The sequence below is a fragment of the Acinetobacter sp. C26M genome (genome assembly GCF_023702675.1).
Taxonomy (GTDB): domain Bacteria; phylum Pseudomonadota; class Gammaproteobacteria; order Pseudomonadales; family Moraxellaceae; genus Acinetobacter.
On record NZ_CP098478.1, the window covers coordinates 3,631,147 to 3,688,817 of the forward strand.

The following is a 57,671-nucleotide window of genomic DNA, read 5'->3' on the forward strand; positions in this document are numbered from 1 at the left end:
GGAAATATATCACTCAAAAAATAAAATGAATTTCAAATTCGATTCAATATTAATTTATAAATGATTAAATAATCAATATGAGAATAACCCACTTAATCATATATCAAGCACTAAATAGCATTTTATTTACAATAAACCCTAAAAAATCACCTGTGTTATATAAAAACATATTTTATAAAAGCAAGCAGAAGATCATCAACAATACGACTTATATTAATTTACTCTTAATTTTATCTAAAAAATTCTAATTTTATTGGGCTTATCATGGTTCAAACACACCAATCATTCAGAAATGATATGTTTGAACCTTATTATATAAATTTACTATGTAATTAAACAAAAATAGACATAATCGTCTTTATAATAATTAATGAGATATTAACGAGTGCCCTACACTTTGCTCTAGTTGAACTATCTTTTGCCTAATCGTATCTGGGATATTTAATTTCTTTGACGTTAGCTTATCAACGCAGACCATAACTGCCTCACCAGTCGCGACAACTTGATTCTGCGCTTCACTCCATAAGACATAATGCATACGAAAAGCACTATTTCTTAACTCTTCAATCCGCGCACCAATATGCAGCACATCAGGGTAAAATACTGGACTTAAATATTTGCATTGGCTTGATGCAACAACGGTCAATATATCCTGATCAAAGATATTCAATGCCATTAAATAAGCAATTCGTGCGCTTTCAATATAACGATAATACTGTACATTATTTACATGTCCAAAAGCATCCATATCCCCCCAGGCTATCGTTTGCTTATGTATTACCGGGTAGACAGAAAGTTCTTTCATACTTACACTCATATCTTAAAATTAAGAAAATTCACATCATTTTCAAATATTAAATTTAACTGTCTGATTAAATCAGAATTATCACCCAATGTTGCTTTAATCCTTAAATAACTCATTAAAATGTTATCTGGGTATAAAGTTAATAACTGCTCGGCGTCTTGCTGACGCTGCGTTGACACATAAATATGCCACTTTGCAAAGCTAAGCATTGGGACACTTGTATAACGCTGCTCCAGTTGAATAATACGCTGTTCAACATAAGCATAATCTGGAATCTGCTTGAGTAATTGCTGCTGAAACCACAGATAAAATACTTCGGGATCGAATTGATCCTGCAATAAATGCAGTGCCAAATCCTCATGCTGCAAACTCATTTCTGGCATTCGAGCCAGTAACTTCAACCAAAGCACTTTACTGCTATATGGACGCGTTTGAATCTCATCCTGCAAAACCAGATAACGTTGCTGCAATGCAGCAAGATCATCTACAGAAGCCTGATCAAATCGTATGAGTAGCTGTTGTAACCATAAATCACGGTGTTCCGCATCCAACAAACCATACTGAGTCGTTTGCAAGAATAACCAAGGTTCTTGTAACGCAAGTTTGCCCCAAAGTGCTGTAATCCGCTGCTGATACGCCGTTTCAATCTCAGTTAACCACGGAGACAACTGATGTTGAGCAAGAAACTCTAAATGGGTGAGCGCTTTCTGTGTTTCCTGCTGCTCAAGATAAATATCTATACGCTGCAATTCAGCCAGCTCAAATGCCATCGGTGCAGATTTTTCTAGACTCTGCAAAGCTGTCTCATAATCACCATTTTTATAATCAAATTGTGCATCAATAATATGATTGAGCAATCCTGATTGAGTATAAACACGCTCAATAAAAACTTGCTGATCTTTGGCTGCTTCCAACAACCAAACAATGCCAAGCTGCTCATAAGGATGCAGATCTTTAAAATGAAGAATCGTTTCTTTTTTTCGCTGCTCGCGGGCAAAAGACCGTTTACCGAATAACCAAGCAAATTGTGCCAATAAGCTGACCAAAATAAATAGCCCGATTAGCCCTAAAACACCACTTTGGAATTGCCAATCTCGCCAATAGATATAGACATAGCCATTTCCATAGCCATAACTCAATACAGCAAACAGTGCAAATAACACCAGACTTGCAAGCACATAAATCAACAGTAACCGTTTCATAAAGCTTTACCCCAACAAACCAAGTGTGGTTAGTTTCGGTGTTGGTACTGCGGGTAAATTTAAGATTTTCTCTAAACGCAATTTCATTTGCTGGCTATTTTGATCTGGTAATTCAGCAACTAGTTGCATCACCTCTAGAATCGATTTTCGATATTCTGTCAGTTGCCCTTGTTTTAAGGCTTGAGAAGCGAGTAACAAACGCAATTGTGCTTCTTTCAAGGTAATATTACGGTTCATCAAATCTGGTGAGTTGCGCTGTACTTTTTCTAATTTAAACCACTGCCACCACGACGCTGCTTCATTGTTTGTCATGCTAACTTTCGGATTTCGGATTTCTTGTTGAATCTTCTGATCTAATTGCTGCAACAAATTATCCAGTTGCTGCTGTTGCTGTGTCTGGCTCAAAACATATTGCTGAATAATTTGTTTATCCTGCTCAATCGACTTAACCAAACTATGTTGTAAGGCAGGAGATACAGCATATTGCACAACATGCTGCTGCACTTGGTTGAGTTGATCTAGCGCGTAGATAAACTGCTGTTGATCTAATGCAAATTGTACCAATTGCATTTGCTGTTTAATCAAAATAACGGGAGCAATGCCTGTTAGCGTCGTCGGAATAGCAACACTATCCGTAGGTTCTACAGGGCTGGTATTTTGCAACTGACGTTGTACAGCAACAAATTGATCATTCAATAAAGCATAACGTTGCTCAGTTTGGTCTAACTGTTGTTGTAACTGCGGTACAGTCTGAGAATATTGTGCAACATCATAACTGAGTTTAGCCAACCACAATAAACTCAATCCTAATATTAGATAACCAATTTTTCTCATACATGTCCTTGCCAGTCACTCATACGATGAATGATCTCTGATGCAGATAAATTTTCAAGCTGAATAATGTTAAATCCTTGCCCCATCTGCCGCTGAGCACGTTCCAAAACTTGAACTAAACGTGCACCCAAAACTAAATAAATCCAATCAGCAGCACAGGCATGCTGACTGCAGAGTTGTTGCCAATGATTCCAGCTCGCCTCACTACTAATCAACACAGCAACAGGCTGATTTAAACCTATTTTTTTTACAATTTCAGGAAATGCAATAAAACTCTGCGTTGGACACTGACGATGATAGAGTACAAAATTTAGAATTTCGACGCCCTGTTGCTGCAATTGCTGCATCATAAACTGTCGGCCGCCCAAACCACGCCAGAACGCTATTTTGGTTAGGTCTTTCTGTTGTTTTAAACTTGGAAGTTCTAACACGCCCTCTGAAGTTTCCACCTCAGGTACCACACTTACTATTTTAAATTCAGCTAAAGCCTTTGCTGTAGCTTGTCCCACAGCGACCCATTGAATATGTTTAAGCTGATCTAGTTGCAATCCCGCTTGCTGCAAATAACGTATTCCAATGTCAACGGCAGTCGGGCTAACCACCACGATTACTTGAGTCTCAACCAAGGCTAAGTAAAGTTGTTGCAAAGCTTCAGAAAAAGGCTCTGCAACTAACTCAAGCAAAGGTAATGCTTCAACCTGATAACCCACCTCATTCAATGCTTGAGTTAAAACAGAAGCACGGTCATCAGGACGTGTATTAATAAACAGCATTAATACAACGCTTTGAGCAATTCACCTGCACCTTGCGCCAGCAATCGCTGAGCGAGCTGTTCACCAAGTTGCTCAGCATCGACTGTTGCACCAACCAATTGCTCTTTCAACAAGGTGTTGCCATCTACACTGCCAACACGTCCTTCAATGTGTAATTGATCGTTGGCTAAGGTTGCATAACCTGCAATTGGAACCTGACAACCACCTTCAAGATAGGCATTAAAAGCACGTTCTGCTCGTACACAGATCGAAGTTTCTTCGTGTTGTAATGGCTGAATCAACTCTAATAATGCAACATCATCCGTACGACATTCCAAACCGAGTGCACCTTGACCCACCGCAGGTAAACTCACAACTGGTGTTAAGCAATGACGAATCCGATCTGCCAGACCTAAACGTTTTAAACCAGCACTGGCTAAGATAATCGCATCATACAAGCCATCATCCAGCTTAGATAACCGCGTTCCGACATTACCGCGCAAATCGATAATCTCTAAATCAGGGCGTAGCTGTAAAATTTGACACTTACGGCGTAGGCTAGATGTTCCTACTTTTGCGCCTTGTGGCAACTCATCAAAATGCGAGTACTGGTTTGAGACAAACGCATCCAAAGGATCTTCACGTTCACAGATCACAGCTAAGCTTAAGCCTTCAGGCAAATGCATCGGTACATCTTTCATTGAATGTACAGCCAAATCTGCACGACCATCCAGTAATGCAGCTTCCAATTCTTTTACGAATAAACCTTTGCCACCAATTTTTGCTAACGGTGTATCTAAAATCTTATCGCCTTGGGTGACAAACTTAACCAATTCAACCGTTAAATCTGGATAAAGCACATTTAAACGAGAACGAATATGTTCCGCCTGCCAAAGAGCAAGAGGGCTTTGTCGAGTCGCAATTTTTAAGGTTTTCATAAATTCAAGGTAAGTATTGATCAAAGCAATTGTTCCAAACTTAACTTGATCACCTGAAATTGCAAGTAAAAAATCATAAAGTGATCAATCATTCAGCTGAAAAGCTGGGTTTTATAATTGATGCATGCACTCTCTTAAACTTGGTAGATGACGACGGCTAACTGACAATCGCTCCTCCAACTCACGCAAACGCACCTGATACTGACCAGCAGCCACCAACTCTAAACCTTCAAGATAGTCTAACGAGACCAAGGCATTACGATGGATCCGGATAAAACGATCTGCAAATTCTAACTCCAAGTCTTTTAAGGTTTCGTCAATCAACACACTGCCATTTTTATGGCGAACGGTGACATATTTCTGATCTGCTAAAAAATAATAAACATTCTCTAGTGGAATCAGTTCTACTCCGCGATAAGTTTTCGCAGCAATTTGATGGCGTTGTGTTTTGGTATCGTACATATCGTCTTGTTGTTTTAAACCAGTCATTTGTGCTTGTGTAAGATGGGTTAAATGATTAAACACCTGCTGTAAATCTTGTTGTGCAACAGGTTTAAGTAAATATCCTTGTGCTTGAAATTTAAATGCTTCCAATGCATGTTGATCATATGCCGTACAAAAAATAATCGCAGGACGAGGATGGAGCTGGCTAAGTTGTTCAGCACATTCCAAACCATTCATCCCTGGCATTTGAATATCTAGTAAAACGACATCAGGTGAGTCGTTTTCAATATGATTTAACACATCCTGACCATGATGCGCCGTCGCAATGACTTCGTGCCCCATTTGGGTCACTAAACGTGACAAACGCTCTACTGCGAGAGGCTCATCATCAGCAATCAGAACTCTCATCCTCTTCTCCTTGTCACCGTTAACTTCATCCATATTTTTTATGGTTAACTTGACTTATTATTTTACTCGATAGTGGTAGCTCACCACCGTCGTATATAACGACGTTCCCCCATAAATCTGAAACTTAACCGTTTGCCCATAATAAGCTTTCAGGCGCTGCTTCACATTGTCTATCGCAATACCATTTCCCTTTCTCGATTTTATTGTATCGTGAGAATAAGGGTTAGTAATGACTATACTGACTTGATTTTGCAATATTTCAACCAATACACTAACGGTCGAAGGCTGCAAAACTTTTTCCACCCCATGAAAAATACTATTCTCAAGCAAAGGTTGCAACGTTAATAACGGAATCGTCACTCGTTTTAATTCAATTGGTGTCGCCTGTATCTTCCATTCTACATTCAAACGCGCACCTAAACGCATCTTTTCTATACTTAAATATTGCTGACATAAGTCAATTTCCTCAGCTAAGCTGACTAGCTTCAGTTCTTGAAAACTCGCTCGAAATAAACGCGACAGATTAATCAACATATTTTCAGCTTTTTCAGGGTCAATCGCAATTAAGCTCACCACACTATTCATACTATTAAATAAGAAATGAGGATGTATCCGCGCTTGCATGGCCTGAATCCGCGCATTCAGTTCACTATATTGCTGATTCATCCATTGCTCACGCATATATAAGTAACGCAAGCAGAAAGCACCTAACAAAACACCATAGCCTAAATGCAGACTGGTTCCGTGAAATAAAATCTCCTCTGAAAATGAGCCTGACCGTGCAGCCCAAAATTGAATCATATTGATCGCACATGTCGTAAAAAGCACAATCAGTTGTAGCAGTACAAAACCCATTATCAAGGCAACTTTCTGACTAAACTTAGCAAAAAATTCCTTAAAATAATCAACTAGTGTTGCGAAAGACAAAATCACCCAATTAATAAACACCATATATTGCAGAACACGAAAGCCCTCTAAGGCTTGCCATGAGCGCGCTTCAGCCAAAGCCAACACCATCGCCAAGACATTACTTGCAACAATTAATTCCAATAAGTATTGCCATTGCCCAATTTTCGTAAAAAAATAGGAGCCCGATAGATTCCCCTGACGAGTTTGCGATAACTTCTTACGTCGAGTTTCAGCAACTGCGTTTGGATTTGCTATACTCTTTTTTATTTTGCTGAGCCGCCATGACCACATCTTCTCAATCCTCTTCTTCAGCCAGCCCAAATCAAACCTCTGGAATGTGGGGCGGTCGCTTCTCTGAAGCAACAGATGCTTTTGTTGCAGAATTTACCGCATCTGTGCAATTTGACCAACGTTTTTATAAACAAGATATTGCAGGCTCAATTGCACATGCAACCATGCTCGCCAAAGTAGGTGTACTCACTGAGGCTGAACGTGATGACATCATTCAAGGTTTGAGCACCATTCAAGCTGAAATTGAAGCAGGTAACTTTGAATGGCGTATTGATTTAGAAGACGTACATATGAACATTGAGTCTCGTTTGACTCAACGTATCGGCATTACCGGAAAAAAATTACATACAGGCCGTAGTCGTAACGATCAAGTTGCAACTGACATCCGCTTATATTTGCGTGATGAAATTGATGACATCTTAGGTTTACTATTACGCTTACAAAAAGGCTTACTCGGTCTAGCAAGTAAAAATACCAACACAATTATGCCAGGTTTCACGCACCTACAAACAGCTCAGCCCGTGACCTTTGGTCATCACTTGTTAGCATGGTTTGAAATGCTCGTCCGTGATACAGAGCGTCTACAGGACTGTCGTAAACGTGTGAATCGTATGCCACTCGGCTCAGCAGCTTTAGCTGGAACAACTTACCCGATTGACCGTGCGTATACCGCAGAATTGCTAGGTTTTGAAGCTGTTTCAGAAAATTCGTTAGATGCTGTTTCTGATCGTGACTTTGCTATTGAATTTAATGCAGCTGCATCCCTCATCATGATGCATTTATCGCGGATGTCTGAAGAACTTATTTTATGGACTTCTGCACAATTCAAGTTCGTGAATATTCCAGATCGCTTCTGCACAGGCTCTTCAATTATGCCGCAGAAGAAAAACCCAGATGTACCTGAACTGGTGCGTGGTAAATCAGGTCGTGTTTTTGGTGACTTAATTAGCCTATTGACCTTAATGAAAGGCCAACCATTGGCATATAACAAAGACAACCAAGAAGACAAAGAACCATTATTTGATGCGATTGATACCGTTCGTGGTTCATTGATGGCATTTGCTGATATGGTTCCAGCTTTAGTCCCAAATATCGAAATTATGCGTGAAGCAGCTTTACGTGGTTTCTCAACCGCAACCGACCTCGCAGACTACCTTGTGAAAAAAGGCGTTGCGTTCCGTGATGCACATGAAATTGTAGGTAAAGCCGTAGCTTTAGGTGTAGCAGAAGAAAAAGATTTATCTGAGCTCACACTTGAACAACTACAACAATTTTCTGATCTAATCACAGCAGATGTATTTGATAAAGCATTGACACTAGAAGCCTCTGTCAATGCACGTGATCACATTGGTGGTACGTCTCCAAAACAGGTTGAAGCTGCGATTGCGCGTGCCCACACTCGCCTAGAACAGTTATATTAATTTCCCTATATCCCTCTTTATCAAAGAGGGACTTTTATTGGATAGCATAATGACTAGACAAGTACTCTGCCGTAAATATAAACAAGAGCTTGAAGGTTTGGACTTTGCTCCATTCCCTGGCCCGAAAGGTCAAGAACTCTTTGAAACAGTTTCAAAACAGGCATGGCAGGAATGGTTAAAACATCAAACGACATTGATCAATGAAAAACGTTTGAATGTATTTGAACCTGATGCAAAAAAGTTTCTTGAAGAACAACGTGAAAAATTCTTCAATAACGATGAAAGCGTAGAAAAAGCTGAAGGCTGGACTGAAGAAAAATAAGCAGTATTGCCTAACTTTGCCTTAAAAAGAGAGCTGTTTTCAGCTCTCTTTTTACGTGATATTTACATAAGTAATAAAGGATTACAGAGTATACACAGTTGTCTACATGACATAATTCAGCACCGCCCTTATAGTTGTATTCAGAAGGACAAAGAGATACGTTGATATCTCACGTAACGCATGATATTTCTCTCCCAGACTTTTCCCCCGAAGTCTGGGATTTTTTTATTTATAACTCTTGAAAATTAAAAAGCCGCCCAAGTTTGAGCGGCTCAATATTATTTTATTTTTACGCTATTATTTTTGATGTACTTTCTGTTCAATTTCTTCAATGCTGGTATGACGTACATCTGTACCTTTCGCCATATAAATGACTTGTTCTGAAATATTACGCGCGTGATCACCGATGCGCTCTAATGAACGTAATACCCACATCACATTAATCACACGTGAGATATGACGAGGATCTTCAATCATATACGTCATTAAAGTACGTGTTGCCGACTGATATTCACGGTCAATATCCACATCCGCCATCACGACCTTCAAGGCTTGCTCTACATCTAAACGTGCAAAAGCATCCAATGCGTCATGAATCATGACACGTACTTGATTACCAATATGACGTGTTTCCATATAACCACGAGGAGACTCACCTTCTTCACAGAGGTTTTGAGCGATACGTGCAATTTTTGCAGCTTCATCCCCAATACGCTCTAAATCAGTATTGGCTTTACTCATCGCAATTACCATACGCAAATCGATTGCTGCTGGATGACGACGCGCGAGAATCAGAGTTAAGCCTTCATCAATATCACGTTCGAATTGATTCACGGCATTGTCTTTAAACTGCACATCAATGGCTAAGTTAGCATCTGTGTCTAATAAAGCATGAATTGAGTTAGCAACTTGTTGCTCCACTAATCCACCCATAGTCATAAACTTGGTATGCACATCTTGCAAGTCTTCATTAAATTGTGAAGAAATATGATGACTTAACACAGGATTGCTTGGGCTCACAGTATGCCTCCACTAGACACATGGAAAAATGATTGGTGATTAAAACATAGAAATGATGAAACTTTTATGACAATAGCACGGATTCAGTCTTGTTGATTGGTGTGAATTGATACAACAAAAATAAAAAAATCTGTTAGGCTAAATGCCTAGCTTGACGGAGCGCAGTTAACAAACTGCTGAGATTATCTTAATTACTCAATTTAAAGATAAGTACCGTTGAACCTGATCAGGTTAACACCTGCGTAGGAATCAAGCCCAACAAAAACTTCGCCTCAGTTTATCTCATTCAAGAGATGAATCCGCCATCGTTTTTGCTCGTGCTTGATTCGTTAATGCCATACATAAGGATCATGCCATGAACCAATTAACGAATCTTTCCCCTGCTGATATTTCTGCTCAACATGAGCAAGACGCTAAAGATTTAACCCGTATTTTACCTGCATCGAAAAAAGTCTATGTAGAAGGTTCTCGCCCCGATATCCAAGTACCCTTCCGCGAGATTAGCTTAACTGAAACCCCAACAGGTCTAGGTGGCGAGCATAATCCACCTGTTATGGTGTATGACACTTCTGGTGTATATACCGATCCAAATGTACAAATCGACTTAAACAAAGGCTTACCTTTAGTTCGTCAAGCATGGATTGAAGAACGCCAAGATACCGATGTCTTGAATGGCTTAAGCTCAGAGTTTGGTCAAGCCCGTTTAAAAGACATCCGCACTGCTGAAATCCGTTTTGCCCATATTCAAAACCCACGTCGCGCACAAATCGGAAAAAATGTCACACAAATGCATTATGCCCAGCAAGGTATTATTACGCCTGAAATGGAATATATTGCCATCCGTGAAAATCAACGCCAACGTGAAAATGTTGACATGCGTCAACATGCAGGTCAAAACTTTGGCGCACAAAACCTAAGAGAAATTACCCCTGAGTTTGTACGTCAAGAAGTTGCCGCAGGTCGCGCCATTATTCCTGCCAACATTAACCATCCTGAATGCGAACCCATGATTATTGGTCGCAATTTCTTAGTCAAGATTAATGCCAATATCGGCAACTCTGCGCTCGGCTCATCGATTGATGAAGAAGTCGCGAAGATGACCTGGGCAACCCGTTGGGGTGCAGACACCATCATGGATTTATCGACGGGTAAAAATATCCATGAAACCCGTGAATGGATTATCCGCAACTCGCCTGTTCCAATCGGAACTGTTCCGATCTATCAAGCACTCGAAAAAGTCGATGGTGTAGCTGAAGACCTAACATGGGAAATTTTTAAAGACACGCTGATTGAGCAGGCTGAACAAGGCGTAGATTATTTCACCATCCACGCTGGGGTATTACTGCGCTACGTACCAATGACGGCAAATCGCCTTACTGGGATTGTCTCTCGCGGTGGTTCAATCATGGCACAATGGTGTTTAGCCCATCATGAAGAAAACTTCTTATATACACATTTTGATGAAATCTGCGAAATCATGAAGGCCTATGACGTGTCATTCAGTTTGGGTGATGGCTTACGTCCTGGTTGTATTCAAGATGCCAATGATGAAGCGCAGTTTAGTGAGCTAAAAACCTTGGGTGAATTGACGCATCGTGCTTGGGAACATGATGTACAAGTCATGATTGAAGGCCCAGGGCATGTGCCAATGCATATGATTAAAGAAAACATGGATCTTCAACTCGAAGTCTGTAAAGAAGCACCTTTCTACACTCTTGGCCCACTCACTACAGACATCGCACCGGGTTATGACCATATTACCTCTGCGATTGGTGCTGCGATGATTGGTTGGTATGGCACAGCCATGCTCTGCTATGTCACCCCGAAAGAGCATTTGGGTTTACCCAACAAAAAAGATGTTAAAGACGGCATCATTACCTACAAGATTGCAGCACATGCAGCAGACTTAGCCAAAGGCCATCCAGGTGCGCAAGTTCGTGACAATGCCTTATCCAAAGCACGTTTTGAGTTTCGTTGGGACGATCAGTTTAATTTGAGCTTAGATCCTGATACTGCACGTAGCATGCATGATGAGACACTTCCGAAAGATGCGCATAAGTCGGCACACTTCTGTTCAATGTGTGGGCCAAAATTTTGTTCGATGAAAATCACCCAGAATGTGCGAGATTATGCGCAAAATCAACACAATGCCAAGCAGTCAAATGATGCAGAAACAGAAGTTGAAGCAGGTCTCAATGCAATGAAAACCGCTTATCAGGAACATGGTCAAAAATTGTACCACAAGGTGTAAATCAGCTAAAAAAAGATTTTCCTGCGAATCATTCTCGGTTAGGATGAGATATGTACAATCTCATCCTGATGGAAGATGACTATTCTTGACCACGCCAGCTACTCAGCAACCGACGTTACGATAGAATCTCGAGAGCCCTTGTTTCGAGGGTTCATTCAAGTTGAGAAAGTGAGCTTAAAACATCGGTTATTTCACCGAGCTGATTTTTCACCTTTAATTCAACGTGAATTGGTTCATCGTCCAGAAGCCGCTGGCGTTTTACTATATAATGATCAACAACAACGCTTTGCACTGATTGAACAATTCCGTGTAGGTGCATTGAATGATCCAGTTTCGCCATGGCAACTCGAAGTCATTGCGGGGGTACTCGATGGAGATGAATCTCCAGAAAACTGTATTCGCCGTGAAAGCCTAGAGGAATCCGGCTGTGAGATCACAACATTAAAACATTTATTTAGCTTCTACCCTTCTGCTGGCGCATGTTCTGAATTTTTTCATTTATATGTAGCAGAAGTTGATTTGCCAAAGGACGGGGGCATTTTTGGGATGCCAGATGAAGGTGAAAATATCCAACTTCATCTATTTAATTATTCCGCATTAGAAGCATTATTAAATAACGGGCGGTTGAGAAACGCACCTGTAATCATGGCATTGCAGTGGCTGTCTCGACATATACAACAAAGATAAAAATCTGAAGGGGCTAAAGACGGTGACTTTCCAAGTCTCATCATTATCGCAACAAGATTTTGTGATGATACAGATTACTGATACACATTTATTAGAGTATCCACATTTAGAATTTGTCGGAATGCAACCCGAACAAAGTTTTCATGCTGTAATCGACTTGATGCGCCAGCAACATCCTCATATTGACCTTATTGTGCACACGGGTGATTTGGCTCAATCGCCTACACCTTTGACATATAAACGCTATGTACAACATATGCAAAGCTTGGGAATTCCTTTTTTCCATACGCCAGGCAATCATGATGATGTGGCGCATTTTCCATTTCATGAAACGGATCCAACCCAGCCAACTGTAATTGAGTTGGGGCAATGGTGCATCATTTTACTAAATAGCGCGCAACCAAAACGCATTGATGGAAAAATTGCCGATGCACAATTACAGCAACTCACCCAATTACTCACTCAACGACATGATCGTCATGTGATTATTGCGTGTCACCACCATCCTTTTGCTATGCAATCGGCGTGGATTGACCAGCATAAACTTAAAAACACATCAGACCTGTTGCAAACGATTCAACCTTTTTCCAATGTCAAAGCGATTGTCTGCGGTCATGTACATCAAGATTCTATCAATACATGGCAAGGTGTTGAATTTTTATCTACTCCTTCAACATGTATCCAGTTCAAACCAAGAAGTGACAAATTTGCGCTCGATGAAGAACATCCGGGTTATCGCTATATCCGTCTTAAAGCGAATGGTGAACTAGAAACTCAGGTCTATCGTTTACCCACATCACAACGGATGAGTAGTTCTGAAGTTTTAGGATATGACTAAACTTTTGATTACAAATTACATTGTCAATTTCAGACAAAATCTGGACGGGAATGACTACCATCTTGCTCAAAAACTCTATATGATGTCGACCCTTGATGGAAAAAACCATCTCTAGTTTCTATAAAAACACTTGCATATCACCATATTTTTTGCGTATAGATAGTACGTGTAAGATGAGGAATGCCCTATATGGCGAATGACAACCAAAATCAAGTCTTGGACGAACCGACAGAAGTGATTGATGATCTGAAATCGGCGAAACGTGTACGTAAAACCAAACCGAAGGCTTCAGAAGGTGGTACAACTGCTAGTCTGTTTGGAATTGCGCCTTATCAGCCGAAGAAAAATGAAGAATACATGTCTGAAGGACAACTTGAGCATTTCCGCCAAATTTTAAATGCATGGAAAGCTGAGTTAATGTCTGAAGTTGATCGTACTTTAAATACGATGCAAGACGAATCTAGCGCACTTCCTGACGTCAATGACCGCGCGACGCAAGAAGAAGAATTTGCGATTGAATTACGTACACGTGACCGTGAACGCAAACTCATTCGTAAAATCGAACAATCGATTGAAGCCATTCAAAATGAAGACTACGGTTTCTGCGAAACGTGTGGTATCGAGATTGGCTTACGTCGCTTAGAAGCTCGTCCAACGGCGACACTCTGTATCGATTGCAAAACTTTGGCTGAAATCAAAGAAAAGCAAAATAACGGTTAATAATCCCTCCCAACCTCCCTTTAAAAAGGGAGGAGTACTGAGAATTTAGAAACTTATAATATTCGAGTACTCCCCTCCTTTATAAAGGAGGGGTCTGGGGAGGATTAAAAACACACGACCATTTAATCTTTATGTCTTATATAGGACGATTTGCGCCATCACCAACTGGTCCATTGCATTTTGGCTCCCTGCTCACCGCAGTTGCGAGTTATTGCGATGCTAAGACCAATCAAGGCAAATGGCTAGTTCGGATTGAAGATACCGATATCCCTCGTATCTATCCCCACAGTGAAACTCACATCCTCTCTTGCATTGATGCCTTTCAATTTGAACCAGATGCAGATATTATTTTTCAAAAAAATCGTTTCGATATCTACGAACAGGTGCTTGAGCAACTCAAGCAATCACAATCGATTTACGCCTGCCAATGTACCCGCAAAATGTTGGGTTCCAATCATATCTATGCTGGAACCTGCCGCGATTTAAATCTGGATTTTGCCAATCAAGCCATCCGTTTAAAAGTCACAGATCAATTGATTTGTTTTGAAGACCGTTTACAAGGCCGACAATGTTCTAACTTACAACATGATCTCGGTGACTTTGTCTTAAAACGTCGCGATGGCATTATCAGTTATCAATTGGCTGTGGTGGTAGATGATTATCTGCAAGGTATCACTCATGTGGTACGCGGTGCGGATTTACTCGACAATACAGCAAGACAAATATGGTTAGGTTCTTTACTTGGGTATCCAAGTTTAAGCTATATGCACCTTCCTCTTGCTATGAACGATCAAGGGCAGAAACTTTCCAAGCAAAATCTGGCTCAAGCATTGGATATCAACAAAGCACCAGAGCTACTGCGGCAAGCCATTTTAGCCTTAGGGCAACCCCAAGTTGAACTGGATCAACCGCATATCATGCTGAAACAAGCCGTACAACAATGGGATGTAAGCTCTATCCCTTTTGGCGTGCATTTGACGGGAACTTTTCAATAAGTCATAAAAAAGCCCTGAATATAGTCAGGGCTTTTTAATCTAAACCAATTTAGAAATTCGATTCTTCTTTTAGTGGGTTCAACTCTTGTGTCGATGCATCAATCTTTAAAATCAAACTAATCATCGCAGCACACATCATCAACGATGTACCACCATAGCTAATAAACGGTAAAGTCAAACCTTTGGTTGGCATTAAGCCCATATTCATGCCTGCATTTACCAGAATCTGCATCAGAAAAATAATGCTAATTCCATAGGCTAAATAACCTGCACGCAAATAGTTGTGTTGTAAAGCACGATGACCAATTCGAATACAGCAAGCCAGCATGGTAAATGACAATATCATCACGATTGAAACGCCAAAGAAACCAAATTCCTCACCTAAAACAGCCAACATAAAGTCCGTATGTGCTTCCGGTAAGTAAGAGAGCTTCTGTACACTATGCCCCAAGCCCGTACCAAACCACTCACCTCGGCCAAAAGCCATCAAGGCATTCGAGAGCTGATAACCCACACCCAATGGATCTGCCCAAGGATTCGTAAACGAAATCAAACGCTGGAAACGGAATGGCTCGAAGATAATCAGCGCACTAACACCCGCAAAAATCGCACCCAGCATGATCAGGAACTGGGTCGCTGGCGCACCTGCCAAGAAGAACACGCCAACCATCATTAATACGATAACGACAGTTGCACCCAAGTCAGGCTCAGCAACAATGAAACCAACCGTTAAAGCCATCACACCACTTAAACGCAATAAGCCTTTCCAGTGGGTACGAACTTCTTTGGCACGACGCACCACATAGTCAGCAGTAAAAATTGCCATCACAATCTTGGCAATTTCGGTTGGCTGCAAAGTGAAACCACCAACCTTAATCCAGCGATGCGCACCATTCACTTCGGAACCGACCACCAATACTGCCAAGAGCAGAACAATGGTAATCAGCCATAGAGGAAATGCATTTTTAAACCAGAGATTCAATGAAACCCGATAGGTTAAAAATGCCACCACCGCAGCAACCACAATCGAAATACCATGGCGAATTAGGAAGTAAAATGGGCTTTCATGAATATATTCAGCATACGGCATAGATGCAGATGCCACCATAATTGAGCCGAAACATAGCAGCGAAATTACAGAAAAAATCAGGATATTTCGTGCCGTCATTTCTGCGGGTAGCTTGGGTAAACGATTCAGCAATTGCGAAATCTTCTGCACCGTATTTTGGGCTAAATCAGCCATAGTTTTGTTCCTAGTTCTTCTTTTTGCTCAAGGTATTTACACATGCTACGAATTGATGTCCACGATCATTGTAACTTTTAAACATATCGAAGCTAGCACAAGCGGGTGAAAGTAGTACTACATCTTCAGCCTGAGTATGCTTCTGTGCGAATTCCACCGCTTCTTTCAAACTCTGTGCATGTTGAATTGCCGTCGTACCTTGAATTGCCTGCTCAATCACGGCAGCATCCTCACCAATCAAAATCACCGTTTTCACATATTTCTGAATCGCATCACGTAATGGCTTAAAGTCCTGACCTTTGCCTTGACCACCGAGAATCAAAGCCAACTTACCTTTGTTGACTTCAATTGCAGCCCCCAAGCCATCAATTGCAGCCAGCGTCGCGCCAACATTGGTGCCTTTAGAATCATTGTAATAGCGTACACCGTCAATCATTTCGACGTATTCACAACGATGTTCCAAGCCTTTAAAATGCTTTAAGGTCTCTAGCATAGATGCAGTTGGCAAACCAATCGCCTCACCCAAAGCTAAACACGCCAAAGCATTGGCAACATTGTGCATGCCTTGAATATACATCTCAGAGGTTTTAAGTAGGCGTTCACGACCACGTGCTAACCACATAGTCCCATCTGCATCACGTAGCACACCATATTGATTCAAATCAGGAGCATTTAAGCCAAAGCTTTGCATCGGGGTAACATCTGGTACCAATGGGCGACTAAGATTGTCATCACGGTTATACACCACTTTTTTCACGCCTTGGAAAATACGATGTTTAGCTTTGTGATAACCCAACATATCACCATGACGATCAAGATGATCTTCACTCATGTTTAACACCACAGCAACTTCTGCATTCAGATGTGACGTGGTTTCAAGCTGAAAGCTCGAGAGTTCAAGAATCAGCAGCTCGGGTTTATCTTTTAATAAATCCAACGCGGGACGTCCAAGATTGCCACCAACAGCAACTTTTTTGCCCGCATCTTGTGCCATTAAGCCGATCAAAGTCGTGACTGTGCTTTTTGCATTTGAGCCTGTAATCGCAACAATGGGAACTTCGGTAGCACGGCGTAGTAATTGGATATCACCAACAACTGGGATGCCCTTTTCAAACGCTTGCTGGATTTCTGGTAATTGCGGTGCAAGTCCTGGACTAAGAATAATTTCTTCTGCTTGTAACAGTAGCTCTGTATCTAATTGACCAAAACTGGTACGCACAGCTGAAGGAATTTGATCATGACCTGGTGGAGTCGCTCGAGAGTCTGTTACTGCAACTTGGTAGCCTTGTTCATGTAGAAAGTTGACTGCTGATACACCCGAAATGCCCAAGCCAGCCACAACTTTTAATCCACCACGTTGTATTAACATTTTTGCCCCATTTTTTGCAGATTACAGAATGGCAAAAATGTTAGCACTTTACTGTTTTAAATGCTTTTTCAGTTTTGGTTTTATTCAATCTTTTTTGTGTCAGTGCGTAAAAGCTTAATCAGGCATAGCACAGCTGATCAACAATAAAATTAAGCACACACATCCCAGCCAATCTACAGATTTAAATACATAGTGCTTGGATTTAAGCTCTATCAATTCGGGTCTTAACCATAGATAAATCAAAATGGAACATGAAAGTAGCCATGAAACAGTTTCTTTATACATATTCAGATTTTTTGACAAAGCAGAGAGATAAAGCAAGGTCATCAACAGCATAAAGCCTGATAAAATCAATTTATGTTTTAAGCTTAGTGATCTCTTCTCGCTCATATCCGTCTGATTCATTTTTTTGTTCCAAAAAATTACCCATCTTAAGATGGGCAATTTTGTTTTACCGCCATTTGACCGTTTGAATAGGTTCCGCTTTTTTGTTCTCCGCTTCATCCGTAGAACAGCCACAGCCACCACCACAACCGACAGCCATTTTCGGCTTTAACCATACTGCCAAGCGTTGCCAACCTAAACGTTGACAAAGATCGGACAGACTCAGAAATGCTGAACTCGCTGTTTGAGGGAATACCTTCTTAAAGACCACAACAGTACTCCACAGCACCAATACAGCAACAATCAAGTACTCAAACATAAGCGCCTCTCCAATAATTACCTCCCTTTTTAAAGGGAGGCGAGGTGGGATTTCTTAACCCCAAATGCTTGATGCAATTTGGTAAGTTAAGAAAGACATTAAATACGCCAAACCAAATAAATACGCAGTCATCACAGCAACATGTTTCCATGAACCTGTCTCACGGCGTACTGTTGCTAAGGTTGCCAAACAATGCGGTGCATAGATGAACCATACCAACAATGATAAACCTGTTGCCAATGACCAACCTGTACCATCCGCACTAATTAAATGAGAAAGACCCTGTGAGATCGCATCATCATCAGCACCAGATAAAGCATAGACCGTACCCAAAGCCGCAACTACAACTTCACGCGCTGCCATTGCAGGAATAAGCGCAACCACAATCTGCCAATTAAAACCAACAGGTGCAAAAATCGGTTGTAGCAAGTGCCCTAACATCCCAGCAAAGCTGTAATCAATATCAGGTAAGGTTGCCCCTTCTGGTGCTTGTGGGAACGTACATAAGAACCAGAGCAAAATCGACAGGGCAAAGATAATGCCACCGACACGTTTTAAGAAGATTTTACCGCGATCTAGCAAGCCAATCCCGACACTTTTCAGATCTGGAATACGGTAACTTGGTAATTCAAGCAAAAGTGCATGTTGTGATTTATCTTTTTGCAAAAATTTCATCACGATCGCCACACAGAGTGCACTCACAATCCCTGACATGTATAGACCGAATAAAACCAGACCCTGTAGATTGAAAATGCCCCAGACCGTTTGACTTGGAATAAAGGCAGCAATCAACAGTGCATAAACGGGTAACCGCGCAGAACAGGTCATCAATGGCGCGACCATAATCGTGGTAAAACGATCACGCGGATCGCTGATACTACGGGTTGCCATGATCCCCGGTACCGCACAAGCAAAACTTGATAGTAGTGGAATAAAAGCGCGACCACTTAAACCTGCTTTAAACATCAACTTATCAAGCAAGAATGCGGCACGAGGTAAATAACCTGATTCTTCTAAAACTAAAATAAAGAAGAATAAAATTAAAATCTGTGGCAAGAACACAACCACACTACCTGCACCTGCAATAATCCCGTCCACGACTAAACTATGCAGTAAAGGTTGCGAGATATACTCTCCGAGCTTCTCACCAAACCATGCAAAGAAGGTTTCGATGCCATCCATAAATGGAGCAGCCCAAGCAAATACTGCTTGGAATACAATAAACATCATGACCGCAAGGCTAAGCAAACCGAGCACTGGATGTAAGAAAATTTTATCGAGAAAGTCAGTACGCTTATCTTCTTGATCGACGAAATTCACCACATCATTGAAAATAACTTCAATTTTCTGATGATGATCGCCTTTCAATCCACTCAGTTCAGTTTGTGGAACTGTATATTTACCTTGATCCAGCGCATGCAATAAATTCTCAATACCTGAATTACGGACAGCAACTGTTTCAACAACAGGCACTCCAAGACGCTCAGAAAGTTTTTGTGTATTGATCTGGATACCGCGACGACGCGCTTCATCCATCATATTTAATACCACAAGAATCGGGCGACCTAGCTCAATGACTTCCAACACCAAACCGAGATGCAATTTTAAGTTGGTTGCATCCACTACACACAGAAAAGCATCTTGCTGCCCTTCTTCCGCAATTTTGCCTTGGCAAACATCACGGGTGATTTCTTCGTCTGGACTGGTTGCTTGTAAACTATAAGTTCCTGGCAAATCCAAAACACGTACTGCTTTCCCAGAAGGAAGCTGAAAATGTCCAACCTTGCGTTCAACGGTTACACCCGCATAGTTCGCAACTTTTTGGCGTGTACCTGTTAAATGGTTGAATAAAGATGTCTTACCGCAGTTTGGATTTCCCACAAGGGCAACACGTAACGCATCACTCATGCAGGTGCTCCTTCAAGTTGAATTTCAATTTTATCCGCTTCAGCTTTTCGTAACGCAAAACGCGTAAAACCGAGCTGGATTAGAATCGGATCTCCACCAAAAATACCTTTGGTAATCACCTGTACTTGTGTACCTGGCACAAAGCCTAAACTTTCTAAACGAACTGCAACTAAATCTGGCTGTTCTGTCTCATCGACCACGCGATTTACTTTCGTAATCATCGCTGTTTGCTTGACTTTTAATGCTGACAATCGCACCGTCTCTAACCCTTCACCCTTTTTTTCTAGTATACAAGCAAATGAGAATAATTACCAAAACCAATCTCAGTGGCATTTGCTTCTGTGACAGATCGACAACAATTCATTTTTCTTTTACAGTGCAATTGAATCAAGAATAATTCAGGGTATCCCTCGCCCCAAAATACATCTATCACTTTTATAGAAATGCCTTAAGCCTATATGTTAAATAAAAAACCTCGTATTCCTGCTGCGGTTAACATTCCCGAACATTTGAGTTTTCTACAGGGTTTTCGGGATTATCTGGTTGCTCAAACCGTGAGCCCACATACGCGCAATGCGTATTTATCTGACCTGGTTCAATGTAGCGAATTACATCAAAATGCGACCTTACCGCAATGGTCGAGTGATGATATTGCCGATGTGCTAATCGCACTTACAAAAGCTGGGAAAAGCCCTCGTTCAATTGCACGCTGCCTATCAGCCTTAAGACAATTTTATAAATTTTTAAGAGAGCAAAAGTTACGGGATGATAATCCTGTTGCTAGCCATCATTCCCCTAAAATTGGCCGAGCATTACCCAAAGACTTATCAGAACAAGATGTTGAAGCATTGATCAATGCACCAGATATTAATACAGCACTTGGACTACGTGATCGTGCCATGTTCGAGGTACTTTATGCCTGCGGTTTACGCGTTTCCGAGTTACTTAATTTACGTTTAGAACTGATCAACCTAAAGCAAGGTTTTGTACGGATTACGGGTAAAGGCAATAAAGAGCGCCTTGTTCCTCTCGGACAATTTGCCTGTGACTGGATTGAGAAATACTTGGCAGAATCACGTCCACAACTCTACAAGAGCAGCACCGACTATTTATTCCTTACACAACACGGTGGCATTATGAGTCGGCAAAATTTTTGGTATGCGATCAAACGCTATGCACTACAAGCCAGTATTCAAGCTGAGCTATCACCGCATACCTTACGCCATGCTTTCGCAACCCATTTACTTAATCATGGTGCAGATTTACGCGTGGTACAAATGCTGCTTGGTCACAGTGACCTTTCCACCACACAAATTTATACCCATGTTGCACAACATCGTATGCAGGAATTGCATGGCAAATACCATCCACGAGGCTAAAACCACCTTTGGTCTAGCTTTTCACTAAAATTTGATTTTGTTCACACAGCCTATGCAAGATTTAACGAAGTGTTTCCGTTTTTTTGCTATGCTAAGCCCCTTATATAAATGAATTCGTACAAAAAAGGTTCTATATGTTGTTTACTCGGTCTCAACTTGTAATTGCTTGTACATTAGCATCAACATTATTAGTCAGTGCTTGCTCAAAAGAAAACTCAGCACAAAAACAAGATGCACTCACAGCAAGTGCACCTGCGACAGGTGAAGCATCAACATTGAATGAACGCAATGCACAACAGCGTTTGATCTCGACCTTAGAGAAAAATTTTAAAACAGCCAACATCAATGCCAAAATTCTTGCCATTAAAAAAACTGAAGTGCCAAATTTATTCTGGGTAAGCCTCGAAGGTATGGGTTCAGTCTATGCAACGGCTGATGGACAATACATTATTCAAGGTGATGTGGTCCGTTTAGGCGATAAGCAACTGCACAATGTGAGTGACGCCTTACAAGCAACCGAAAATAAAAAACATTTAGCTTCACTCAAAACTGAAGATCTAATCGTTTATCCAGCGTCAGGTGGTAAAGCGAAGCATGTGATTTATGTATTTACAGATTCAAGCTGCCCATACTGCCATAAATTGCATGAGCATCTTGCCGAGATCAATGCCAAAGGGATTGAAGTGCGTTATATCGCATGGCCACGTGGTGAACAGTTCATGCCAACTATGCAGGCAATTTGGTGTAGTGAAGATCGTAAGGCAGCCTTCGATCAAGCGGCTAAAGGTTTACCCGTTTCTGCGGCTGAATGTAAAAACCCTGTTCGTGACCAATATCAATTGGGCTTAAATATGGGGGTAAATGGTACACCTGCAATTTATAACGTCGATGGTGAGTATTTAGGTGGTTATATGACTCCTGAAGAAATCGTTCAACGCTTAAACAAATAAATCCAGCCCCTACCCAAAAATAACAAAGACTAGGGCGACAGATTAAAGATGATCTTAGCCCTAGTGTCTGCGCATTTTTTTAGCTATGATCAAGCTTCATTAAAATGATTGAATATAATGGAGTGTGACGTGAAACCAGTTCGTCTGGCGATACTCGGTCTTGGTACTGTAGGTGGTGGAGCCCTTAAATTACTACAAGAAAATGCTGCGGAAATTAAACGCCGTACCGGTCGAGAAATTCAAATTACACACGTAGGCACACGCCGTCCACGTCCAGATTTACAGCTCGAAGGCATTCAACAAAGTGATGACCTGATGGAAATCGTACGTCAACCTGATGTTGATGTTGTGGTTGAAGTCATGGGTGGCATTCATCCCGCTTATGAAGTCATCATGGAAGCCATTAAGCATGGCAAACAAGTGGTAACAGCAAACAAAGCCTTGCTTGCTGAACATGGCAATGAATTATTTAAAGCAGCAGAAGACAATGCCGTACAAATCGCTTATGAAGCAGCGGTTGCAGGTGGTATTCCAATTATTAAAGTCATCCGCGAAGGCCTTGCAGCGAACCATATCGAATGGCTAGCAGGGATCATTAATGGTACTGGTAACTTCATTCTGACTGAAATGCGTGAAAAAGGTCGTGCTTTTGATGATGTATTAAAAGAAGCACAGGAACTTGGCTATGCTGAAGCAGACCCAACTTTTGATGTTGAAGGCATTGATGCTGCACATAAACTGACAATTTTAGCCTCATGTGCATTTGGTATTCCGCTACAGTTTAATAAGGTCTATACCGAAGGTATCAGCAAAATCACTGCTCAAGATGTGAAATATGCAGAAGAACTTGGTTTTCGTATCAAGCACTTAGGTATCGCACGTCGTGCAGAGAAAGGCATTGAGTTACGTGTACATCCAACTTTAATTCCTGCTGAAGAATTGATTGCTAACGTTAATGGCGTTAAAAATGCAGTCTTGGTACAGGCCAATGCAGTTGGCCCTACTTTATATTACGGCGCTGGCGCTGGCGCTGGTCCAACCGCTTCTGCTGTAGTTGCTGACGTGATTGATATCGTTCGTGATATTTCTTATACCGAAGATGGTGCAGGAACGATTCCTCAGCTTGCCTTCGAAGCACTGACTAATGTGCCTATCTTGAGCCGTGAAGAAATGACCACAGGTTATTACATCCGTCTCAATGCAGAAGATCAAACAGGCGTACTCGCTGATGTCACGACAATTCTAAGCCGTGCTGGAATTAGTATTGATGCCATCATGCAGCAATCACGCTTAAAAGATCTGATTCCAATCGTGATTTTAACGGATCCAATTGTTGAATCAAAAATGGATGAAGCACTTGCTCAAATTCAAGCATTACCTGCAATTCGTGGCGAAATCGTAAGAATTCGTTTAGAATCGCTCGATAGTTAATCAGTTTAAATCCCCTCACCCTTCTTCACTCAAGAATGGAACTGCTCTCTTTTGAAAGGGAGCTTGTTGAGCGGGATTTTCTCTCTACCTCATATTGGAACACCATCATGTCGAATGCCAATCGTTATACTGGTCTTGTAGATCGTTATCGTGACCGTTTACCTGTGTCTGCAACTACACGCGCAATTTCTTTAGGTGAAGGGAATACCCCACTGATTAAACTAGAGAACATTCCACGTATTATTGGCAAAAACGTCGAAATCTATGTGAAATACGAAGGTCTGAACCCAACAGGTTCTTTTAAAGACCGTGGTATGACGATGGCTGTGACTAAAGCAGTTGAAGAAGGCTCTAAAGCGATTATCTGTGCATCTACAGGCAATACTTCAGCAGCAGCAGCAGCGTATGCAGCACGTGCAGGCATCAAAGCGTTCGTATTAATCCCAGAAGGCAAAATTGCCATGGGTAAAATGGCGCAGGCAATGATGTACGGTGCGATTACCATGCAAATTCGTGGTAACTTCGATGACGGTATGCGTTTAGTAAAAGAAGTTGCAGATCAAGCACCTGTAACCATTGTAAATTCAATCAACCCTTACCGTTTGCAAGGTCAAAAAACCATTGCTTATGAAATCGTAGAAGCATTGGGGCGCGCACCTGACTATCACTGCTTACCAGTTGGTAATGCGGGTAACATCACTGCACACTGGATGGGTTATACCGAAGCAGTTGCAAACCAACCTGCTGATCAGTTTGAACAAGTGATCTATGATGCGGCTACAGATCAATTCACTGGTCCTAAACCAGAAGGCTTACCAACAATGGTCGGTTATCAAGCATCTGGTGCTGCGCCGTTCTTACGTGGTGCGCCTGTTGAAAACCCAGAAACTGTTGCAACAGCGATTCGTATCGGTAATCCACAAAGCTGGAACCATGCAAAAGCAGTGGTACGTGATTCTAAAGGTTGGTTCGATGAACTCACTGATGCTGAGATTCTAGAAGCTCAACGCCTACTTTCTATGTATGAAGGTGTCTTTGTCGAACCTGCGTCAGCAGCGTCTATTGGTGGTGCAATCCGTGACCTTAAAGCAGGTAAAATTGCTGAAGGTTCTGTGATTGTATGTACCGTTACAGGTAATGGCTTAAAAGATCCAGATACCGCAATCAAGCAATGTGCTGATGCCGTGATGTTGTCAATTGACGCGACCATGGATCAAGTGAAAGATTCTATCCTTTCAAATATGTAAGCATCAATGCTGAAAAAAAACCAGTTGCAAGCAACTGGTTTTTTATGGGCTTAAATATAAGCCTTATTCTTCTTCGTATTCATAATCTTCATCATAGCTATATTGTGCAGCTAATTCCTTTTCAATCCTCTGGATTTCTTCAAGCTCAATTTCTTTGATTTCAAATAATGGTTGTTTGAGTAAAGGGTTTACCGCATATAAAGCGTCTTCTTCCCAACCTTGCATAATCGTTAAAATTTGGCTTTTCTGATCGTATTTCAAACCAGATTGCGCTGTGATCATTGCCTGTAAGAGTACAGGTTGATCAGACAACTCATCAAGTGAGCCTTTAAGCTGAATATCACCATAGTCATAATCTGCAAAAATAGTTGCGACATTGGTTTTTAATTGTTCAGGTTGATCTGCATAAGCTAAACTGGCAAAAAACTCATCATGCTCTTCCACCCATTTCTGTTTTTTGACTGACCAAAGCGCATAAAACCTAGCCTCATGTTCAAACTGTACCAGTTGAAATTTTTGCATTCCTGCCAATTGAATAAATTCAAAGGTATCTTCATCGCTTAAACTTTCAGGTAACACATCATCTGAAATATCCCCATCTTCGCAGACATGCTCGCCACAACGTGAGAATACAAAATCATCCAGTTGTTTTAATAATGCTTCATCTGCATCAAAAAGGGATTCAACTTCATACAGAGCGAAATCTCGCGCCCCATCAATTTCAAGCTTTTTATATGCAGCCTCGGCTTGGGCTCTATCCTCAAAAACATTGGCAATACGATTGCCTGCGACATAAAAGACCTCATCGTTATAGCCAAAGTATTTGGCACGAATCACGTAAGTGGTCATGTTGTTCCCCTTAATTCATTATCATTGAGTTGTTTTATTTGATGTAATGCTTGAGCACTTGCAGGAATTGCCATGCCATTATCCATCCATAATTCAAAATGCATGGCATTAAAAAAATCAGCAGGGCTATACACAATATTGTCCAGTTTCGGCAGTTGCCCAATCCTTGGCAAAATATCGTAGATAAACCAACTGTTATGGGTGAACAATAGTGAATGCAATTTCCCCGTCAGCGCCAAAGGCGATAACATTAATTGTGAGAGTGCTTTATCCTGCACATAATCATGATGTAACTGTTCTAAATGCTGTTCAAAGTTCTGAGGCAATTGTCTTGCATCTATCGCATTTACAAAGTCATTGAGTGTCGGAATAAAACGCTGTTGGTAATCCACCAATAAATGATCACGTTCACACAAATCTTTAATATCAATCGATTTGCCTGCACTATTTTGAAGGCTATGCCCAAACACAGGAACCACAACCGAATTTATGCCCCACAAAGTATGTAAAATTCGGTGTCGCGCATCGCTACATAGGCTTTTGGTACTGTCTATAAACGCATGTAGTTCATAGTAGTCTTCGGGCTCCCCACCCCAGCGTTTTGCAGAAATCCGTGCATGTTGCATCGCATTCATAACGGTATGTCATCATTTTTTGGTGTATGCACACATTAGCCGATTTAGGCTCAAAAAACGAACACAATTTATTGAAATAAGACAAGTTGTGTCGCCTTATTCAGGCATAAAAAAACTCCCCATAAAGAGGAGTTATTTAATTTAAAAGGACTAAACGCGTTTTGGCAATGTGCTTAACCAGCTTAATAGATTAGTTGCATCGCTATTACGTGCTTGTGAGCTTGGTGCGCCTAATAGCACCACAACCGCTGGGCGTGAATTCACAGTGGTATGCATCACTACACAACGGCCCGCTTCATTGATATAACCTGTTTTTGACAAGTTAATGTTCCAACCGCCATTACGCACCAGTGCATTGGTATTATTTGACTTGAGAACGCGATAACCTAAATTGAAATCATAGGTTGGCGTGGTTGAAAATTGACGAATCAAACCATATTGCGACGCAGTACTGACTAGAATACCTAAATCACGTGCTGATGAGACATTATGTGGATCTAATCCAGTAGATTCAGCATAACGTGTCGACGTCATACCCAATTGCCTCGCTTTAGCATTCATTGCAGCAATAAAGGCAGATCGACCACCTGGATAAGTGCGTGCTAAAGCAGCGGCAGCTGGATTCTCAGACTTCATCAACGCAAACAAAAGTGCTTCAGCGCGATTCATGGTATCGCCCGCACGTAAGGTTGAACTTGAGTTCTTACCCCCAGCACCAGCAAAATCAATTGACTCTAACGTAATTTCTTCTGACATGTTTAAACGTGCATCAGCCGTTACCACAGCGGTCATCAACTTAGTAATCGATGCAATAGGTACCGACATATTACTGTTTTTACTGTACAGCACTTCACCCGTTTGCGCATCCATCACCAAAGCAGCACGTGCATTGACAGAGGGTTGACTACTATACCCAAAGGTATCTCGAATCTGTGCGGACTGCTGCGGCGTACTTGAGGAAGTAATTGTTGCCGAACCACCATTACGCAATGTCGTCGTAACAGAAGTTGAACCTTGTGGACTAATTTCTACAGGATCATCATCTTCCATAAACTGACTTGCATCACTTGCAGACCAATTCATCGAAGCTGAACCATTCACACGCGAAGAAGCTGGATTGTTATTCACAACCAGTTCAGCAAAACTTGTTGAGCTCCAGGCCAACAAGATAGACATGCTTAAAACATGCATGATAGATTTTTTAGAATTTTTCACGACACAATACTCAACTCAGGACGCTGCACATTTGCGCTTAATACCATTATGCCTTACATTTGAACAAATCGGGTAAAGCTTTTATAGACACAATTGTGTACAACTATTCGCTAAAAACGAAGAATAGGATTGCTAATTTTGTGGTTTCATTGCAAGCTAATTTTGCTTTATGTAACAAAAAACCAGTTTTTTTGAAAAAAGGAGGTCTTCTTGATCACTGTTCTCGTTGTTGATGATCATGAACTCGTGCGCACAGGTATATGTCGTATGTTGGAAGACCACCCCGATGTAGACGTCATTGGACAAGCCGAATCGGGTGAAGAAGCCATTGCTATAGTCCGTCAAAAGCACCCTCAGGTCGTATTGTTAGATGTGAATATGCCTGGTATTGGCGGAGTGGAAACTACTCGTCGCTTATTACAAAGCGCACCTGAAACAAAAGTGATCGCTGTCAGTGGTCTTGCCGAAGAACCATACCCTTCACTGCTATTAAAAGCAGGAGCGAAAGGCTACATCACTAAAGGTGCACCAATTTCTGAAATGGTTCGTGCTATTAATAAAGTGATGCAAGGCGGAAAATACTTTAGTGCAGATATTGCGGAACAATTAGCGAGCTCATATCTTTCGGATACGCAACAATCACCTTTCGATGCACTGTCAGAACGTGAGATGCAAGTCGCCATGATGGTCGTGAATTGTATTAGTGCCCAAGAAATCGCTGACAAATTATTCGTAAGCGTAAAAACTGTAAATACCTATCGGTATCGTATTTTTGAAAAATTGAGTATTGATAGCGATGTCAAACTCACTCATCTTGCGATTCGTTATGGACTCATTAAACCTTAAAATAACAGTAAGCGCCTATGTTAGGGAAAATTGCGTCGTCAGTTTCACAAACGGTCTATCGGCTTGGGGTTTGGTATAGCGGCTATCGGCTGATCATCTCGATTAGCCTGTTGTTAATTTATTTACTCACCGCCGAACAACTTTCCAGCAACTATGTTTATCCCTTCTTATATTTTTACACTTTAATTTGCTATATCACATTCAACATTTTTCAACTCTTTTTACTACAACTTGTTCCAATTCAAATCTCCAAGCAGCTGATTTTTATCTTTCTGATTGATGTCATTTGTCTGAGTTTAATCACCTTCTCTGCAGGTGGCCCAAATCTGCAACTCAGCTTACTCTATGTCATTATTATTTTTTCTTCTGCGATTTTATTAAATGCTCACCTATCGCTGATCATTACTTTATTTGCCGTCATTATGGTGGTTTACCAGCGTTTTTTAGGTGACTTTTTTGCTGTTAATAATTTAAACCACCTCGGCAATAGTATTTTTCTCGCTTTCTTGTTTTTTGTAGTCCATGCCATTGGTCGCATCGCAGTCCAACGTTTTAAAATTTTAGAAACCTTAACTTTTCATCAGTCGATTGAAATCCACCAACTGCAAAATATTAACCGCTATATCTTAGAACAGATCGAAGATGGTTATTTGGTACTGGATGAAAGCAATCATATTGTCTTAACCAATCCCGCAGCCAATACCTTATTAGGTATCCATTTACCAGTCTCTTTAGAAAAAACACCGCTGATTAAATTACAACCTGACCTGTTTGAACTTGTCCAATTCAGTGATCTAGAAGATGGCGAAGAATTTAGTTTTGAATCGCAACAAAGCCCATATACCATCAATGTTCGTGTTAAACATTTGATTGTGCCAGAACATGCCTTGGTCTTATTAATCTTAAAAGATGCACAAAAGCTGACTCAACAAGTCCAACAGCTAAAACTTGCCGCACTGGGTCAACTTTCTGCCAGTATTGCGCATGAAATTCGCAATCCTTTGGCTGCGATTGTACAAGCCAATGAACTATTTAAAGACAGTGATCCGCATCAACAAGAAATGCTGTCCCGCATGATCAATAAACAGGCCAAACGGATTGATAGTATCGTGCAAGATACCTTAGCAATGGCACGGAATAAACCTACCGAATCACAAGAAATTGATCTAAGCTCTTTTTTTGAAAGTTTACTCAATGAAGATCTAACCGATGCTAAACAACAAATTCAAATTCAACTGACAGAACAGACCAGCATTTTATTTGATGAAAAACAATTACGCCAAGTGCTGATTAATTTAATTCGAAATGCATTACGACATAATGCAACTGACGCTCCTTATATTGAAGTCGAAGTGCACGAAAAAGATGGTCGAACTTGCATTGATGTCATCGATTTTGGGACGGGTGTCTCAAAACGAGATATTTCTCAACTATTCAAACCATTTTTTAGTACCGAAATTAAAGGAACTGGTTTAGGATTGTATTTGTCTCACACATTTTGTGAGGCCAATCATGCAAAGCTCACCTATATAGAGCGACAACAAGGAGCATGCTTCAGGATTGAATGCTCTAAAATTCATTGATTAAATTAGGTTTCTCGGGGAAATGGCAACAAAACAACCACTCGTCTTACTGGTAGATGACGAAGAAGATTTATGTCTTCTAATGCAAATGACGCTTGCGCGTATGGGCATCAAGACACATCTCGCCTATCGGGTTGAACAAGCAAAAAAATTCTTTACTGAGTTTCAGTATGATGCTTGTTTAACAGATTTAAACCTTCCTGATGGTAATGGTCTGGATCTGGTCAAACATGTGACACAGAACTATCCCAATACCCCTATTGCGGTGTTGACTGCCTATGGCAATATGGATATTGCCATTGCTGCGTTAAAAGCAGGCGCATTTGACTTTGTCAGTAAACCTGTCAACCAAATGCACTTAGACCAATTAATTCAAAAAGCATTGAATCGTCCACAGCCAGAACAAGAAGCTGCTGAAACGGCTTTAGAAAATAAGTTGCTAATTGGACGTTCTGCACCCATTCAACAGTTACGCATCGCTTTAAAGAAAATTGCACGTTCTCAGGCGCCTGTATTTATTACCGGTGAATCAGGAACAGGTAAAGAAGTTGTTGCGAATTTGGTACATCGCTTGAGTAACCGTAGTGAAGGACCTTTTATTGCCATTAACTGTGGTGCGATTCCAACAGAATTGATGGAAAGCGAGCTGTTCGGACATAAAAAAGGCAGTTTCACTGGTGCAACGCAGGATAAGCAAGGCCTGATTCTTTCCGCACATGGCGGTAGTTTATTCTTGGATGAAATCGCTGAACTGCCTTTAAATATGCAGGTTAAATTACTGCGTGCTGTACAGGAAAAGAAAATTCGCCCAGTCGGTTCAGATCAAGAAATCGATGTGGATTTCCGTGTGATTAGTGCCAGCCACCAAGACTTGGAGTTGTTGGTACAACAAGGTCGTTTCCGACAAGATTTATTCTTCCGTATTCATGTCATGGATATTGTGCTGCCTCCTTTACGTGAACGTGGGCAAGATATTCTGTTATTGGCGAATCACTTTATTCAAAAGATTAGTCAAGAATGGGATCTACCTGCGAAATCACTGTCTTCACGTGCAGAGCAGTTCTTATTGCAGCAATATTTTCCAGGTAATGTGCGTGAATTACGCAATATCATTGAACGTGCAATCACCCTCAGTGATGATGACAATATTGACTTGGCACATCTCCAGACTGCACCTTTACGCAGTTCATTGGCAAACCCAACTGCTTCATTTACCAATGCTTCACCAGAAGAAGTAGAGCCCGTATCGCATTCTGCCAGCCCAGCGATGAGCTCGAAAAAGCTTCCACCTGAAGGTTTGGAACGTTATTTAGAGAATATTGAAAAAGAAATTCTTCTAAATGCACTGAACCTCACGCATTGGAATCGAACTTTAGCTGCGAAGAAGTTAGGTATGACCTTTCGCTCGCTACGTTATCGTTTGAAGAAGTTTGGTTTAGATACTGAAGATGATGAATAATCACTAAAAATAAAGCCCCTCAACTGAAGGGGCTTTATTTTTTAATAGCGACTTTTTAAAACTAAATCGGTGACATGTTCGAGATAATTATCTTCTTTCATCTCAGCAGATAATGCATAGGTCTGATTTGGCTGAATACCTTGACCTTCAATCATATTGCCATTGGGGGTGTAATAATGTGAGACCGTCATTTGCAATGCAGCACCACTCGGTAAAGGGAATAACTTTTGTACCACGCCTTTACCATAACTATTTTCGCCTACCACCCATGCCCGCTTATGCTCTTTTAATGCCGCAGTAAAGACTTCCGCTGCAGATGCAGAGCGACGGTTAATAAGAATGCCTAATTTCATATTCTGAAATTCATTGGAAGGAAGTGCTTGGAATTGTTGATCACCTTCAGAACGGCTTTTCGTCGTGACAATTAAACCCTGATTTAAAAATAAGTCTGCAGCTTCGACTGAGGCTGAAAGTAAGCCACCTGGATTATTACGTAAATCGAACACCACAGCCTTAAGTTTGGTCGAACTATATTCTTCAATCAAACGCTTAATTTCATTGGCTGTATCTTGCTGAAAAACACGTATTTTCAGTACCAGTACCTGATTATGTAATAAAACTGGTTCAATATCAGTCTCGACTTTCTTGTTTCTCACCAAAATGGTCGTACTATTATTCTCTGTTTGTATTTGTACAGTACTTCCAATCGAACCGTAAAGCAGACCCTGTACTTGATCCTGATTTAAACTTTTAAGCTCTTGGTTATCCACTTTTAGAATGACTTGCCCATTGCGTAAACCGAGTTTACTCGAATCTGAACCTGACTTTAGATCTTGGATCTGCCACGTTTTCGAATGCGCATCATAATTTAAATTGAAATCGACAGATGCTAAATCACCTTCTGTATATTGAATCAGTTGACGATATTCTTCTGCAGATAAATAGCGGGAGTAACGATCTAGACCACTGACCAAACCTTTAATGGACTGTTGGAATAACGCATCATCTGACTTTTTATCGACATAGTTATCTTTAACAATGCCATAAATCTGTACAAATTGTTGAATGGACTCAATTGGAACTTCAGCATTACTCGACTGTGTTTCATCATTCGACCATCCTGAAGAATGGGGAACTGGCGCAGCTGAAAGACTATGTCCCCAACACATCAACAAACTTGCACATAACGCTCGGTAGATGTTGTTGTGTTGGGTCATTGATTCACCTTATTTTAAAGTAATTAAATTTTTGCCTTGCATTTCAGGCGGTACAGGAATGTTCATCAAATGCAGTAGTGTTGGCGCGACATCCGCCAAAACACCATCTTCAGCAATCGTTGCTTGGGTTGGGCCAACATAGATAAATGGCACCAATTCAGTGGTATGTTGGGTGTGAACCTGTCCACTATCATAGTCTTGCATTTGCTCTACATTACCATGATCCGCTGTAATTAACATATGTCCTTTGTTCGCCATCACTGCATCGTAGACACGACCTAGACAGGTATCGACTGTTTCAACTGCTTTAACCGCAGCATCAAATACACCCGTATGCCCAACCATATCACCATTGGCATAGTTCACGACTAAAAGATCGAACTCACCTGAATTGATTGCATTCACCAGTTCATCCGTCACTTCATATGCGCTCATCTCTGGCTTTAAGTCATACGTTGCTACATTCGGTGATGGAATTAGAATACGTTTTTCACCTTCATACTCATCTTCACGACCACCACTAAAAAAGAAAGTCACGTGTGCATACTTCTCAGTTTCAGCAATACGCAATTGAGTTTTGCCTAAACCAGACAGGTATTCACCAATTGAGTTCTTAAGCCCTTCTGGCATATATGCCACTGGCGCATCAATACTGGCTTGATAACGTGTCAGCATGACAAATTTCGATAGATTCGGAACAACTTTACGCTCAAATCCAGCAAAATCTTTTTCAACAAAAGCACGGGTAATTTCACGCGCACGATCGGCACGGAAATTCATAAAAATAAGGCTGTCGCCATCTTGAACTTTGACAACTTCACCAATACGGGTTGCTTGAACAAACTCATCATTTTCATTCGCAGCATAAGCAAGTTCTAAACCTTCAACTGCTGAATTGGCTGCACGTACCGCCTCACCTTCTGTCATTAAGCGATAAGCTTGTTCAACACGATTCCAACGATTATCGCGATCCATTGCAAAGTAACGACCAATCATCGAAACGATACGACCCTGATTTGGGTATTGTGCAAATAAAGCATCTAATTTTTCTAATGAAGGCTTTGCACTACGTGGCGGTGTATCACGTCCATCAAGAAAGGCATGCAGATATACCGTTGCACCACGTTTTAATGCAAGCTCGCACATTGCCACAATATGGTCTTCATGTGAATGAACACCACCTTGAGACAATAAGCCCATCACGTGTACAGCACCCTTGGCTGCTTTGGCTTTTTCTACAGCATCAACTAAAACTTCATGCTCAAAAAAATCACCTGTGCGGATATCTTTAGTAATTCGGGTGAAGTCTTGGTACAGCACACGACCTGCACCTAAATTCATATGACCGACTTCAGAGTTACCCATTTGACCATCAGGAAGGCCGACATCTTCGCCTGAGCCTGAGATTAAACTATTTGGATGCTTGGCCTTCATCGCAGTAAGGTTTGGCGTTTTTGCCGCTAAAAAAGCATTATCTTCAACTGCTTCACGATGTCCTACACCATCCATAATTACGAGAACGTGAGGAATTTTGCCAGTATTTGCATCCGTCATAATGGATTCTCTGTTTGTCATTTGATCGGCATATTTTACCGAAATTTAATCAAATTCTCCATGACCTGACTGATGGCTTTCATCAATCCTGATGATAGAGTCCTCATATAAAGCGAGTTATCGTGCTCGATACAACAAATAACTACCAACCATAAAAATGAACACCACAGGCATAAGTACGAACCATGCAGGTGAAGGTGCGTAAACCAAACTTGCATAACCCAAAAAATCTTGCAGATAGAAGAAGCCTAAGCCTGTGAACAGTGAAATTACCAAACGGAAACCCATTGACTGTTGACGTAATGGTCCAAAAATAAAGGAACACGCAATCAACACCAAGGTAATTAAAGAAAATGGTGATGTCACTTTCTGCCAGAAAGCCAATTCATAAGTCTTCGGAACCTGACTATATTCATCCATATAACGCATAAAGCTAATCAACTGACTTGGCGATAAATCTTCAGGATCTAAAGTCACCATATGCACATACTTCGGCTGTAATGCTAAGCCAAGTGATTGCTGCTCATGATCTGTTTTAATAGCATTGCCTTGCGCCAGTAAATCCACTTGATGCGATTGAAACAATTGCCATTCGCCATCTTTAATAAATTGCCCTTTTTCAGCAGTTACAAAGGACTGCAAACGATAGTCCTGATCAAAATCAATCGTTTGAATATTGCGTAACTGGCCTTGTGAGTTGGCATAATCAATATAAATAAAGCGCTGTCCTTCACGAGACCAATAGCCTTTGACTTCACCCAAAGCCGCTACACTACGTTGTTTTTTAATACTTTGTGCTTTTTCATTGGTATAAGGAATAACCCATTCACTCAATACAAAAGACAGTACGATTAATAACAGCGCTGAACGCATCACCCAGCCAACAATTCGCCATAAACTGATGCCAACAGAACGCATCACAATCAGTTCACTATTCGAAGCAAGCGCCCCCAGTCCTAAAACAGAACCAATCAATGCAGCAACAGGCAGGATTTCATACAAATAACGTGGCGCACCCCACATCACAAATAGAAAAGCCTGCCATGCATTATAGTTGGGTTTCAGTGAACCCAATTCACCAAGGTAAGTAAATAATACTTGCAGAAAAGATAACACCAGCGTTGTTCCTAGCATGGCTAGAACCGTGGTTTTTGTCACATGTTTGGCGACTATTCGACGTGCTAGCATTACAACCCCACTCGCTGCATACTTTTCTTAATTTTAGGTCCCAATTTTTGTTTACGTGCAAAAATTGCGGCTGCAATGGCATATACCAAAATTACAGCTGGATAAGCCCAAATGTCCAACTCTTCTTTACTGATTCTGGTCTTAATCGCGATCAATACCACAATTAAGCTAGCAAAAATAAAGATCGCAGGGATCAAGCGATAATAACGCCCTTGACGAGGACTCACTTCAGACAATGCGACAGCAAGCATCAAAGCCACAATAATAATAAATGGCCCAAAAATCCGCCAACCTAACTCACTACGCACCACTGAGTCATCCCGTTTCTGCCATAGCTTAGACATTGATAAAGCTTCTACATCATCACTTTCAAACTTCACATCTTTATCATTTTCCAAGCGTAGTCGATAAGACTGGAACTCTGCCTGAATATAACGTGGCTGATTTGGATAAATCTCGTAACGGCGTCCTTGAACCAAGTCCACAACATTTGCCGTATCATTAGCAACTTCAACACGAGTGGCTTCTTTCGCCAAAATCATGATGTCTGGCTTATCTTCTTGGTTAGATTTTTGATAGAAGAAAATCTCTTTTAAGTTCTTACGATCTTCAGACAATGAATCTGCATAAATTGTAAAAGGACCTGAGGAAATAAACTCCTTCGGACGAACCAAATCAAAGCCCGTTCGTACCGCTTGTGTACTGGTCAGTTTTTCAAACTCACGCAAGCCCCATGGACCCATCCAAATCATTAAACAGGTTTGCACCACCAGATATACCAACGTCATTGGTAACAGCAGGCGTGCTAATTGGTTACGGCTCACACCACTACCATTTAACACCGCCATTTCATGGTCAACATACAGACGCCCAAACACCAACATCAAGGCAATAAAGAAACCCAAAGGAAGAATCAGTGTTAAAAACTCAGGTAGGCGGTAACCGATAATGCTAAATAGAATATTTGCATCTAAACGGCCTTGAGCCGCGACGCCAAAATACTTGATTAAACGCCCGCCCATCATAATCAAGGTTAATAAACCAATGACTACGAGAGATGTCGAAACCACCTGTTTGACGAGATAACGCCGAATAATCAAAGTAATACTTCCAAAAAGACCAATTGAAGGTAACGCTAGTTTACCCGAATGTTAAAAATATAAAACCTATCGCTTGTTGCGGATTGCAACCTCATATCTGAAAGTGTTTAATGGACTTATCTATCTTTTTCATTCATTAGGTTCTATACAAACAATGAAATTTACACTTCAAAACGCATTCCCCACTCAGGCGTCTAGCGAATCTTTGTGGATTTTGGTTGATTCAGAACAATTACAACAGAACTTAAACATCTATCAAATCAATCATCTAGAACAAGTACTCGATGCAACCCAATTCAAAGCAAGCTTTAATGAAAACCTAGCCCTGATTGCGAATATTGCGATTCAAGCCAATGCGCAATTATTAGGGCTTGGAAAAAGTACAGAGTTGAAAGCGACAAAATTAGCAAAACTTGCACAAAGTATTATCAAATCATCACAAAATAAATTTAAACAAATTAGTGTCGATCTTTCAGCACTGCCGACCGATTTACATTCCCTGTTTGTTTTGAGTCTCACCCAAGCCGCTTATGGTTATGACGAATTTAAATCGAAAAAGAATGAGTCTGTCTTAGAAACCATTCACCTGATCGCTAACCAAACTGAATTAGATGATGCCCAATTGAATCTGATTCATGCAGTGCAATCTGGACAAAATTATGCCCGTGACCTAGGTAATCGTCCTGGAAATATTTGCTTCCCAGAATATCTGGCTGATCAAGCGCTCGCACTCGCTGCACAATATCCAGACTTGTTAAAAGTGACCGTTCTTGATGAACAGCAAATCGCTGATCTGGGTATGTATGCATTCCTTGCGGTTAGCAAAGGTTCTGAACGCCCAGGTCGTATTGTCACACTTGAATACAATGCTCAAATTGAACAAGCTCCTGTTGTATTGGTTGGTAAAGGCGTGACTTTTGATACAGGTGGTATTTCATTAAAACCAAGCTTAGGCATGGACGAAATGAAATTTGATATGTGTGGCGCAGCTTCTGTTCTTGGAACCATTCAAGCACTATGCGAAGCACAATTGCCAATTCATGTGGTTGGTGCGATTGCTGCTGCTGAAAATATGCCATCTGGGCGCGCAACTCGTCCGGGTGATATTGTCACCAGCATGAGCGGTCAGACCATTGAAATTCTAAATACCGATGCTGAAGGCCGTTTAGTCCTGTGTGATACCCTCACCTACATCAAACGCTTTAACCCAGCGTTGGTGATTGATATTGCAACTTTGACTGGTGCTTGTGTTGTGGCTCTAGGTAAAGTCGTAAGCGGTCTATTCTCACCAGATGATGAACTTGCTCAAGACTTACAACAGGCAGGCGAACAATCACTTGACCGTGTATGGCGTATGCCTGTGATGGAAGAGTATCAAGAATTACTCGACTCCCCGTTTGCCGATATTGCGAACATTGGCGGACCATATGGTGGTGCAATTACAGCCGCATGTTTCCTTGAACGTTTTACTCGTGATTATCGCTGGGCACATCTCGATGTCGCAGGTACAGCGTGGTTATCGGGTGCAGCCAAAGGTGCAACAGGTCGTCCAGTGCCATTGCTGATGCAATTCTTGGCCAATCGTGTTGCAACGAAAAACTAAAACATGCCACAAATCAGCTTTTATCTATTTGAAAATAGTACAGAACGGCAAGTCGAAAGTGCTTGCCGTTTATGCCGTAAAATCCTGAATCAACACCCCCATATTTGGTGGTTATGTAAAGATTCAGAGTTACAAACTGAGTTGGATGAAAAACTTTGGAGTTTTGATCCGCTCAGTTTTATCCCACACGGTATTGACCAGCCCAATAGCCCTGTATGTATTTCAGCAGAACTCCCCCCATCCAATGATTGGATCGTGTTTAATTTTAACAATCATGCACTTGAACAAGCTCAAGATTTTCGCCACATTATCGAGATTATTGAAAATAATGAAACCGCGAAACAAATCGGGCGGGAAAAGTTTAAAATGTATCGCCGTTTAGGTATCGAGCCGCGAACGTTTAAATTATAAATCGGCAACCAAGAACATCATGTGAGGAGTGTCTTGTGGCATTAAATGTAGGTCAAGACTTTAAAAAACGTTGGTTAAATGCACCTGAAGCTGTACGCCAGACTTATCAGGACGATTTGGCACGTATCTGCGATCTATTATTACCACAAACGCCAATCCAAACTTGGACACAGCAAGAAGAGAACGCTCAACAAATTTCTCAACAACGTATTGATCAAGCCTATGCTGACTTAAAAGCGGAATTGATTGAACAAGCACGTATTCGTAAACAACTGGCTTTGGAAAAGGCTTTAGAAGAGAAGCGTGCAGCCGCAGCAGCGTATGCAGCGCAATTGCAAGCCGATGAAGCCCGTCAATTTGAACAACAGACTGAAAACCTGCTTGCCTTACGTAGTCATATTGATCAGGAAATTGCACAGCAAACAGAACGCTATCAAAGTAACCCTGAACAGCCAAGTGTGGATTATTCACGAGGCCAAAGTGTGATGATTGATGATCAGCAAATTCTATCTGAACTGGAAAGCGTTCGAGTTCGACTCGAACTTGAAGCAGAAGGTTTAATTGAGCAAGCCGTCACTGTGTTTAGAGCAAAACTACATGCACTCGCGCAAGATGAAATTGAATATATTCTGAAAAACAGTGAATTTTCAGAAGATAAGTAAGAAAAAAGCCCAGTTCAAACTGGGCTTTTTTTAGGTTCAATCTTTTATTTTAAAAAACCGTTTTCAGCTAAAAAAGCCATACTGATATTCGATTCGGTTTTTTGCTCTGCGGCCTTATCACCTAACAATAAACGCTCGATATAACGCGCCAGTACATCCACTTCCAAATTGACTTTGCTGCCGACTTGCCACGTGCCAATATTGGTACGTTCCGCAGTATGTGGAATTAAATTCAAGCTTAAGATATTGCCACGCAAATGGTTAATGGTCAGACTAATCCCATCGACTGTGACTGAGCCTTTTTCTGCCAGATATTTAGCTAATTCAACAGGTGCTGTCACTTCAAAATACAATGAGCGTGCATCATGTCGTACTAAGGTAATTTCACCTAAACCATCGACATGTCCACTCACGATATGCCCACCAAAACGTGTGGTTGGAAGCATCGCTTTTTCCACATTGACGGCTTGACCAACTTTCCATTGACCTAATGTGGTACGGTTTAAACTCTCACGCGAAACATCAGCCGCATACCAGTTTTCACCCCATTCAATTACGGTCAGACAGATCCCGTTGGTGGCAATCGAATCACCCAAATGTACATCAGACATATCCAAATCAGTTTGAATACGCAAACGAACGTCACCACCTACACTCTGTAGGCTCTCAACCTTACCTAAACTTTCAATAATGCCTGTAAACATGGGAGTTTCAACCTATCTTTATCGCAGTATGTACCACTGTAAAGAAGATACCTTAAAGCAAAGATCTTGATATAACAAGGCATGTACAGTCCAAATACAGGCAAATAAAAAGGGCAATCAATTGACTGCCCTTCATTTTATTCATCTGGTCTTTATTACATTTCAGACACTTGTTTCTCAGTCGTCGCTTTAACTTCAACTTTATGATTCACCAAGAAATGACTAAAGAATAATTTATATCCGAGCACACCTAAGCAAGCGCCAACAATCGGTGCAATAATCGGGACGATGAAATATGGAATATCGCGTCCACCAGTAAATGCAACAGGCCCCCAACCAGAGAAATAAGCCACAATTTTTGGGCCGAAATCACGGGCAGGATTCATGGCAAAACCAGTCAATGGACCAAAAGATGCACCAATCACTGCAACCAATAGACCGACTAAAATTGGCGCCAAAGCACCGCGTGGCAAGCCATTACTATCATCACCAATTGCCATAATCAACCAAAGCAACAACATGGTAATAAACATTTCCACCATGAACGCTTGACCAATCGACAATAAATGATGTGGATAGGTCGAGAAAACCCCTGCCAACTCTAGGCTTTCCACACTACCGCGTACCATGTGATGGGTCTGCTCATAATCCACAAATAAATTGCTGTACAGACTATAAACCAACAATGCACCAACAGCGGCACCAGCCACTTGAGCAATAATATAGAACGGCACTTTACGTTTATCGAAGCCTGCAAAGAGTGCCAGTGCAATCGTTACCGCAGGATTGAGATGTGCCCCAGAAATACCTGCCGATAGATAGACCGCTAGCGCAACAGCCAAACCCCACACAATGCTGATTTCCCACAAACCTAAACTCGCCCCAGCAAGTTTAAGTGCAGCCACCACACCAATACCAAATGATAAAAAAATTGCGGTAGCAAAAAATTCAGCTACACATTGCCCCAATAAGGTGGGTTCCGAGCGACTCATAACAACCTCTCTTGGTCATCGCTGCAAATAGGCAAGACCCTAAATTAAGCTCGGCAAACTATAGTTATTTTCAGATACGGTCAATATTATTTGGTAAAAATTTGAACGAATGGTTAAACTATTTCCAGTTTTATATTAAGTGAACACAATGATAAAAACAGGGGGAGAAATAAGAGTATATAATTGTTTTAAATCATTATTTTTTAATTATAAACTTATAACGTCTAATTTAAATGCATGACTTCGCATGTATAAACACATTAAAATTTGATAGATATTTACTATAAAAACATAGATTTATCTCAAAAACCGATTTTATTCATCTAATTATCCGATACAACATCAAAATCGGATACAAAAACACCACCTTGTTGTGCAAAGTGGTGTTCGATTCGGCTTACCAAAGTGCGAGTTGGGTACTGTTCCCCGTAGTATCAACTCCACCCAATTCAGCGAAGTGATATAACTGCCCGAGCAGCTGTCGCAACGGCGGACCTGATTTTGAATGCGTATCCGTAATCACGATGAACTCAAGTACGCGGGCGCGATCAGATTGACGCTGTTTACTCACCCGATAACGCGGAACATCTTGAGTCAGCAAAGTTACTTTGCCGCGTTTTAAATTGGCAGTCAGCAGGTCTTTCGGCTCTATATTTCCATCCGTCGAATAACTGGTCAAAATATAACGTGCATTAATAGTAGCCAATAACTTTTCATAGGCCTCTTTGGCATACTTAGAAGAGTTATAAGGACTTGGACGCTCTTTGCGCCATGCCCGATCGATACCACTCTTAAAACCTTTAGTATCTGGCGATGGTAAATCCACCTGATCCCATAAAGTCAGCGCATTTAATACATGATAATTACTACTGTATGCATGCTGATTATACGGTGGGTCCAAATAAGCAACATCGACTTCGAAACCACTCATTTGATTGGCCAGATGCTGCGCATCAACACACCACATTTCAGCAGCAGGACGTTTAGGATCACCAATCTCACAGAAACGACTTGGTGTCAGCCATAACAGTGATTCAATTCGTTCTAAAGCCGTTTGAGTACGTCCACCCCAGCCTTGATGGAAGCTTTTAAAGACACCGCTGGTATTACTGACAAAACTGGCTGAATATAAGAGAGGAGCTAATAAGGCACTCATTTCGACATCATTGATTGCACCCTGCGCTTGCCATGTTGCAATCTGCTGACGGATCGCATCAATACGCATGCCATTACGGCGTTTGAAGAACAAACGGTCACGGGCAGGATCATAAACATCGTCATTACGTGGACATAAATTATGTGTGACCCAACCTTTGACTTCAGGCAAACGGTTTAGATAATCAATCGCTTTTTGATAACCACCCAGCTCTTTAAAAGCAGGTGCATCCACACAGGCTAAAATAGCATGGTTCAATGCATGGCTATACGGTTCCCAGTCATTGGCAATGACACGATAACCATTCTGGCGCGCCAAACGCGAGACAACGCCACTCCCCGCAAAGAAATCCGCAAAAATCGGTGGATTCTTTTTCTTACTGTTCAGTGTGCCTGTAATCTCAAGTGCTTCTAAAATGAGGTGAAGCAATCGACGCTTATTGCCCAGATAAGGCACTAACTGATGAAAAAGATATTCGTCTGTCGTACGCGCGGCATGACGACGTTTGTGATAAACCGATGGTTCTGGATTCATATCATCTCTTGGATAGGGAGCAATCTTAGGCGAATATCTTGCCCAAGTTGGGTTACATCAACCAACTCAAAACGAAGTTGCTCTGCCATCTTGCTAAATTCAGCACTGAACATAGCTCGCGCAGATTGACCAAGTAAAGTTGGTGCAACATAACTTATCATTTCATCAACCAAACCTTGCTGTAAAAAGGCAGTTGATAAGGTTGCGCCAGCCTCAACCAATACGTCATAAACTTGGTATTGTTGAGATAAGGTCTGCAATAATTGATTTAAAGCTTGCGGTGGCAATTGTATCACGCCTAAATCAGCAAGTTCTTGACGAAATGGTGTCATCACCATCACTGTTTCTGGATTTTGTAAAATCTTTGCTGAAAGCGGTAGTCGTCCTTGGCGATCCAATACAATACGCTTCGGCTGCACCACGGTACTTAGCTCAATACCATCCAATGCACGTACATTCAGCTCACAATCATCCGCTAAAACGGTTTGAATACCAGTAATCACCGCACCTGAAATAGCACGCCAATGCTGTACATCTTGTCGAGCTACCGTGCCAGTAATCCACTTCGACTCACCTGAAGCCATCGCGGTACGACCATCTAGACTTGATGCAATTTTTAAACGCACATAAGGCAAACCCGTTGACATAGCCTTTAAAAAGCCAAAGTTGAGCGTTTTTGCACTTTCCGTACAAATCCCCGTTTCAACCTCAATACCCGCATCTTGTAGAATTTTCACACCCTTGCCCGCAACCAGTGGATTTGGATCTGAACAGGCAATTACGACTTTCTTCACTTGAGCTTTGACCAAAGCTTCAGCACAAGGTGGTGTTCGACCATAATGTGCACACGGTTCTAAGGTTACATACGCAGTGGCACCTTTAGCATTGTCACCCGCTTGGCGCAGGGCAAAAACTTCCGCATGCGGCTGACCCGCTTTAGGGTGATAGCCTTCCCCAATCAACTGACCGTCTTTGACAATCACACAACCCACATTTGGATTTGGTTTGGTCGAATAGAGACCATTCCGAGCCAAAGCAATGGCTTGTTGCATCCAGTACTGTTGTTCGGATAAATGCTCTTGGGTTAACTCAGACATGATTTCTCGAATTTAAGCTTCATTTTCACGTTGTTGCATTTGCTCAATCTGGTGGCGAAATGCTTCTACATCTTGGAAATCCTGATACACAGAGGCAAATCTAACGTAGGCGACATGATCCAATGCAAATAATGCCTGCATCACAATTTCACCAATGGTTCTGGATTTGACATCACGCTCGCCTAGACGACGAATCTGCGATTGAATATCACTGAGTACCGTTTCAATTTGTTCTTGAGTGACAGGACGTTTTTGTAAGGCATGCATTAAGGAACGACGCAATTTTTCCTCGTCAAACGGCTCACTTTTACCATCCGATTTGATGACGCGTGGCATCACTACATCATAACTTTCAAAGGTGGTAAAACGCTCCCCACAAATAACACACTCACGACGACGACGAATCTGGCAGCCTTCGGCAGCCAAACGGGAGTCTATGACTTTACTATCAGCAGCGTTACAAAATGGACAATGCATAGTTGCGCGATTATTTACTCACTTTGCTTAAGTGTAGCAAAGTTTCTTCATTTGCTGAACTAGCACCCAAAAGGCATAAAAAAAACAGCCCGATTAGGCTGTTTTTTTAAATTGGACGTTCTGCCAATTATTCGATACGTTCGCCATGTTGGCTAAGGTCAAGACCCATACGCTCATCATCAGCGCTGACACGGATACCAATCACCAAATCAATCACTTTCAGGATAATGAAGGTTACAATTGCGCTATATGCGATTGTTGCTAATACACCTTCAATTTGTACCCATAATTGACCAGCAAAAGTCGGAGCTAGTGCAACATTAGCCGCTTTGATGATTTCATCGCTATAGAAGATCCCTGTAAGAATCGCACCGACAATACCACCTACTGCGTGTAAACCGAATGCATCCAAGGCATCATCCGCTTTAAGTAGGCGTTTCAGGGCAGTAATCCCCCAGAAGCACACCACGCCACCAATCAAGCCCATGATTAAGGCACCACCAACACCGACGAAACCAGCAGCAGGCGTAATCACAACCAAACCAGCAACTGCACCTGATGCGCCACCAAGTACTGATGCTTTACCACGAATTAGACGTTCTACAATTAGCCAAGAGAATGCAGCAGCGGCAGCAGCAACTTGAGTTACAAGAATCGCCATACTTGCACGCGCACCAGCACCTAACGCACTACCACCGTTAAAGCCGAACCAACCTACCCAAATCAAGCTTGCACCAATAACCGTTAAAGTTAAGTTATGTGGAGCCATTGATTCACGGCCTAAACCAGTACGTTTACCTAGCATATAAGCTGCAACTAAACCTGCAACACCTGCGTTAATATGGACAACGGTACCACCCGCAAAATCTAATGCACCCGCTTTGAATAACCAGCCATCAGCCGCCCATACCCAGTGAGTGATTGGTGCATAAACCAAAATTACCCATACTGCGATAAAAGCCATAAATGCTGAATATTTCATACGATCTGCAATCGAACCGCTGATAATCGCAACCGTGATGATCGCAAACGTCATTTGGAAAATAACAAATAAGCTTTCAGGAATTGTTCCACTTAAGGCATCGAATGCAACGCCATTCAACATCGCCTTGCCCAAGTCACCAACATAAGCACCTGAACCAGAGAAAGCTAAGGAGTATCCTGCAATCACCCAGATTAAGCTGACCAAGATTGCTGCTGAAAGGCTGAACATCATGGTACTAAGAACGTTTTTCTTACGGACCATACCACCATAGAACAGCGCCAAACCAGGAATAGTCATCAACAGAACGAGTGCTGTTGAAACAAGAACCCAAGCTGTATCACCTGTATCTACTGTCGCCACAGCAGCTGGCGCAGCTTCTTCAGCAACAGGCGCTTCAACTGCAACAATTTCAGTTGTTGCAGTGCCCGTGTCCGCTACGGCTACAGTTTGTTCAGTCGCTGGTGTTGATGCAGCATCTTCTGCCCAAACCACCGCTGAACCACCTAAGAGTGCGCCAGATAGACTGAGCGCCATAAGCATTTTTTTCATTCGTGTCCCCCAACCTTATTTTGTGAGCTATTTCTCTTAATTTCTAACTCAGCAAAGTTTGTGCCAATTTAGACAGCATCTGGCCCAGTCTCACCCGTACGGATACGGATCACTTGCTCTAAATTCGTGACAAAGATTTTTCCATCACCAATTTTGCCTGTGCTTGCGACACGAGTAATTGATTCAATGACTGCATCAACCATTTCATCACTAATCGCAATTTCAATTTTTACTTTCGGTAAGAAATCAACGACATACTCTGCACCACGATACAATTCAGTATGACCTTTTTGACGTCCGAAACCTTTGACTTCAGTTACGGTAATCCCTTGAACACCAATTTCAGAGAGTGCTTCACGCACATCATCTAATTTAAATGGTTTTACAATTGCAGTTACAAGCTTCATGTTTGTTTTCCTTCGGCTTATTTTCACCAGTAAGGTTTTATGTTCAATTTTCATGCCAATATTTAAAGGTTGGGGATTTTTAAATATTGAGCACAAGCTTTCTTTATAACCTATTTAGCCTTGAAGATGTAGATAGTGCACTGAAAATAAGTTTCATTTCACGATATTGAATAAAATCATAGAGTCACTCATCCTTCTGTCCCGAACTGTGCTAGAGGATTAGATCCAGCAGTGATACACTGAGTAGCAAATGTACATAACCTATTGAGCACTTTATGATTGAGACTCTTTTACAGGCAATTTTGCAGCAAGTAGACCAACCTAAAAAAGATTTAGAAAAAAACTTACGTGCATTATTGAATGAAAGTATCGAAAAACTAGATCTTGTCTCTAAGCAAGAACTCGACCGTCAAAGAACTGCACTCAATATAGCCAATCAACGCCTTACTGAACTTCAGCAACAGATGAAAATACTTGAGGAAATCGTTCAGAATAAAAAATAAGCACCAATTCGGTGCAATCAGCACTGGAAAATGATTAAAAATAAAGCACCACAATGGAACAATAATAAGATGTCTTTTGCCAAGATCTATACGAGAGGCTTATTGGGGCTACATGCCCCGCAAATTGAAGTTGAAGTCCACATTAGTTCAGGCTTGCCTTCACTCACAATTGTCGGGTTACCCGAAGCTGCAGTACGTGAAAGTAAAGACCGTGTCCGCTCAGCCATCATTAATAGCGGTTTTCAGTTTCCAACCAAGCGCTTAACCATTAATTTAGCGCCTGCGGATTTACCTAAAGATGGTTCCAGACTCGACTTACCGATTGCGCTCGGTATTCTGATCGCTTCAGGACAGTTACCAGAAAATAGCACTGAAGGCTTTGAATTTATTGGTGAACTGGCATTAGATGGACATTTACGCCCCATATCAGGTGCATTGACCATTGCGATGGCTTGTCAACACGCCCAACATCGCTTATTACTACCAACTGCAAATTTAGATGAAGCCAACCAGCTTCCCAATTTTGAAGTCTATGCAGCCAATCATCTACAAGAGGTTTGTGCACATTTTTCGGGCAATTCCCAGATTCAAGCTGCACCACAAAGAATAACCGCAGCCGCCTCCTATTATCAATTCGATCTTGCCGATGTAAAAGGACAACTTCGCCCACGTCGTGCTTTGGAAATTGCTGCCGCCGGTGGGCACTCATTATTGTTTAAAGGGCCCCCAGGGACTGGAAAAACACTGTTGGCTTCACGCCTTCCTTCTATTTTGCCCCCTTTGAATGCACGCGAAAACTTAGAAGTTGCAAGTATTTATTCGGTTGCTAACGCACAACATACTTTTGGACAAAGACCATTTAGAGCACCACACCATACCGCATCTGCAATTGCTTTGGTTGGCGGTGGTTCCCAGCCCAAACCTGGTGAAATCACCTTGGCGCATTTAGGTGTTTTATTTTTGGATGAGTTGCCTGAGTTTGACCGAAAAGTCCTCGAAGTCTTACGTCAACCACTGGAGTCCAAAGAGATTGTGATTTCACGAGCAGCACGGCAAATGACCTTTCCTGCAAATTTTCAATTTATTGCCGCAATGAATCCTTGTCCTTGTGGTTATGCTTTTAATCAAGATAGCCGCTGCCAATGTTCAGCAGAAAGCATTCAGCGTTATCAAAATCGAATTTCTGGTCCTTTATTAGATCGTATTGATTTGCACATTGATGTACCGCCCTTACAGGCACAAGAATTACAGGATCGAACCCCAACCGAAAACTCTGACACGGTACGACAACGGGTTATCCATGCTTATGAAAAACAGATCCAAAGACAACAGTGTTTAAATCAGGCACTCTCACCCAAATTATTAGAACAGCATGCTTCGTTAGATAACAGCTCGACGAAAATTATTGAAATGGCACAACAGCGGCTCAACCTTTCTGCTCGTGCCTATCATCGGGTGTTAAGAGTGGCTCGAACCATTGCAGATTTAGCTCAGAGTGAGTCAATCAGTAGTCAACATATTACTGAAGCATTGTCCTATCGCGGCCAGCAAAAATAAAAAAGCGACCTAAAGATCGCTTTTTTATTGATAAGAATAAGTTAGAACGCATAACCAAGGGCTAATACCACTTTATTCTTTTGTTTGGTTTCATCACGAGTATAACCACCGAAAATATAATCCAGACTCCAAGTTGCGCCCGTATTGCCCAATGGGTGCGATAAACCCAGTGTTGCATGACGGAAGGCAAAATCTGTTTTGGTCACATCACCAGCTTTGGCTTGATAAGCCAGATATTCATCGTCGTCGCCATAATAATAGGCTGCAACTTGTGCTTTCCCTGTAAAACCACCTGCAAGTTTTGGCGCATACGTCGCCAAGAAATAGGTATCGCCCTTGTTTCCAAAGGTAACATTATTTAATAAGGTCTGTGCGGTAATGCTGAAATCTTTATAACTTAGCCCCAAGATGGTTTCATAGCCTGTCGACTCCCAACCTGGATAATAGTAATAAACCGTTCCCCCAATTTGATAGCCAAGATCTTCGGTAATTTTGCCTTTATATCCTGCATAAAAATCATTCTCGAAGGACTTTTTCTCTTCCTTCACATCGGTTGGGGAAGTATTAAAATCAGCATAGGCAGCGGTTAAAGTCGAAAACCAATAGCCCAGATAGAATCCACTGTCATGACTATAATCCAGCCCCCCTTGAACCGCTGGTGTATCGCTTTCTGGCGAGTTGGTCATGCCACGTAAATTATAGCTAGACACAACATTAACATTTCCTGTAATTGTGCCAGGAAATGGTAGTTTAGTTTCCTCAGCCAAACTCAAAGTTGATGCTGTGGTCAGCATTCCCAGTACAGCAGCCTTGCATGCAAATTTCATCATATTGGTCTCCCCCTATATTTTAGATACTCAATTGATTTTTAAGTTTTAAATTGCATCACCAGCTATTTAGCAAATGCTGTGCCAAGCTTAAATAAAAATAAATACCAATAAAATCAATAACTAAAAAGTGAAAGGTGAAATTTTTGGTTTATAGCGGTATTTGTATTGCAAAAAATAAGGAAATCTTGCAACCAAAATGGGCTATTGGTACTCGACATAGCGCACAAAAGCACTGTTTTAGCCGAGTAAAGAACTTTCATTCATTCAAACCTTTATTTTTAATCTGCATAAAAAAACAACAAAGCCAAGCAAACAATGTTTTAATCATGCCGTTAGATTGTTATTTAAAACACTGAATAAAACATACACAACAATATCATTTGTCCTCAGATTGGCTGATTTTTTATGATCAACGAAACCGCCCTATTTACTTTAGGACTCTTTGCCTTCTGTGGTGGCCTAATCGATGCCGCAGTAGGTGGTGGTGGTTTAGTACAAATTCCAGCGCTGTTACATGCATTGCCACAGCATAGTATTGCAACTGTTTTTGGCACCAATAAATTAGCAGTTTGGGCTGGAACTACAGCCTCGATTTTTAGATATGTTCGTAAAATCACTTTTGTGTGGAAGCTTCTGATTCCCACGATGCTAGCAGCATTTATATTCGCATTTATTGGTGCAATGACCACTGCCTATATACCAAAACAATTGATGACGTATGTCATTTTCTTTTTACTCATCATGATGGCCATTTATACTTTTTTAAAGAAGGACTTAGGTGCACAAAGTACTTATGTCAAATGCGGGCATAAAGAAATCTGTCTCGGCATCCTTTTTGGAGGATTAATAGGCTTTTATGATGGTATTTTTGGACCTGGGAGTGGCAGCTTTCTTCTTTTTCTATTCGTCAAAGTGTTTGGTTTTGATTTTCTCAATGCATCTGCCTCCGCAAAAATTGTAAACCTTGGGACATTTAGCGCAGCACTGTTATTTTTTATCCCTACAGGTCATGTCTTGTGGGAAATCGGATTAACAATCGCCGCCTGTAATATCATGGGTTCTTTAGTGGGTGTTTTTCTGGCATTACGCTATGGCAGCCAATTTATCAGATTATTTTTTCTTGTCCTTTTAGTTTTTCTGATTATCAGAATGGGGCTATCTATATTTTAATCAGGCTTAATACCTCTATGCTCAAGAAATAAAAAAGCCAGCAACAATGCTGGCTTTTTTATTTCTTAATTACTCAAAGAAACTTAGAATGCTTTAGTTAGAGTAAACACTGCACCTGTTTCAGTACCACGTTTATATGGTTGAGCATCCGCGTCAATATTGGTTCCCACAGCTGCTAACTCAGCCGTTAAACCAGATACCGATTTGACACTATAAGTTACCCCAACTTTCCAGTCCACATAGTTGTCATCTTCAGCACCAGTGTCACTAAAGTCATAGTTATCCACTTTGGTGTAACCCACACTTGCCACACCACCAAAACCAGTATCTGCAAAAGGCACATTATAGGTTGCATTTACATACCAACCGTTTTCGTCAGTACCTGCAAAATCATTGGTATAGTTCAAAGCACCTAGTAAACTGTCGCCAGATGCCAATACATTTTTAAAACCTAGCTTAGCGTATAACTCTAACCAGTTTATATCCGATGAACTTGGATAACCGTAGTACCATAAACCCACATCTAAAGTCGGTTTACCAGCAAATGGAAGTTCAGTTGCATAACCGACATATGGATCAAGCTCTAAATGAGTTGGGTTGTCTGCACTAAAATGTACATTTGAAGCCCAAACACCCGCATATAAGCCAGATGAATGCGTTAATGCGAATCCACCTTGTACTGCAGGATCACCTTCAGTTTGAGTAATACCACGATAACGATAATCAGTCGTTAACGCAGCGGTTCCAGAAAAGCTAAGGCCGTATTGAGATAATGTATTTGTTTCTTCCGCCATAGCAAAAGTCGAAGTCACTGCACAAATACTCAACGCGATTGCTTTACATGCAAATTTCATCATATTGATCTCCCCCATGATGGATATTCGACTGATTTATGTTTTAAATTGCATCGCAAAGTAATTAGCAATTGCTGTGCCAACTTTATAAAAACTGCGTTAAATCTCGATCTTGTCTCATAAAGGTGCTGAAGTTCAATCAAGAGTGTCTTGGAATTGGCACTTATCAAAAACAAATCAGTTTTTTTGAACTATTTAGAAGCAACAGAAAAATATAGAACATTTATTGCACAAAAAAGATGCATAGTATTTGGGGTCAAATCAACTGAGCCGCTCAAAAGACAAGCATTTTATGGAAAAAAGCAGCGATGTATCATAAAGGTGCATTGGCAAAAAACTTAAATTAACCTGAACATCTGTAACTTTTGGATTGATCAGTCACTGCCATTCGTCGGGATGGTATTTTTTGCAAACCGATACGCTTATTTTTTAAACAAAGAAAAAATAACTCATTAAATAAAAAGAAAAAATAATGCAATAAATCACATATTTTTATAAAAATAAATCAAAAAATATACAGCTTATTTTACAACCAAAATAAATTAAATTAGATATAAAAATCATTATCTTAAATTTAATTTGATGTTTTTTTAAACGAGAAACAAATCATAAAATTATATAAGTATTTTATTTAATATTAATTAAATTATTTTAATAAAAATCTATCTTTTTTATGCATAACTTATACAATTGGTCAAAATTTCGGTTCTATCCCAAATTTATTTTTTTTAATGAGGCGAGCTATGCCAAAGGCAAATAAACTTACTTTAGCGGTTTTGATTAATGCCGCGTTAATTACCTCAACATATGCAAGCGAACAAAGCGAAGCAAAAGGACTTGTTGAAGATGCCAAAGGGGATATTTTATTCCGTACTGGTTATTTAAATCGTGACAAAAAGAATGGTGTCGAAGACACTAGCTCATATGCTCAGACGGCAATGGTAAAACTGGAAACTGGTTTTACTCAAGGTTTAGTTGGCTTTGGTGCGGGTATTATTGGTGATGCGTCTTTTAAATTAGGCTCAAACAAAAATGCTGGTAACGGCATGATCCCACGCGAACGCCTAAATGGTGTAGATGGTGCGGGTGACGCATATGACCATTGGGCACGTGGTGGCGGTTTTGTAAAAGCACGTATTTCTAATACGACCGTGACCTACGGTACACAAATCCTTGATTTACCTGTTTTAGCAAGTAACACTGCTCGTCTAGTTCCTGAATATTTTGAAGGTGTACTAGCAAACAGCCGTGAAATTAATGGCTTAGAGTTAACTGCAGGTAAATTCACAAAAAACCAATATTCTGACCAAATTAAATCTGATGGCAACCGCTTAGACCAAGCAGTCGTTTGGGGTGCTAAATACAAAGTAAACGATCAATTAAATACAGCTTACTACGGTACTGATATCAAAGATCGTTTAGAACGTCATTACGCAAACGTGAACTTTAAACAAGCTTTAGCTAATAATAGTTCATTAACTTATGACTTTAGCGGTTACCATACTGACTGGGATCGTAAATCAAATGACAGCCTATATTCTTATATTGGTTCAGCAGATGATAAGTTCCAAAACTCTATTTGGGCAATATCTACAACATATAACACTGGCCCACATACTGTAATGGTTGCCTATCAACAAAACAGTGGTAATGCTGGTTATGACTATGGTCTTGGTAAAGGTGTAGGTGATGGTCACCAGACAATCTACCTTCCAAACTCTTACCTATCTGACTTTATTGGTAACGATGAAAAATCTGCTCAACTTCAATATAGCCTTGATTTTGGTAGCTTCGGTGTACCAGGCTTAAGCTGGACTACAGCCTTTGTCTATGGCTGGGATATCGATGCAAATGCAGCAGTTAAAAATGCAAGTGATCAGGTTATTGCCCGTGTACGTACAGCAGATAATGCAACTGAACGTGAATTCTTTAACCAAGTGAAATACACCGTTCAATCTGGTTTTGCCAAAGATGCGAGCTTACGTTTACGTCACTCGTACTACCGTGCAAGCGATGCGTATGATCAGACTTATATCGGTGATACCAACGAATGGCGTATCTGGCTTGATATCCCTGTGAAATTATTCTAATTCACAGTTGATCAAGCAATAAAAAAACTCCATTCAAATGAATGGAGTTTTTTTTATGACCAGATTTTAAATTTTTAAACTCTGGTCGAGCATCTCAAAGTTACTTTTTAGCAGCTTCGATTGCTTTAAGTACTTCAGCTTTCGCAACGTCAGCACCTTCCCAACCACTGATTTTTACCCACTTACCAGGCTCTAAATCTTTGTAGTGAGCAAAGAAATGCTCAACTTGGCTGATCAATAATGGCGGAAGATCCGTATATTCTTGAACATCTTTATAAAGTGGAGATAATTTTTCGTGTGGAACAGCGATTAATTTCGCATCGATACCACCATCATCTTCCATTTTTAATTTGCCTACTGGACGGCAACGAATCACAGAACCAGCAGCAACAGGATGTGGAGTTACAACAAGTACGTCTAATGGGTCACCATCTTCAGACAATGTATTTGGTACATAACCGTAGTTTGCTGGGTAGAACATTGCTGTACCCATGAAACGGTCTACAAATAACGCATCTGAATCTTTATCGATTTCATATTTGATTGGCGCTGCATTTGCAGGAATTTCGATGATGACATAGATGTCATTAGGTGCGTCTTTACCCGCAGGAATATTGCTATAACTCATATCAACACTCGTTTAATATTGTGAAGTCAGATGTAAATCGGACAGATTATAACGTGAATACAATGAAAATGATGCTAGATATGCAAACAGCTGGAGAATTTTATAACCAACGGCAATCAGGTCATTTTGATTGTGATCACGAACAGTAAAATTGGACAAAGCAGAGAGAAAAACCAAATGATTGAACGTAAAGTCGCTAAATTGGCTAGATAACAAATGCCGTAAATCACACGGAATACGATGTAAGCCCAGCCCAAGGTAAGAATAAAGCGTTCCGGCACAACCATATATTCTGCCATCAAAATCGCAGCAATAAACAAAGGTAAACTTTCAAAGCTATTTTGTTGCACGGCATTGGCTCGTGCAGACAACCCTGTTGTTTTAGCTAAAAACTCGCGCGGATTTTGATTATCTTTTGCTTGAAAACCACCTTTTGATTTTGCAATCAAGGTAAATACATACGGCAACAAACATGCGACTATAATCATCAATATAATGCCGCTAATACCTTGCATGCTGACATCCATCATTTGAAGTTCTTCTGATCATGCTATCATAATCTATAATTTATTGAACTTTCATTTATGCTTGTTCTACAAGCGTTTCTTTTACACCGCGTTTTTGTGTAAAAGTTGTGTTTTTTCATACAGTTTTAAGGTCAAACTATGCAGCAGCAAGATCAAAAAGAAATGTTTGATGTTTTGGCACAACAACGACAACATCAACTCTTGGTTGATCGTGTGCTGAAAGTTGTGCTCCCTATCATGGCATTTCTACTCAGTGTGATTTGCGCCAATCTAAATTGGCAATCCACCTTAGGCACATTTGTGATTCTAACTATTGCCTTTTATGCCGTTGGCATTTACCGTTTGACTCTATGGCACTGGCTAGCAGGAATTGTGCTGTATGCTATTGCTGATAATTATTTTAGCTTTAATGGCATTGATCCAACCCGTTTACGTTTCCAACTCGCGACGATGGTGGTTTTTGTCGGCATTGTCGGTATTGGACGACCTTATATAGACCGCTGGTTAATGAAATCAAATAGCACCAAATAAATCCAAATAAAAAAAACGCTGCGATTGCAGCGTTTTTTTATTTACTGTACTTAAGCTGGTTTACGTAAGTCTTTACGTAAGATTTTACCTACGTTTGACTTCGGTAATTCTTCCATAAACTCAACATAACGTGGGCACTTATAACCTGTTAGGTTTTGTTTTGCATAAGCAATAATTTCTTCAGTGGTTAAAGAAGGATCTTTTTTCACGATGAATAATTTTGGCACTTCACCTGATTTTTCATCTGGAACGCCAATTGCAGCCACTTCCAATACTTTAGGATGTTTCGCAATCACTTCTTCAATTTCACTTGGATAAACGTTAAAACCAGATACCAAGATCATGTCTTTCTTACGGTCAACAATCTTCACATAACCACGTGAATCCATGACACCGATATCACCTGTACGGAAGAAATTATCAGCAGTCATGACTTTTGCTGTTTCATCTGGACGGTTCCAATAACCTTTCATGACTTGTGGACCACGGATTGAGATCTCACCTTGTTCACCCAGTGCGACTTCATTACCGTCATCATCCAAGATCGCAACTTCAGTTAATGGTAATGGAATACCAATGGTGCCACTGAATTCAGTTGTTGCAGGTGGATTCGCTGTTGCAACAGGCGAAGTCTCAGATAGACCATAACCTTCAATAATGGTTGTACCTGTGATCTTTTTCCATGCTGCCGCAGTTGAAGGCAATACCGCCATACCACCGCCCATCGCCATCTTCAGATTGCTATGGTCAAGTTGTTTGAACTCTTCATTGTTCACTAAAGCATTAAACAATGTGTTTACTGCTGGGAAGAATGATGGCTGGTATTTACGTAATTCACCAACCACTGCTGGCAAGTCACGTGGATTTGGAATCAAGATATTCGCTTGGCCTTTATACATACCGTAAAGCGCACATACCATGAACGCAAAGATGTGATAAAGCGGTAATGCACAAACAATGCGGTCACCTTTGGCACTGTCAGAAGCACCAAACTTACTTGAGAAAATTGCTTCACACTGAAGTAAATTTGCAACAAGGTTACGATGCGTCAATTCAGCACCTTTAGAAACACCTGTTGTACCACCTGTGTATTGCAGTACAGCCGTATCGCTCAAAGTTAAACTTGGACGTTTATAATTGCTTGGATTAGCTTTATTTAATGCAGCATTAAATTTAGTGTGACCTGGGATATTCCACGCTGGGATTTGCTTACGAACTTTACGTAACACAAAGTTGACCAATGTGCCTTTCAGCGTACCCAACATATCACCCACTGAAGCCACCACAACATGCTTCACGGGTGTTTTACCAATAATGCTTTGATAAACGCTGGCAAAGTTTTCAATGATCACCAATGCTTCCGCACCAGAGTCATTCAATTGATGCTCAAGCTCACGCGCTGTGTACAATGGATTCACGTTTACAAGCACTAAACCTGCGCGAAACACACCTAAAGCCACCACTGGATATTGGAAAACGTTCGGCATCATTACCGCAACACGTGTTCCTTTTGCTAAGCCTAAGCTTTGTAAATAAGCAGCAAATTTACGGCTAGCGACTTCTAATTCATTAAACGTTAAAACTTTATCCATGAAGATAAAGGCATCGCGTGAACCAAATTTTTGGAAATTGCGTTCAAAAATATCAACAAGTGAGGTGTTTTCAGCAGGCAGTTCAACTGTTTCTGGAATTCCTGTCTTTTGGTATTCAGCAAACCAAATCTTTTCCATAATGCCATTATCTCCGAGTGGTAATCCTTAAAAATGTAACAACGTTACGTCCATGACAAAACATTTTTTTTAACTTTTTGAATTGCCCTGTCAATCTATTCAAACAATATGAATACATTGTCATATATAACGTATTTGTATCACAGAATACTAGCCTTATCTCTGAATGAAGAGTCTATTTGCTTTTTGATATCCACGTGGTAAAAGTTGCCCCTTTGTTGCTCTTTTTCCTAGATATTTTTGTAAATCATCGCCTTTCAGTTTTAGATGCTGTTGTCCTGCAGCGACTTGGATTATTTCATCTAACGTCAGGGTTGTCATGGATAAAATTTGCTCTTTTTCATCAAGTTGTATCAACTTGTTACCTTTACCTTTATTCAGAACTGGAAGTTCAGCTAAATCAATAATCAATAAACGTCCTGATGAACTTAGAATCGCAACATGAGTTGCCTGCTGAATCGGCAGTAATGGCAAAGCAGTTCCCTTATCTGCAACTGTCAAGAATGCCTTACCTGCTTTGGCATTGGTATCCAATTGCGCGGCCTGGGTTTTAAAGCCGTAACCTTTTGAGCTGACAGCGAGTAATTCATTATTATCATCCTCAATAAAGACTTGGATAAATGAAACACCACTGGCTGGAGACAGTTTTGAACTAAGCGGCTCACCTAAGCCACGAGCAGAAGGCAAACTGCTAATCGGCAAGGCATAACTACGTCCTGTTTGATCTAAGAAGTACACACGCTGATTGGTTTTACCCACCGCATGACTTAAATATTGGTCTCCCGCTCGGAAGTTAAGATTTGCAGCATCTACTTCCGCCCCTTTGGCAGCACGCACCCAACCTGCTTCTGACAAGACCACAGTCACCGCTTCTGCTGGCATTAAATCTTGTTCTTTAATCTGAACCGCGTCTGCGCGAGCAACGATTGGTGAACGACGATCGTCACCAAATTTTTTCGCG

At 41.0% G+C, this 57,671-nt stretch carries 56 protein-coding genes and 1 riboswitch (1 of these 57 running past the window's edge); of the genes, 22 read left to right on the forward strand and 34 right to left on the reverse strand.

Translation table 11 applies throughout. The features are described from left to right. Window positions 1–367 precede the first annotated feature (367 nt). The 7 genes from NDN11_RS16715 to NDN11_RS16745 form a co-directional block, all read right to left on the reverse strand. A complete protein-coding gene (locus NDN11_RS16715; protein ID WP_251110266.1) occupies window positions 368–805 on the reverse strand; it encodes an acyl-CoA thioesterase in 438 nt (145 codons plus the stop codon). 8 nt (window positions 806–813) lie between these two features. Then, entirely contained in the window at window positions 814–2,007 is a 1,194-nt protein-coding gene (locus tag NDN11_RS16720; RefSeq protein ID WP_167250246.1) for a heme biosynthesis protein HemY, read from the reverse strand. A gap of 6 nt (window positions 2,008–2,013) precedes the next feature. Next, window positions 2,014–2,841 (reverse strand): hypothetical protein, encoded by an 828-nt coding sequence (locus tag NDN11_RS16725; RefSeq protein ID WP_251110267.1) that lies wholly within the window; start codon window positions 2,839–2,841, stop codon window positions 2,014–2,016. Continuing rightward, window positions 2,838–3,614 carry a uroporphyrinogen-III synthase gene (locus NDN11_RS16730; RefSeq protein ID WP_251110268.1) on the reverse strand — a complete coding sequence of 259 codons (777 nt, stop codon included), beginning with the start codon at window positions 3,612–3,614 and terminating at the stop codon, window positions 2,838–2,840. The genes NDN11_RS16725 and NDN11_RS16730 overlap by 4 nt, the downstream gene beginning before the upstream one ends. Beyond that, window positions 3,614–4,531: a hydroxymethylbilane synthase gene (hemC, locus tag NDN11_RS16735; protein WP_167250582.1), complete on the reverse strand. Its 918-nt coding sequence runs from the start codon at window positions 4,529–4,531 to the stop codon at window positions 3,614–3,616. Before hemC ends, NDN11_RS16730 begins: the two co-directional genes overlap by 1 nt. Window positions 4,532–4,642: 111 nt before the next feature. Next, window positions 4,643–5,383, reverse strand: coding sequence for a LytR/AlgR family response regulator transcription factor (locus tag NDN11_RS16740; protein ID WP_167250240.1), 741 nt, complete (start codon window positions 5,381–5,383; stop codon window positions 4,643–4,645). Between the two features lie 57 nt (window positions 5,384–5,440). Continuing rightward, window positions 5,441–6,583, reverse strand: a complete 1,143-nt coding sequence (locus tag NDN11_RS16745; RefSeq protein WP_167250238.1) for a sensor histidine kinase — start codon at window positions 6,581–6,583, stop codon at window positions 5,441–5,443. Here NDN11_RS16745 and argH point away from each other — a divergent pair. Together argH and NDN11_RS16755 are read left to right on the forward strand one after the other, a co-directional pair. Next, a complete protein-coding gene (gene argH / locus NDN11_RS16750; RefSeq protein ID WP_251110269.1) occupies window positions 6,574–8,004 on the forward strand; it encodes an argininosuccinate lyase in 1,431 nt (476 codons plus the stop codon). The two genes, NDN11_RS16745 and argH, sit on opposite strands and share 10 nt — an antisense overlap. A 49-nt stretch (window positions 8,005–8,053) precedes the next feature. Further along, the gene (locus NDN11_RS16755; protein ID WP_167250234.1) at window positions 8,054–8,326 is read left to right on the forward strand and encodes an oxidative damage protection protein; all 273 of its coding nucleotides are present in this window, start codon (window positions 8,054–8,056) and stop codon (window positions 8,324–8,326) included. A gap of 297 nt (window positions 8,327–8,623) precedes the next feature. On the opposite strand, the gene phoU is transcribed toward NDN11_RS16755, so the two are convergent. After that, a complete protein-coding gene (gene phoU / locus NDN11_RS16760) occupies window positions 8,624–9,346 on the reverse strand; it encodes a phosphate signaling complex protein PhoU (RefSeq protein WP_004802187.1) in 723 nt (240 codons plus the stop codon). Between the two features lie 145 nt (window positions 9,347–9,491). After that, window positions 9,492–9,612: riboswitch (TPP riboswitch) on the forward strand. An 89-nt stretch (window positions 9,613–9,701) separates the two neighbouring features. On the opposite strand from phoU, the gene thiC reads away from it, so the two are divergent. The 5 genes from thiC to gluQRS all read left to right on the forward strand — a co-directional run bounded on the left by thiC (window position 9,702) and on the right by gluQRS (window position 14,837). Next, window positions 9,702–11,597 (forward strand): phosphomethylpyrimidine synthase ThiC, encoded by a 1,896-nt coding sequence (thiC, locus tag NDN11_RS16765; RefSeq protein WP_167250232.1) that lies wholly within the window; start codon window positions 9,702–9,704, stop codon window positions 11,595–11,597. A 75-nt stretch (window positions 11,598–11,672) separates the two neighbouring features. Next, window positions 11,673–12,284, forward strand: coding sequence for an NUDIX domain-containing protein (locus NDN11_RS16770; protein WP_167250229.1), 612 nt, complete (start codon window positions 11,673–11,675; stop codon window positions 12,282–12,284). Window positions 12,285–12,306: 22 nt separating this feature from the next. Beyond that, the gene (gene cpdA, locus NDN11_RS16775) at window positions 12,307–13,122 is read left to right on the forward strand and encodes a 3',5'-cyclic-AMP phosphodiesterase (protein ID WP_167250227.1); all 816 of its coding nucleotides are present in this window, start codon (window positions 12,307–12,309) and stop codon (window positions 13,120–13,122) included. Window positions 13,123–13,311: 189 nt separating this feature from the next. Further along, on the forward strand, window positions 13,312–13,842 hold the full coding sequence (gene dksA, locus NDN11_RS16780; RefSeq protein ID WP_004656335.1) for an RNA polymerase-binding protein DksA: 531 nt from the start codon (window positions 13,312–13,314) through the stop codon (window positions 13,840–13,842). Window positions 13,843–13,973: 131 nt separating this feature from the next. After that, window positions 13,974–14,837: a tRNA glutamyl-Q(34) synthetase GluQRS gene (gene gluQRS / locus NDN11_RS16785; protein WP_251110270.1), complete on the forward strand. Its 864-nt coding sequence runs from the start codon at window positions 13,974–13,976 to the stop codon at window positions 14,835–14,837. Window positions 14,838–14,886: 49 nt separating this feature from the next. Here the strand turns inward: gluQRS and ftsW are convergent, their stop codons facing one another. From ftsW to NDN11_RS16815, 6 genes are all read right to left on the reverse strand, one after another. Further along, window positions 14,887–16,080 (reverse strand): putative lipid II flippase FtsW, encoded by a 1,194-nt coding sequence (gene ftsW / locus NDN11_RS16790; protein WP_005291305.1) that lies wholly within the window; start codon window positions 16,078–16,080, stop codon window positions 14,887–14,889. Between the two features lie 10 nt (window positions 16,081–16,090). Next, entirely contained in the window at window positions 16,091–17,449 is a 1,359-nt protein-coding gene (gene murD, locus NDN11_RS16795) for a UDP-N-acetylmuramoyl-L-alanine--D-glutamate ligase (protein WP_251110271.1), read from the reverse strand. Between the two features lie 114 nt (window positions 17,450–17,563). Beyond that, a complete protein-coding gene (locus tag NDN11_RS16800) occupies window positions 17,564–17,854 on the reverse strand; it encodes a hypothetical protein (RefSeq protein WP_251110272.1) in 291 nt (96 codons plus the stop codon). 46 nt (window positions 17,855–17,900) lie between these two features. Continuing rightward, entirely contained in the window at window positions 17,901–18,152 is a 252-nt protein-coding gene (locus NDN11_RS16805; protein ID WP_167250221.1) for a DUF6587 family protein, read from the reverse strand. A 54-nt stretch (window positions 18,153–18,206) separates the two neighbouring features. After that, window positions 18,207–20,060 carry a ferrous iron transporter B gene (feoB, locus tag NDN11_RS16810; RefSeq protein ID WP_167250219.1) on the reverse strand — a complete coding sequence of 618 codons (1,854 nt, stop codon included), beginning with the start codon at window positions 20,058–20,060 and terminating at the stop codon, window positions 18,207–18,209. Continuing rightward, window positions 20,057–20,317: a FeoA family protein gene (locus NDN11_RS16815; protein WP_004656347.1), complete on the reverse strand. Its 261-nt coding sequence runs from the start codon at window positions 20,315–20,317 to the stop codon at window positions 20,057–20,059. Before NDN11_RS16815 ends, feoB begins: the two co-directional genes overlap by 4 nt. Window positions 20,318–20,518: 201 nt before the next feature. Here NDN11_RS16815 and xerD point away from each other — a divergent pair, with 201 nt between their 5' ends. From xerD to thrC, 4 genes are all read left to right on the forward strand, one after another. After that, window positions 20,519–21,439 carry a site-specific tyrosine recombinase XerD gene (gene xerD, locus NDN11_RS16820; protein ID WP_251110273.1) on the forward strand — a complete coding sequence of 307 codons (921 nt, stop codon included), beginning with the start codon at window positions 20,519–20,521 and terminating at the stop codon, window positions 21,437–21,439. A gap of 134 nt (window positions 21,440–21,573) precedes the next feature. Further along, window positions 21,574–22,389 (forward strand): DsbC family protein, encoded by an 816-nt coding sequence (locus NDN11_RS16825; RefSeq protein WP_167250215.1) that lies wholly within the window; start codon window positions 21,574–21,576, stop codon window positions 22,387–22,389. Window positions 22,390–22,518: 129 nt separating this feature from the next. Continuing rightward, window positions 22,519–23,820 carry a homoserine dehydrogenase gene (locus tag NDN11_RS16830; RefSeq protein ID WP_167250213.1) on the forward strand — a complete coding sequence of 434 codons (1,302 nt, stop codon included), beginning with the start codon at window positions 22,519–22,521 and terminating at the stop codon, window positions 23,818–23,820. A 107-nt stretch (window positions 23,821–23,927) separates the two neighbouring features. Continuing rightward, complete coding sequence (thrC, locus tag NDN11_RS16835) at window positions 23,928–25,067, forward strand: threonine synthase (protein WP_004802157.1); 1,140 nt, start codon at window positions 23,928–23,930, stop codon at window positions 25,065–25,067. A 63-nt stretch (window positions 25,068–25,130) separates the two neighbouring features. Here thrC and NDN11_RS16840 read toward each other — a convergent pair whose 3' ends face one another. The 3 genes from NDN11_RS16840 to pbpG all read right to left on the reverse strand — a co-directional run bounded on the left by NDN11_RS16840 (window position 25,131) and on the right by pbpG (window position 27,766). Next, complete coding sequence (locus NDN11_RS16840) at window positions 25,131–25,916, reverse strand: hypothetical protein (RefSeq protein ID WP_251110274.1); 786 nt, start codon at window positions 25,914–25,916, stop codon at window positions 25,131–25,133. After that, a complete protein-coding gene (locus tag NDN11_RS16845; RefSeq protein ID WP_251110275.1) occupies window positions 25,913–26,551 on the reverse strand; it encodes a DUF6915 family protein in 639 nt (212 codons plus the stop codon). The genes NDN11_RS16840 and NDN11_RS16845 overlap by 4 nt, the downstream gene beginning before the upstream one ends. A 150-nt stretch (window positions 26,552–26,701) precedes the next feature. Next, entirely contained in the window at window positions 26,702–27,766 is a 1,065-nt protein-coding gene (gene pbpG, locus NDN11_RS16850; protein WP_167250207.1) for a D-alanyl-D-alanine endopeptidase PBP7/8, read from the reverse strand. A 210-nt stretch (window positions 27,767–27,976) separates the two neighbouring features. On the opposite strand from pbpG, the gene gacA reads away from it, so the two are divergent. From gacA to NDN11_RS16865, 3 genes are read left to right on the forward strand one after another with little or no spacing between them, the layout of a single operon-like run. Next, entirely contained in the window at window positions 27,977–28,612 is a 636-nt protein-coding gene (gene gacA, locus NDN11_RS16855) for a response regulator transcription factor GacA (protein ID WP_167250204.1), read from the forward strand. A gap of 17 nt (window positions 28,613–28,629) precedes the next feature. After that, window positions 28,630–30,195: a sensor histidine kinase gene (locus NDN11_RS16860; RefSeq protein ID WP_167250202.1), complete on the forward strand. Its 1,566-nt coding sequence runs from the start codon at window positions 28,630–28,632 to the stop codon at window positions 30,193–30,195. Between the two features lie 22 nt (window positions 30,196–30,217). Next, complete coding sequence (locus NDN11_RS16865) at window positions 30,218–31,654, forward strand: sigma-54-dependent transcriptional regulator (protein ID WP_167250200.1); 1,437 nt, start codon at window positions 30,218–30,220, stop codon at window positions 31,652–31,654. A gap of 41 nt (window positions 31,655–31,695) precedes the next feature. Here the strand turns inward: NDN11_RS16865 and NDN11_RS16870 are convergent, their stop codons facing one another. From NDN11_RS16870 to lptF, 4 genes are all read right to left on the reverse strand, one after another. After that, window positions 31,696–32,871, reverse strand: coding sequence for a S41 family peptidase (locus NDN11_RS16870; RefSeq protein WP_167250198.1), 1,176 nt, complete (start codon window positions 32,869–32,871; stop codon window positions 31,696–31,698). A gap of 9 nt (window positions 32,872–32,880) precedes the next feature. Continuing rightward, window positions 32,881–34,425, reverse strand: a complete 1,545-nt coding sequence (gene gpmI, locus NDN11_RS16875) for a 2,3-bisphosphoglycerate-independent phosphoglycerate mutase (protein ID WP_251110276.1) — start codon at window positions 34,423–34,425, stop codon at window positions 32,881–32,883. 117 nt (window positions 34,426–34,542) lie between these two features. Continuing rightward, window positions 34,543–35,613, reverse strand: a complete 1,071-nt coding sequence (lptG, locus tag NDN11_RS16880; protein ID WP_167250194.1) for an LPS export ABC transporter permease LptG — start codon at window positions 35,611–35,613, stop codon at window positions 34,543–34,545. After that, entirely contained in the window at window positions 35,613–36,713 is a 1,101-nt protein-coding gene (gene lptF / locus NDN11_RS16885) for an LPS export ABC transporter permease LptF (RefSeq protein WP_167250192.1), read from the reverse strand. The genes lptG and lptF overlap by 1 nt, the downstream gene beginning before the upstream one ends. Before the next feature lie 154 nt (window positions 36,714–36,867). Here lptF and NDN11_RS16890 point away from each other — a divergent pair, with 154 nt between their 5' ends. The 3 genes from NDN11_RS16890 to blhA are packed head-to-tail and all read left to right on the forward strand — an operon-like array spanning window position 36,868 to window position 39,389. Beyond that, entirely contained in the window at window positions 36,868–38,316 is a 1,449-nt protein-coding gene (locus NDN11_RS16890; RefSeq protein ID WP_251110277.1) for a leucyl aminopeptidase, read from the forward strand. A gap of 3 nt (window positions 38,317–38,319) precedes the next feature. Continuing rightward, window positions 38,320–38,727 (forward strand): DNA polymerase III subunit chi, encoded by a 408-nt coding sequence (locus NDN11_RS16895; RefSeq protein WP_251110278.1) that lies wholly within the window; start codon window positions 38,320–38,322, stop codon window positions 38,725–38,727. Window positions 38,728–38,762: 35 nt separating this feature from the next. After that, window positions 38,763–39,389 carry a cell division protein BlhA gene (gene blhA, locus NDN11_RS16900; protein WP_167250186.1) on the forward strand — a complete coding sequence of 209 codons (627 nt, stop codon included), beginning with the start codon at window positions 38,763–38,765 and terminating at the stop codon, window positions 39,387–39,389. Between the two features lie 44 nt (window positions 39,390–39,433). On the opposite strand, the gene NDN11_RS16905 is transcribed toward blhA, so the two are convergent. The 7 genes from NDN11_RS16905 to glnK form a co-directional block, all read right to left on the reverse strand. Then, complete coding sequence (locus NDN11_RS16905) at window positions 39,434–40,093, reverse strand: riboflavin synthase (protein WP_004656373.1); 660 nt, start codon at window positions 40,091–40,093, stop codon at window positions 39,434–39,436. Between the two features lie 155 nt (window positions 40,094–40,248). Further along, entirely contained in the window at window positions 40,249–41,085 is an 837-nt protein-coding gene (locus NDN11_RS16910) for an MIP/aquaporin family protein (protein WP_251110279.1), read from the reverse strand. Window positions 41,086–41,482: 397 nt separating this feature from the next. Further along, entirely contained in the window at window positions 41,483–42,775 is a 1,293-nt protein-coding gene (locus NDN11_RS16915) for a DNA adenine methylase (RefSeq protein WP_167250182.1), read from the reverse strand. Next, complete coding sequence (gene ribD, locus NDN11_RS16920) at window positions 42,772–43,872, reverse strand: bifunctional diaminohydroxyphosphoribosylaminopyrimidine deaminase/5-amino-6-(5-phosphoribosylamino)uracil reductase RibD (RefSeq protein ID WP_251110280.1); 1,101 nt, start codon at window positions 43,870–43,872, stop codon at window positions 42,772–42,774. Before ribD ends, NDN11_RS16915 begins: the two co-directional genes overlap by 4 nt. Before the next feature lie 12 nt (window positions 43,873–43,884). Beyond that, complete coding sequence (gene nrdR / locus NDN11_RS16925) at window positions 43,885–44,349, reverse strand: transcriptional regulator NrdR (protein WP_167250178.1); 465 nt, start codon at window positions 44,347–44,349, stop codon at window positions 43,885–43,887. A 127-nt stretch (window positions 44,350–44,476) separates the two neighbouring features. Further along, window positions 44,477–45,883, reverse strand: a complete 1,407-nt coding sequence (locus NDN11_RS16930; RefSeq protein ID WP_251110281.1) for an ammonium transporter — start codon at window positions 45,881–45,883, stop codon at window positions 44,477–44,479. Window positions 45,884–45,951: 68 nt separating this feature from the next. Next, the gene (gene glnK, locus NDN11_RS16935; RefSeq protein WP_004656379.1) at window positions 45,952–46,290 is read right to left on the reverse strand and encodes a P-II family nitrogen regulator; all 339 of its coding nucleotides are present in this window, start codon (window positions 46,288–46,290) and stop codon (window positions 45,952–45,954) included. Window positions 46,291–46,565: 275 nt separating this feature from the next. Here glnK and NDN11_RS16940 point away from each other — a divergent pair, with 275 nt between their 5' ends. Beyond that, window positions 46,566–46,793, forward strand: coding sequence for an accessory factor UbiK family protein (locus NDN11_RS16940; protein ID WP_167250174.1), 228 nt, complete (start codon window positions 46,566–46,568; stop codon window positions 46,791–46,793). A gap of 69 nt (window positions 46,794–46,862) precedes the next feature. Continuing rightward, window positions 46,863–48,350, forward strand: a complete 1,488-nt coding sequence (locus NDN11_RS16945; protein WP_251111562.1) for a YifB family Mg chelatase-like AAA ATPase — start codon at window positions 46,863–46,865, stop codon at window positions 48,348–48,350. Between the two features lie 41 nt (window positions 48,351–48,391). Here NDN11_RS16945 and NDN11_RS16950 read toward each other — a convergent pair whose 3' ends face one another. Then, entirely contained in the window at window positions 48,392–49,180 is a 789-nt protein-coding gene (locus NDN11_RS16950) for a TorF family putative porin (RefSeq protein WP_251110282.1), read from the reverse strand. Between the two features lie 405 nt (window positions 49,181–49,585). On the opposite strand from NDN11_RS16950, the gene NDN11_RS16955 reads away from it, so the two are divergent. Beyond that, a complete protein-coding gene (locus NDN11_RS16955) occupies window positions 49,586–50,350 on the forward strand; it encodes a sulfite exporter TauE/SafE family protein (protein ID WP_251110283.1) in 765 nt (254 codons plus the stop codon). Between the two features lie 83 nt (window positions 50,351–50,433). Here the strand turns inward: NDN11_RS16955 and NDN11_RS16960 are convergent, their stop codons facing one another. Next, window positions 50,434–51,207, reverse strand: coding sequence for a TorF family putative porin (locus NDN11_RS16960; RefSeq protein WP_251110284.1), 774 nt, complete (start codon window positions 51,205–51,207; stop codon window positions 50,434–50,436). A 740-nt stretch (window positions 51,208–51,947) separates the two neighbouring features. On the opposite strand from NDN11_RS16960, the gene NDN11_RS16965 reads away from it, so the two are divergent. Next, window positions 51,948–53,294, forward strand: coding sequence for an OprD family outer membrane porin (locus NDN11_RS16965; protein ID WP_167250166.1), 1,347 nt, complete (start codon window positions 51,948–51,950; stop codon window positions 53,292–53,294). A gap of 100 nt (window positions 53,295–53,394) precedes the next feature. Here NDN11_RS16965 and ppa read toward each other — a convergent pair whose 3' ends face one another. Together ppa and NDN11_RS16975 are read right to left on the reverse strand one after the other, a co-directional pair. Continuing rightward, window positions 53,395–53,922 (reverse strand): inorganic diphosphatase, encoded by a 528-nt coding sequence (ppa, locus tag NDN11_RS16970; RefSeq protein WP_004656389.1) that lies wholly within the window; start codon window positions 53,920–53,922, stop codon window positions 53,395–53,397. 116 nt (window positions 53,923–54,038) lie between these two features. Beyond that, complete coding sequence (locus NDN11_RS16975) at window positions 54,039–54,437, reverse strand: MAPEG family protein (RefSeq protein WP_004802081.1); 399 nt, start codon at window positions 54,435–54,437, stop codon at window positions 54,039–54,041. Between the two features lie 150 nt (window positions 54,438–54,587). Here NDN11_RS16975 and NDN11_RS16980 point away from each other — a divergent pair, with 150 nt between their 5' ends. Beyond that, window positions 54,588–54,980: a hypothetical protein gene (locus NDN11_RS16980; protein ID WP_251110285.1), complete on the forward strand. Its 393-nt coding sequence runs from the start codon at window positions 54,588–54,590 to the stop codon at window positions 54,978–54,980. A 50-nt stretch (window positions 54,981–55,030) separates the two neighbouring features. Here NDN11_RS16980 and NDN11_RS16985 read toward each other — a convergent pair whose 3' ends face one another. Both NDN11_RS16985 and parC read right to left on the reverse strand, forming a co-directional pair. Further along, window positions 55,031–56,710 (reverse strand): long-chain-fatty-acid--CoA ligase, encoded by a 1,680-nt coding sequence (locus NDN11_RS16985; RefSeq protein WP_167250162.1) that lies wholly within the window; start codon window positions 56,708–56,710, stop codon window positions 55,031–55,033. Between the two features lie 156 nt (window positions 56,711–56,866). Beyond that, window positions 56,867–57,671, reverse strand: the end of a protein-coding gene (gene parC, locus NDN11_RS16990; RefSeq protein ID WP_251110286.1) for a DNA topoisomerase IV subunit A. Its footprint extends 1,415 nt past the window's final position; 805 of the gene's 2,220 nt are visible here — the last part of the coding sequence; its start codon lies off the right edge, out of view — the gene reads right to left on this strand; it ends in the stop codon at window positions 56,867–56,869.

Bases quoted from the DNA above. Each gene is read 5' to 3' on its own strand.
- NDN11_RS16715 (WP_251110266.1), bottom strand. From the start codon at position 805: ATGAAAGAACTTTCTGTCTACCCGGTAATACATAAGCAAACGATAGCC.
- NDN11_RS16720 (WP_167250246.1), bottom strand. From the start codon at position 2,007: ATGAAACGGTTACTGTTGATTTATGTGCTTGCAAGTCTGGTGTTATTT.
- NDN11_RS16725 (WP_251110267.1), bottom strand. From the start codon at position 2,841: ATGAGAAAAATTGGTTATCTAATATTAGGATTGAGTTTATTGTGGTTG.
- NDN11_RS16730 (WP_251110268.1), bottom strand. From the start codon at position 3,614: ATGCTGTTTATTAATACACGTCCTGATGACCGTGCTTCTGTTTTAACT.
- hemC (WP_167250582.1), bottom strand. From the start codon at position 4,531: ATGAAAACCTTAAAAATTGCGACTCGACAAAGCCCTCTTGCTCTTTGG.
- NDN11_RS16740 (WP_167250240.1), bottom strand. From the start codon at position 5,383: ATGAGAGTTCTGATTGCTGATGATGAGCCTCTCGCAGTAGAGCGTTTG.
- argH (WP_251110269.1), top strand. From the start codon at position 6,574: ATGACCACATCTTCTCAATCCTCTTCTTCAGCCAGCCCAAATCAAACC.
- NDN11_RS16745 (WP_167250238.1), bottom strand. From the start codon at position 6,583: ATGTGGTCATGGCGGCTCAGCAAAATAAAAAAGAGTATAGCAAATCCA.
- NDN11_RS16755 (WP_167250234.1), top strand. From the start codon at position 8,054: ATGACTAGACAAGTACTCTGCCGTAAATATAAACAAGAGCTTGAAGGT.
- thiC (WP_167250232.1), top strand. From the start codon at position 9,702: ATGAACCAATTAACGAATCTTTCCCCTGCTGATATTTCTGCTCAACAT.
- NDN11_RS16770 (WP_167250229.1), top strand. From the start codon at position 11,673: ATGACTATTCTTGACCACGCCAGCTACTCAGCAACCGACGTTACGATA.
- dksA (WP_004656335.1), top strand. From the start codon at position 13,312: ATGGCGAATGACAACCAAAATCAAGTCTTGGACGAACCGACAGAAGTG.
- gluQRS (WP_251110270.1), top strand. From the start codon at position 13,974: ATGTCTTATATAGGACGATTTGCGCCATCACCAACTGGTCCATTGCAT.
- ftsW (WP_005291305.1), bottom strand. From the start codon at position 16,080: ATGGCTGATTTAGCCCAAAATACGGTGCAGAAGATTTCGCAATTGCTG.
- murD (WP_251110271.1), bottom strand. From the start codon at position 17,449: ATGTTAATACAACGTGGTGGATTAAAAGTTGTGGCTGGCTTGGGCATT.
- NDN11_RS16800 (WP_251110272.1), bottom strand. From the start codon at position 17,854: ATGAATCAGACGGATATGAGCGAGAAGAGATCACTAAGCTTAAAACAT.
- NDN11_RS16805 (WP_167250221.1), bottom strand. From the start codon at position 18,152: ATGTTTGAGTACTTGATTGTTGCTGTATTGGTGCTGTGGAGTACTGTT.
- feoB (WP_167250219.1), bottom strand. From the start codon at position 20,060: ATGAGTGATGCGTTACGTGTTGCCCTTGTGGGAAATCCAAACTGCGGT.
- xerD (WP_251110273.1), top strand. From the start codon at position 20,519: ATGTTAAATAAAAAACCTCGTATTCCTGCTGCGGTTAACATTCCCGAA.
- NDN11_RS16825 (WP_167250215.1), top strand. From the start codon at position 21,574: ATGTTGTTTACTCGGTCTCAACTTGTAATTGCTTGTACATTAGCATCA.
- thrC (WP_004802157.1), top strand. From the start codon at position 23,928: ATGTCGAATGCCAATCGTTATACTGGTCTTGTAGATCGTTATCGTGAC.
- NDN11_RS16840 (WP_251110274.1), bottom strand. From the start codon at position 25,916: ATGACCACTTACGTGATTCGTGCCAAATACTTTGGCTATAACGATGAG.
- NDN11_RS16845 (WP_251110275.1), bottom strand. From the start codon at position 26,551: ATGAATGCGATGCAACATGCACGGATTTCTGCAAAACGCTGGGGTGGG.
- NDN11_RS16860 (WP_167250202.1), top strand. From the start codon at position 28,630: ATGTTAGGGAAAATTGCGTCGTCAGTTTCACAAACGGTCTATCGGCTT.
- NDN11_RS16865 (WP_167250200.1), top strand. From the start codon at position 30,218: ATGGCAACAAAACAACCACTCGTCTTACTGGTAGATGACGAAGAAGAT.
- NDN11_RS16870 (WP_167250198.1), bottom strand. From the start codon at position 32,871: ATGACCCAACACAACAACATCTACCGAGCGTTATGTGCAAGTTTGTTG.
- gpmI (WP_251110276.1), bottom strand. From the start codon at position 34,425: ATGACGGATGCAAATACTGGCAAAATTCCTCACGTTCTCGTAATTATG.
- lptG (WP_167250194.1), bottom strand. From the start codon at position 35,613: ATGCTAGCACGTCGAATAGTCGCCAAACATGTGACAAAAACCACGGTT.
- NDN11_RS16890 (WP_251110277.1), top strand. From the start codon at position 36,868: ATGAAATTTACACTTCAAAACGCATTCCCCACTCAGGCGTCTAGCGAA.
- NDN11_RS16895 (WP_251110278.1), top strand. From the start codon at position 38,320: ATGCCACAAATCAGCTTTTATCTATTTGAAAATAGTACAGAACGGCAA.
- NDN11_RS16905 (WP_004656373.1), bottom strand. From the start codon at position 40,093: ATGTTTACAGGCATTATTGAAAGTTTAGGTAAGGTTGAGAGCCTACAG.
- NDN11_RS16910 (WP_251110279.1), bottom strand. From the start codon at position 41,085: ATGAGTCGCTCGGAACCCACCTTATTGGGGCAATGTGTAGCTGAATTT.
- NDN11_RS16915 (WP_167250182.1), bottom strand. From the start codon at position 42,775: ATGAATCCAGAACCATCGGTTTATCACAAACGTCGTCATGCCGCGCGT.
- ribD (WP_251110280.1), bottom strand. From the start codon at position 43,872: ATGTCTGAGTTAACCCAAGAGCATTTATCCGAACAACAGTACTGGATG.
- nrdR (WP_167250178.1), bottom strand. From the start codon at position 44,349: ATGCATTGTCCATTTTGTAACGCTGCTGATAGTAAAGTCATAGACTCC.
- NDN11_RS16930 (WP_251110281.1), bottom strand. From the start codon at position 45,883: ATGAAAAAAATGCTTATGGCGCTCAGTCTATCTGGCGCACTCTTAGGT.
- glnK (WP_004656379.1), bottom strand. From the start codon at position 46,290: ATGAAGCTTGTAACTGCAATTGTAAAACCATTTAAATTAGATGATGTG.
- NDN11_RS16940 (WP_167250174.1), top strand. From the start codon at position 46,566: ATGATTGAGACTCTTTTACAGGCAATTTTGCAGCAAGTAGACCAACCT.
- NDN11_RS16945 (WP_251111562.1), top strand. From the start codon at position 46,863: ATGTCTTTTGCCAAGATCTATACGAGAGGCTTATTGGGGCTACATGCC.
- NDN11_RS16950 (WP_251110282.1), bottom strand. From the start codon at position 49,180: ATGATGAAATTTGCATGCAAGGCTGCTGTACTGGGAATGCTGACCACA.
- NDN11_RS16955 (WP_251110283.1), top strand. From the start codon at position 49,586: ATGATCAACGAAACCGCCCTATTTACTTTAGGACTCTTTGCCTTCTGT.
- NDN11_RS16960 (WP_251110284.1), bottom strand. From the start codon at position 51,207: ATGATGAAATTTGCATGTAAAGCAATCGCGTTGAGTATTTGTGCAGTG.
- NDN11_RS16965 (WP_167250166.1), top strand. From the start codon at position 51,948: ATGCCAAAGGCAAATAAACTTACTTTAGCGGTTTTGATTAATGCCGCG.
- ppa (WP_004656389.1), bottom strand. From the start codon at position 53,922: ATGAGTTATAGCAATATTCCTGCGGGTAAAGACGCACCTAATGACATC.
- NDN11_RS16975 (WP_004802081.1), bottom strand. From the start codon at position 54,437: ATGCAAGGTATTAGCGGCATTATATTGATGATTATAGTCGCATGTTTG.
- NDN11_RS16980 (WP_251110285.1), top strand. From the start codon at position 54,588: ATGCAGCAGCAAGATCAAAAAGAAATGTTTGATGTTTTGGCACAACAA.
- NDN11_RS16985 (WP_167250162.1), bottom strand. From the start codon at position 56,710: ATGGAAAAGATTTGGTTTGCTGAATACCAAAAGACAGGAATTCCAGAA.